The sequence below is a fragment of the Bartonella sp. AA97HXZ genome (assembly GCF_042196985.1).
Taxonomy (GTDB): domain Bacteria; phylum Pseudomonadota; class Alphaproteobacteria; order Rhizobiales; family Rhizobiaceae; genus Bartonella.
In genome coordinates, this window is sequence record NZ_JBHIRC010000009.1 from 57,672 (window position 1) to 99,884 (window position 42,213).

At 39.3% G+C, this 42,213-nt stretch carries 46 protein-coding genes, 2 tRNA genes and 1 pseudogene (1 of these 49 cut by a window edge); 7 read left to right on the forward strand and 42 right to left on the reverse strand.

The features are described 5' to 3' along the window. Positions 1 to 1,126, forward strand: partial view of a glucan ABC transporter ATP-binding protein/ permease gene (locus ACFINE_RS06310; RefSeq protein WP_375621429.1) — the 3' portion only. The gene continues 656 nt to the left of window position 1, outside the view; the window shows 1,126 of its 1,782 coding nt (coding positions 657–1,782); its start codon lies beyond the left edge, outside the window; it ends in the stop codon at positions 1,124 to 1,126. Positions 1,127 to 2,379: 1,253 nt separating this feature from the next. Here ACFINE_RS06310 and alaS read toward each other — a convergent pair. The 35 genes from alaS to rpsL all read right to left on the reverse strand — a co-directional run bounded on the left by alaS (position 2,380) and on the right by rpsL (position 28,864). Next, a complete protein-coding gene (gene alaS, locus ACFINE_RS06315; RefSeq protein WP_375621430.1) occupies positions 2,380 to 5,046 on the reverse strand; it encodes an alanine--tRNA ligase in 2,667 nt (888 codons plus the stop codon). A 205-nt stretch (positions 5,047 to 5,251) separates the two neighbouring features. Then, a complete protein-coding gene (recA, locus tag ACFINE_RS06320; RefSeq protein WP_273791424.1) occupies positions 5,252 to 6,295 on the reverse strand; it encodes a recombinase RecA in 1,044 nt (347 codons plus the stop codon). Positions 6,296 to 7,283: 988 nt separating this feature from the next. Beyond that, a complete protein-coding gene (locus ACFINE_RS06325; protein ID WP_375621431.1) occupies positions 7,284 to 8,609 on the reverse strand; it encodes a replication-associated recombination protein A in 1,326 nt (441 codons plus the stop codon). An 8-nt stretch (positions 8,610 to 8,617) separates the two neighbouring features. Beyond that, complete coding sequence (locus ACFINE_RS06330) at positions 8,618 to 10,012, reverse strand: DegQ family serine endoprotease (RefSeq protein WP_375621432.1); 1,395 nt, start codon at positions 10,010 to 10,012, stop codon at positions 8,618 to 8,620. Positions 10,013 to 10,279: 267 nt separating this feature from the next. Continuing rightward, complete coding sequence (gene rplQ, locus ACFINE_RS06335; protein ID WP_273791421.1) at positions 10,280 to 10,708, reverse strand: 50S ribosomal protein L17; 429 nt, start codon at positions 10,706 to 10,708, stop codon at positions 10,280 to 10,282. 24 nt (positions 10,709 to 10,732) lie between these two features. Continuing rightward, complete coding sequence (locus ACFINE_RS06340) at positions 10,733 to 11,746, reverse strand: DNA-directed RNA polymerase subunit alpha (protein WP_375611485.1); 1,014 nt, start codon at positions 11,744 to 11,746, stop codon at positions 10,733 to 10,735. 94 nt (positions 11,747 to 11,840) lie between these two features. Beyond that, a complete protein-coding gene (gene rpsK, locus ACFINE_RS06345) occupies positions 11,841 to 12,230 on the reverse strand; it encodes a 30S ribosomal protein S11 (protein ID WP_007347762.1) in 390 nt (129 codons plus the stop codon). Between the two features lie 114 nt (positions 12,231 to 12,344). Then, the gene (gene rpsM, locus ACFINE_RS06350) at positions 12,345 to 12,713 is read right to left on the reverse strand and encodes a 30S ribosomal protein S13 (protein WP_026500557.1); all 369 of its coding nucleotides are present in this window, start codon (positions 12,711 to 12,713) and stop codon (positions 12,345 to 12,347) included. A 181-nt stretch (positions 12,714 to 12,894) separates the two neighbouring features. Continuing rightward, positions 12,895 to 13,473, reverse strand: a complete 579-nt coding sequence (locus ACFINE_RS06355; RefSeq protein ID WP_375621433.1) for an adenylate kinase — start codon at positions 13,471 to 13,473, stop codon at positions 12,895 to 12,897. Next, the gene (gene secY, locus ACFINE_RS06360; protein WP_375621434.1) at positions 13,470 to 14,816 is read right to left on the reverse strand and encodes a preprotein translocase subunit SecY; all 1,347 of its coding nucleotides are present in this window, start codon (positions 14,814 to 14,816) and stop codon (positions 13,470 to 13,472) included. Before secY ends, ACFINE_RS06355 begins: the two co-directional genes overlap by 4 nt. A 161-nt stretch (positions 14,817 to 14,977) precedes the next feature. Further along, on the reverse strand, positions 14,978 to 15,445 hold the full coding sequence (gene rplO, locus ACFINE_RS06365) for a 50S ribosomal protein L15 (RefSeq protein ID WP_375621435.1): 468 nt from the start codon (positions 15,443 to 15,445) through the stop codon (positions 14,978 to 14,980). A 20-nt stretch (positions 15,446 to 15,465) separates the two neighbouring features. Beyond that, positions 15,466 to 15,672, reverse strand: coding sequence for a 50S ribosomal protein L30 (rpmD, locus tag ACFINE_RS06370; protein WP_375611481.1), 207 nt, complete (start codon positions 15,670 to 15,672; stop codon positions 15,466 to 15,468). A gap of 31 nt (positions 15,673 to 15,703) precedes the next feature. Continuing rightward, on the reverse strand, positions 15,704 to 16,252 hold the full coding sequence (rpsE, locus tag ACFINE_RS06375) for a 30S ribosomal protein S5 (RefSeq protein WP_015856574.1): 549 nt from the start codon (positions 16,250 to 16,252) through the stop codon (positions 15,704 to 15,706). Positions 16,253 to 16,363: 111 nt separating this feature from the next. After that, on the reverse strand, positions 16,364 to 16,726 hold the full coding sequence (gene rplR / locus ACFINE_RS06380; protein WP_273791414.1) for a 50S ribosomal protein L18: 363 nt from the start codon (positions 16,724 to 16,726) through the stop codon (positions 16,364 to 16,366). A gap of 12 nt (positions 16,727 to 16,738) precedes the next feature. Next, the gene (gene rplF, locus ACFINE_RS06385) at positions 16,739 to 17,272 is read right to left on the reverse strand and encodes a 50S ribosomal protein L6 (RefSeq protein ID WP_375621436.1); all 534 of its coding nucleotides are present in this window, start codon (positions 17,270 to 17,272) and stop codon (positions 16,739 to 16,741) included. A gap of 39 nt (positions 17,273 to 17,311) precedes the next feature. Next, entirely contained in the window at positions 17,312 to 17,710 is a 399-nt protein-coding gene (rpsH, locus tag ACFINE_RS06390; protein ID WP_375611478.1) for a 30S ribosomal protein S8, read from the reverse strand. A gap of 14 nt (positions 17,711 to 17,724) precedes the next feature. Then, complete coding sequence (rpsN, locus tag ACFINE_RS06395) at positions 17,725 to 18,030, reverse strand: 30S ribosomal protein S14 (protein ID WP_273791412.1); 306 nt, start codon at positions 18,028 to 18,030, stop codon at positions 17,725 to 17,727. Between the two features lie 24 nt (positions 18,031 to 18,054). Continuing rightward, positions 18,055 to 18,612: a 50S ribosomal protein L5 gene (gene rplE / locus ACFINE_RS06400; protein ID WP_375611477.1), complete on the reverse strand. Its 558-nt coding sequence runs from the start codon at positions 18,610 to 18,612 to the stop codon at positions 18,055 to 18,057. Further along, positions 18,605 to 18,919 (reverse strand): 50S ribosomal protein L24, encoded by a 315-nt coding sequence (gene rplX, locus ACFINE_RS06405; protein WP_375611476.1) that lies wholly within the window; start codon positions 18,917 to 18,919, stop codon positions 18,605 to 18,607. Before rplX ends, rplE begins: the two co-directional genes overlap by 8 nt. 12 nt (positions 18,920 to 18,931) lie before the next feature. After that, a complete protein-coding gene (gene rplN / locus ACFINE_RS06410) occupies positions 18,932 to 19,300 on the reverse strand; it encodes a 50S ribosomal protein L14 (protein WP_004855715.1) in 369 nt (122 codons plus the stop codon). 144 nt (positions 19,301 to 19,444) lie between these two features. Then, entirely contained in the window at positions 19,445 to 19,684 is a 240-nt protein-coding gene (rpsQ, locus tag ACFINE_RS06415; protein ID WP_012231991.1) for a 30S ribosomal protein S17, read from the reverse strand. An 11-nt stretch (positions 19,685 to 19,695) separates the two neighbouring features. Then, on the reverse strand, positions 19,696 to 19,896 hold the full coding sequence (gene rpmC, locus ACFINE_RS06420) for a 50S ribosomal protein L29 (protein WP_375606714.1): 201 nt from the start codon (positions 19,894 to 19,896) through the stop codon (positions 19,696 to 19,698). A 12-nt stretch (positions 19,897 to 19,908) separates the two neighbouring features. Beyond that, the gene (gene rplP, locus ACFINE_RS06425; RefSeq protein WP_375611475.1) at positions 19,909 to 20,322 is read right to left on the reverse strand and encodes a 50S ribosomal protein L16; all 414 of its coding nucleotides are present in this window, start codon (positions 20,320 to 20,322) and stop codon (positions 19,909 to 19,911) included. Positions 20,323 to 20,358: 36 nt separating this feature from the next. Further along, the gene (rpsC, locus tag ACFINE_RS06430; protein ID WP_273791408.1) at positions 20,359 to 21,069 is read right to left on the reverse strand and encodes a 30S ribosomal protein S3; all 711 of its coding nucleotides are present in this window, start codon (positions 21,067 to 21,069) and stop codon (positions 20,359 to 20,361) included. Beyond that, entirely contained in the window at positions 21,069 to 21,458 is a 390-nt protein-coding gene (gene rplV, locus ACFINE_RS06435) for a 50S ribosomal protein L22 (protein WP_375621437.1), read from the reverse strand. The genes rpsC and rplV overlap by 1 nt, the downstream gene beginning before the upstream one ends. Before the next feature lie 2 nt (positions 21,459 to 21,460). Further along, positions 21,461 to 21,739, reverse strand: coding sequence for a 30S ribosomal protein S19 (gene rpsS, locus ACFINE_RS06440; RefSeq protein WP_004855734.1), 279 nt, complete (start codon positions 21,737 to 21,739; stop codon positions 21,461 to 21,463). A gap of 15 nt (positions 21,740 to 21,754) precedes the next feature. Further along, a complete protein-coding gene (gene rplB, locus ACFINE_RS06445; protein WP_375621438.1) occupies positions 21,755 to 22,588 on the reverse strand; it encodes a 50S ribosomal protein L2 in 834 nt (277 codons plus the stop codon). 20 nt (positions 22,589 to 22,608) lie between these two features. Continuing rightward, complete coding sequence (locus ACFINE_RS06450) at positions 22,609 to 22,902, reverse strand: 50S ribosomal protein L23 (protein WP_375606718.1); 294 nt, start codon at positions 22,900 to 22,902, stop codon at positions 22,609 to 22,611. Beyond that, a complete protein-coding gene (gene rplD, locus ACFINE_RS06455; protein WP_375621439.1) occupies positions 22,899 to 23,519 on the reverse strand; it encodes a 50S ribosomal protein L4 in 621 nt (206 codons plus the stop codon). The genes ACFINE_RS06450 and rplD overlap by 4 nt, the downstream gene beginning before the upstream one ends. A 2-nt stretch (positions 23,520 to 23,521) precedes the next feature. Continuing rightward, entirely contained in the window at positions 23,522 to 24,259 is a 738-nt protein-coding gene (rplC, locus tag ACFINE_RS06460; RefSeq protein ID WP_375621440.1) for a 50S ribosomal protein L3, read from the reverse strand. A gap of 27 nt (positions 24,260 to 24,286) precedes the next feature. Next, positions 24,287 to 24,595: a 30S ribosomal protein S10 gene (rpsJ, locus tag ACFINE_RS06465; RefSeq protein WP_005773267.1), complete on the reverse strand. Its 309-nt coding sequence runs from the start codon at positions 24,593 to 24,595 to the stop codon at positions 24,287 to 24,289. Positions 24,596 to 24,656: 61 nt separating this feature from the next. After that, complete coding sequence (gene tuf / locus ACFINE_RS06470) at positions 24,657 to 25,832, reverse strand: elongation factor Tu (RefSeq protein WP_012755022.1); 1,176 nt, start codon at positions 25,830 to 25,832, stop codon at positions 24,657 to 24,659. Between the two features lie 62 nt (positions 25,833 to 25,894). Next, positions 25,895 to 27,979, reverse strand: a complete 2,085-nt coding sequence (gene fusA / locus ACFINE_RS06475) for an elongation factor G (RefSeq protein ID WP_375607436.1) — start codon at positions 27,977 to 27,979, stop codon at positions 25,895 to 25,897. A gap of 24 nt (positions 27,980 to 28,003) precedes the next feature. Continuing rightward, a complete protein-coding gene (gene rpsG, locus ACFINE_RS06480; protein ID WP_015856589.1) occupies positions 28,004 to 28,474 on the reverse strand; it encodes a 30S ribosomal protein S7 in 471 nt (156 codons plus the stop codon). An 18-nt stretch (positions 28,475 to 28,492) separates the two neighbouring features. Next, complete coding sequence (rpsL, locus tag ACFINE_RS06485; RefSeq protein WP_005773262.1) at positions 28,493 to 28,864, reverse strand: 30S ribosomal protein S12; 372 nt, start codon at positions 28,862 to 28,864, stop codon at positions 28,493 to 28,495. A gap of 488 nt (positions 28,865 to 29,352) precedes the next feature. Between rpsL and xth the strand changes: the two genes are divergently transcribed. The 5 genes from xth (at position 29,353) to ACFINE_RS06510 (ending at position 33,536) form a co-directional block, all read left to right on the forward strand. After that, a complete protein-coding gene (xth, locus tag ACFINE_RS06490; RefSeq protein WP_375621441.1) occupies positions 29,353 to 30,135 on the forward strand; it encodes an exodeoxyribonuclease III in 783 nt (260 codons plus the stop codon). 124 nt (positions 30,136 to 30,259) lie between these two features. Beyond that, positions 30,260 to 31,165 (forward strand): transporter substrate-binding domain-containing protein, encoded by a 906-nt coding sequence (locus ACFINE_RS06495; protein WP_375621442.1) that lies wholly within the window; start codon positions 30,260 to 30,262, stop codon positions 31,163 to 31,165. Positions 31,166 to 31,306: 141 nt separating this feature from the next. Beyond that, positions 31,307 to 32,059, forward strand: coding sequence for an amino acid ABC transporter permease (locus ACFINE_RS06500; RefSeq protein WP_375612442.1), 753 nt, complete (start codon positions 31,307 to 31,309; stop codon positions 32,057 to 32,059). Positions 32,060 to 32,061: 2 nt separating this feature from the next. Next, positions 32,062 to 32,778, forward strand: a complete 717-nt coding sequence (locus ACFINE_RS06505) for an amino acid ABC transporter permease (protein WP_375621443.1) — start codon at positions 32,062 to 32,064, stop codon at positions 32,776 to 32,778. 11 nt (positions 32,779 to 32,789) lie between these two features. Then, on the forward strand, positions 32,790 to 33,536 hold the full coding sequence (locus ACFINE_RS06510; RefSeq protein WP_273791447.1) for an amino acid ABC transporter ATP-binding protein: 747 nt from the start codon (positions 32,790 to 32,792) through the stop codon (positions 33,534 to 33,536). A gap of 102 nt (positions 33,537 to 33,638) precedes the next feature. Here the strand turns inward: ACFINE_RS06510 and ACFINE_RS06515 are convergent. The 6 genes and pseudogenes from ACFINE_RS06515 to ACFINE_RS06540 all read right to left on the reverse strand — a co-directional run bounded on the left by ACFINE_RS06515 (position 33,639) and on the right by ACFINE_RS06540 (position 41,461). Beyond that, positions 33,639 to 34,429, reverse strand: a pseudogene (locus ACFINE_RS06515) (tetratricopeptide repeat protein). Between the two features lie 1,040 nt (positions 34,430 to 35,469). Then, on the reverse strand, positions 35,470 to 38,193 hold the full coding sequence (locus tag ACFINE_RS06520) for a valine--tRNA ligase (protein WP_375621444.1): 2,724 nt from the start codon (positions 38,191 to 38,193) through the stop codon (positions 35,470 to 35,472). Between the two features lie 137 nt (positions 38,194 to 38,330). Continuing rightward, the gene (locus ACFINE_RS06525) at positions 38,331 to 38,885 is read right to left on the reverse strand and encodes a DUF2497 domain-containing protein (RefSeq protein ID WP_375612445.1); all 555 of its coding nucleotides are present in this window, start codon (positions 38,883 to 38,885) and stop codon (positions 38,331 to 38,333) included. Positions 38,886 to 39,133: 248 nt separating this feature from the next. Further along, a complete protein-coding gene (locus ACFINE_RS06530; protein WP_375621445.1) occupies positions 39,134 to 40,426 on the reverse strand; it encodes a TolC family outer membrane protein in 1,293 nt (430 codons plus the stop codon). Positions 40,427 to 40,492: 66 nt separating this feature from the next. Further along, positions 40,493 to 41,167: a protein-L-isoaspartate O-methyltransferase gene (locus ACFINE_RS06535; protein WP_375621446.1), complete on the reverse strand. Its 675-nt coding sequence runs from the start codon at positions 41,165 to 41,167 to the stop codon at positions 40,493 to 40,495. Positions 41,168 to 41,387: 220 nt separating this feature from the next. Beyond that, positions 41,388 to 41,461 (reverse strand) — tRNA-Cys (locus ACFINE_RS06540). Positions 41,462 to 41,661: 200 nt separating this feature from the next. On the opposite strand from ACFINE_RS06540, the gene ACFINE_RS06545 reads away from it, so the two are divergent. Further along, a tRNA-Asn gene (locus ACFINE_RS06545) sits at positions 41,662 to 41,736 on the forward strand. Between the two features lie 185 nt (positions 41,737 to 41,921). Here the strand turns inward: ACFINE_RS06545 and ACFINE_RS06550 are convergent. Continuing rightward, positions 41,922 to 42,152, reverse strand: a complete 231-nt coding sequence (locus ACFINE_RS06550; RefSeq protein WP_375621447.1) for a hypothetical protein — start codon at positions 42,150 to 42,152, stop codon at positions 41,922 to 41,924. Positions 42,153 to 42,213 lie beyond the last annotated feature (61 nt).

Genomic DNA, 42,213 nt, shown 5'->3' on the forward strand with positions numbered 1-42,213 from the left:
TACACTACATCAACATACAAATGCTCTGCTTAAAGCACAAAATCCTGTTCTCAATTGGTGGGCGCTCGCCAGTGGCTTAAATCGAATGGCTTCAACAATTTCAATCGTTTGTGTTCTTCTCCTTGGAGCTTTTTTTGTTGCAAAAGATCAATTACGAGTAGGTGAAGTCGTTGCTTTTGTTGGATTTGCACAACTCATGATTAGCCGCCTAGACCAAATGAGCAATTTTATTAATTGTGCAATATCCTCACAAGCAAAACTGCAAGAATTTTTTGAAATGGAAGACTCAACCTTTCATATTAACGAACCGCAAAATCTTCCTTCCCTCCAAAATGTTAAAGGCGCCATACAATTTCATCACGTGACCTATCAATTCCCAAATTCTTCTCAAGGTGTTTTTGATATTTCCTTTGAGGTTAAAGCAGGACAAACTGTTGCAATTGTAGGACCAACAGGGGCTGGAAAAACAACATTGATCAATCTGTTACAGCGCGTATACGACCCTACCCTTGGGCATATCTCCATTGATGGAATAAATATATGCTCAATCAATCGCGAATCTTTACGCAAATCTCTAGCAACAGTATTTCAAGACTCGGGTCTTTTTAACCGTACTATTCATGACAATATTTCAATAGGAAAAGCGAGCGCAACGAATGAAGAACTTTATGAAGCAGCAAAAATAGCAGAAGCTCACGATTTTATTCTAAAAAAAGCTGATTGTTATAACACAATGGTGGGCGAACGAGGATCTCAATTATCCGGTGGAGAAAAACAGCGACTAGCAATTGCACGCGCTGTTTTAAAAAATGCCCCTATTCTCATTCTAGATGAAGCAACAAGCGCTCTTGATGTTGAAACAGAAGCACGTGTCAAAGATGCTCTCGATTGCATAAGCCATAACCGTACTACTTTTATTATAGCACATCGCCTCTCAACAGTACGCAATGCTGATGTGATACTCTTTCTGGATCATGGTCACTTAATGGAAAAAGGAAACTTTCAAGAATTGATCGATAAAGGGGGACGTTTCTCTAATTTTTTAAAGGCAAGTGGTTTAACAATCAAACCACCAGAAAGAGAAGGAGAAAATGTTATTCCCTTACATGAAGCCATAGCTTCATAAAAACGATACTCTTCATAGATCTTATGCAAAAAATGCCTCTTCAATACAATAAGAGTTCTTATATATGATACAAGTAAAAAGATTTCTAAAAATGCCACAATCCATTTTAGGTATTTAAGAAAAATATTAAAACAGTTTAGTATTTTCTCTGCTATTGCAATTTTACTAGATTAGAACAAAAATATTTTCCTATATCTGTGCATACTGACGAGTATACATTCTCATTTAGGGAAAATGTAAAGGTAAAAACAATTTCCAGTTTTACCGTCTTCCTTTCACTCAGCTTTACGAATTTCAAAACGAACTAAAGTAATATCTTTTAAATAATGAATATTATGTATTGCGTTGCACTTTTGTTTATCACTTTCTTTATAGTCCTCTCATAAAGAACAGAACATCATTGTTTTGCACATTCATATAACTTTTTTTAAGAAACATTTCTCAATGCTCTTAAGCCCATTTCACAACGACATTCGTGAGTGGTTTTGATTAATTTAACATACACAGAATTTGAAATAATAAAACCCTACGAATATTCGTAGCTCTTATTCAAAAGATAAAACGATAAATTATCATTATAATTCAATATATTAAAGCAATTTTATCATAAATAAATTAGATGTTAATCTAAATCTTTAGATTTATGTGATATTCATTTGATTTATATTGATAATTCATTACTTTATAACTTGAAATAAAGATTTATAAAGATAGGAGAATATTCTTTTCCAAACCTTTTAATAATAAACCAAAAAACTGTTTTCTTGTACATAACAAGCAAAATAAAAACAACACAATAGCTCTAAGATACAACAACTCTTTTATAAGCCTTTTCAAGAAAAGAGATTTTATTCATTTGAAAACTAATAGAATAATGATAGCTTATAACTTTATAAGGATAATCGTATGCAATAAATCTTGTATTTTTCCTTTCATAAAAAGAGATGTTTCTTCAAAAAATCTATAAGAGCAACACAATAACTAGTCTTCCTAGTAAAAGAATACACAGTAAAGCATGAAGTGCTGCATAATCTATCTTATCTTAAAAAGGTGACTCCTGAAACGCTTGGAAGCTATAAAGCCAAATGATAAAGTGGTGATAAAGACAAACACTGTCTTTATCTTTACAATTGTATTTTCCCCAATTACGCTGTATCTGCATTTCAGAAATACACCAGACAGATATTCATGATACATAGATGCCAACCAAATATAACAATGTGAAAAATACCTATGCAGAATAATTTCATTCTTTAATTTTTTTCAAGAAAATCTTTTAGTGCCGCAAATGCCTCATCAGCTTTGTTCCCCTCAGGACCACCAGCCTGCGCCATATCAGGACGGCCACCTCCACCTTTACCACCAAGCATCGCTGAAAGAATACGAACGAGATCTACAGCATTTAATTTATCCGTTAAATCATCCGTAACACCGACAACAGCACTCCCTTTTCCATCCTCCGAGACACTAATAAAAGCAACCACTCCAGATCCAATTTGTTTTTTCTCAGAATCGACGAGCGCCTTAAGATCCCGTGGTAAAATATTTTTAACAACGCGTCCGGTAAAAGAAAACCCATTGATGATGATAATATCATCTTGGCTCCTTTCTGTTACTCCACCACTCAACATCATTTTCTTGCGTACATCATTCAATTCTTTTTCAAGTTTACGACGATCATCAAGCAAAATTCGCACCCGTTCTTCCACACCAGCAGAAGAAGTTTTTAAAAGATCAGCGATTTCATGAATACGTTCATCTTGGCGGCTAAGATAAAGACGTGCTTCTTTGCCTGTTAAAGCTTCAATACGCCGCACTCCAGCTGAAACAGAACTTTCAGAAACAATATGAATTAAACCAATATCACCTGTTCGCTCCACATGTGTCCCTCCACAAAGCTCAATTGACCAACGCTTTTTTAATCTTTCCTGTTCAAGTGGCTCCCCCATAGAAACAACGCGAACTTCATCACCATATTTTTCACCAAACAATGCCATGGCTCCTTCAGAAATGGCATCATCTACAGCCATGAGGCGCGTTATTACTTTACTATTTTGCAAAATAATCTCATTTGCTAAATCTTCTATTTTTTTCAACTCTTTTGGTGAAACGGATTTTGGATGGGAAAAATCAAAACGCAACCGATCTGGCGATACAAGAGAACCCTTTTGAGTAACATGATCCCCCAATGTTTGGCGTAAAGCTTCGTGTAACAAATGAGTAGCAGAGTGATTCGCGCGAATTTTCTTACGACGAACAATATCAACCGTTAATTCTACACAATCAGACCTCGATGCCTGACCAGATTTCACCTCCCCAATATGGATAAAAACACCATCACCCTTTCTTTGGGTATCATGCACCTTAAAAATAAAATTTTCACCAGAAATGATACCGCTATCACCAATTTGCCCACCAGATTCACCATAAAAAGGTGTCTGATTAACAACAAGCATAGCTTTCTGATCTGAAGAAATATGATCAACAATTTTACCATCACATACAAGAGCTGTAAGAATACCTTTCGCTGTCTCAGTTTCATAACCTAAAAACTCTGTGGCCCCCACTTGATCACGAACAGAAAACCAGATTTTCTCTGTTACAGCTTCTCCAGAACCAGACCAATTGGCACGTGCTTCCTCTTTTTGGCGTTCCATCGCTTTATCAAAAGCACCAACGTCAACAGATATTCCGCGACGACGAAGAACATCTTGCGTCAAATCAAGCGGAAAACCATAGGTATCATAAAGTTTGAAAGCAACTTCACCATTCAAATAGTCTCCTTCTTTAAGATCGGTACTTGCTTCGTTCAACAAACCAAGTCCTCGTTCAAGCGTTTTACGAAAACGTATTTCTTCTAACCTTAAAGTTTCTGAAATCAAAGATTCAGCACGTGTCAACTCAGGATAAGCTTGTCCCATTTCGCGAATTAAAGCAGTCAAAAGTCGCCACATTAAGGGCTCTTTAGCACCAAGAAGATGCGCATGACGCATAGCACGACGCATAATACGACGTAAAACATATCCTCTTCCTTCATTAGAAGGAAGCACACCATCAGCAATCAAAAATGCAGATGAGCGAAGATGATCAGCAATGACACGATGGCTGGCAATAAAATCACCCTTTGCCTCAATCCCTGTAATTTCTTCTGATGCAGCAATTAATGCACGAAAAAGATCAATGTCATAATTATCATGAACGCCCTGTAAAACAGCAGCAATACGCTCTAATCCCATGCCTGTATCAATAGAAGGGTGAGGTAAGTTAACACGTTCTTCCTTGGAAACTTGCTCATACTGCATAAAAACAAGATTCCAAATCTCAATAAAGCGATCCCCATCTTCATTAGCACTTCCAGGAGGACCGCCCCATATTTCATCACCATGATCATAAAAAATCTCCGAACAAGGCCCACAAGGTCCTGTTTCTCCCATCGACCAAAAATTATCAGCCGTCGCAATACGAACAATTTTTTCATCTGGAAGACCTGAAATTTTACGCCACAGTTCAGCAGCAACATCATCACTCTGATAAACTGTCACCAACAATTTATCTTTTGGCAGGCAAAATTCCTTTGTTAAAAGATTCCATGATAAAAAAATGGCTTCTTCTTTGAAATAATCACCGAAAGAAAAATTACCCAACATTTCAAAAAATGTATGATGGCGCGCCGTATAACCAACATTATCAAGATCATTATGCTTTCCACCCGCACGAACACATTTTTGTGCCGTTGTTGCCTGCGTATAAGAAGGTTGTTCAAGTCCAGTAAAAACATTTTTAAACTGCACCATCCCTGCATTTGTAAACATAAGTGTAGGATCATTCCGCGGAACAAGCGGACTAGAAGAAAGAACTTTATGCCCATTACGATGAAAATAATCCAAAAATGTTGACCGAATATTATTAACACTATTCATGTTGACACCTGCTCAATACAGCACAAAACCATAAAAGAAAAATCCCCCTCATTAAATCCTCTTCGCCACGCATGGAGTCAATTTAATCAAAAATGGAATATTTGTTTTAAAAAATTGAGAAAAAAATGACTGCGTATTTAAAAACTCAAACAAAAAAACAGGAAAATCTTAAAGAAAAAAAATTATAGACGAAAAAAACGCCCCATCAAATGGCTTCATCACTTTCTATATTTTCTGACCCTGCATTTTCTAACAATTCAATCGCAATCAAACCAGCATTTTGGCGCAAAGCTGCTTCAATCTCTGTAGCTATTTCCACATGTTCACGTAAAAACTGCTTTGCATTCTCACGCCCCTGCCCTAAACGCTGAGAATTATAAGAAAACCATGCACCAGATTTTTCCACAACACCAACCTTGACACCCAAATCAATCAACTCACCTACTTTGGAAATACCTTCACCATAAATAATATCAAACTCAACCTGTTTGAATGGAGGTGCCAATTTATTTTTCACCACTTTAACGCGCGTCTGATTACCAACGATTGAATCCCTATCTTTAATGGATCCAATGCGACGAATATCTAAACGAACAGAAGCATAAAACTTTAAAGCGTTTCCACCCGTTGTCGTTTCAGGAGAACCAAACATCACACCAATTTTCATGCGAATTTGATTAATAAAAACAACCATACAGTTAGAGCGAAAAATTGCTGCGGTTAATTTTCGTAACGCTTTACTCATTAACCGAGCTTGCAATCCGGGCAAAGCATCACCCATTTCACCGTCAATTTCTGCTCGCGGTGTTAAAGCTGCGACAGAATCCACAACAAGCACATCAACGGCACCAGAACGAACCAACGTTTCTGTAATTTCCAATGCCTGTTCACCGGTATCTGGCTGAGAAATGAACAAGTTTTCTAAATCAACACCAAGCTTACGCGCATAAATAGGATCAAGCGCATGCTCTGCATCAATAAAAGCACAAATCCCACCACCTTTCTGTGCCTCAGCAATAGCATGGAGAGCCAATGTCGTTTTCCCAGAACTTTCTGGTCCATAAATCTCAACAATACGCCCCTTCGGTAATCCACCAATCCCTAAAGCAATATCCAAGGATAACGATCCTGTTGGAATTGTTTCAATTTCAACAACTTGCTCTTTTTGCCCAAGACGCATAATCGAGCCTTTACCAAAAGAACGTTCAATTTGTGAGAGAGCAGCATCAAGAGCTTTTGTTTTATCCACGATTATATCCTTGACCGAATTCATAATAACCTAAAACTTTAGTGTACACTGTACTTTTAATTTAACTAAAGGTTTGAGTTTAGAGTTTCACAGACTATTTCCATTCCTATCTCCACATTATGTCCATAAACATTCATGACCATCACAATAAAGAATTGGCATTGCTTATCTTATGACACATAATAAACTCCAATAAAGTAATATCTCTATGGGAGCATAGTTAACATATTTATATCTCTCTAGAAAAGGAACAATTTAATTTTAAACACAATGTTCTACAACCCTTCTGCTTATCCCTTTGATTAAATACTTGAGAGACTAAGAATTCTCCCGCTATTGATCACACAAAAAACGCATCATCAATCAACCTCATACCCTATTGCATCGAAGAACAAAACGCTATTGTGTTGCATATTCATGCACTTGATTTAAGAAACATCTCTCAAAACTTCCAAGCTCATTTTGTGACAACACCTATGAATGTGGTATACTGCAAAACCCTTTAGGCACCACCATCTTTACTCTATAGAAGGAGCAAGCCGGCACCATCACACTATTTATCATCCTCCAATATTGCAACAGCTCTCGGCACTTGAGACAATTCATAAGAGGGATTTTTAGTCTTTTCTTGTACAGTTTTTATCACACGCTAATCCTGCTTGTAACATGCAAGCGAATAACTTGATTGCTTCAACAAATAACAGACTTGGGATGAGAGAAATTTACGGTATTTGAAACTTTCATTCAACTTACGAAACAGTCAATCATCATTATAAGTCAATATATTATTTAATAAAAACCAAAAAAAATACAGCAGCTTAAAAGTTGAATGACATATTTAAATTTGAAAAAACATGCACTTTTGAAAATATCAAAAAAAATCTCTACAAGCAATGCAATAAATGTTTAAAATATAAGCTAAATTTCTCATACAATAACATAAGAGATAAAATAATAAATCCAAGATCAATAAAAAACGTATTTCAACTCAAATTTTATTTTGATCTTTACGTTTTTTGCGCAACTGTTGCCACCACTCAAGACGTTTCACAATTTCACGCTCAAAACCACGCTCAACTGGTTTATAATAACTCTGACGCCCAAGTTTTTCGGGAAAATATTCTTGTCCTGAAAAAGCGTCTGGTTCATCATGGTCATAACAATAACCACTTCCATACCCTTCTTCCTTCATAAATTTCGTAGGCGCATTAAGAATATGCTTAGGAGGTGGTAAAGAGCCATTTTTGCGCGCACAACGCAGTGCTGCTTTATACGCAAGATATGCTGCATTTGACTTTGGCGCAGTTGCAACATAAAGACATGCTTGCGCCAAGGCCAATTCTCCTTCTGGTGATCCTAAATAATCATAGGCATCTTTTGCTGCATTACAAATGACAAGAGCTTGAGGATCCGCCAAACCAACATCTTCAACGGCCATACGAACCAATCTTCGCCCAATATAGAGAGGATCTTCACCAGCATCCAACATACGTGCCAAATAATAAAGCGCAGCATCAGGATCAGATCCACGAATGGATTTATGCAACGCTGAAATGAGATTATAATGCCCATCTCGTCCTTTATCATAAATAGGCGCACGACGCTGAATAACTTTTTGCAAAGCAACAACATCAAGAATCTCTCCCAATGGTGCAATAGACCAAACTTCCTCTGCCAATGTTAACGCAACCCGCGCATCACCATCAGACATCTCTATCAAAACGTCTCTGGCATCATTATCCAAGGGAAGAGTTTTTCCCTCCACTTCTTCAGCACGCCTCAAAAGCATGTCCAAACTTTCATGATCATGAGAAAGAAATGTTAAAACACGTGCACGCGAAAGAAGGGCAGCATTCAGCTCAAAAGAAGGATTTTCGGTTGTTGCACCTATAAGTACCACAGTACCCTCTTCCATTACAGAAAGAAAACTATCCTGCTGTGCACGATTAAACCGATGAATTTCATCAACAAAGAGAAGTGTTTTATCCCCAGATATAAAACGCCTCTGCGCAACTTCAAAAATCTTTTTAAGTTCAGAAACTCCTGTAAAAATAGCAGAAACCTGTTCAAACACGAAATTTGTTTCAAGGGCTAACAAACGTGCAACAGTCGTTTTTCCCGTCCCTGGAGGTCCCCAAAAAATCATCGATCCAATTGAGCCTGTTGCCGCCATACGTGAAAGCAAACCATCCTCTCCAATCAAATGCTTTTGTCCCACAACATCATTGAGAGAACAAGGACGCATTCTTTCTGCAAGTGGCTGATTTTTATTAACTTGAAAATCAAACGACGAAGTAAAAAAATCTTTCTTCAAAAAAAACCTCAACGAATAAATTGGCGAATATACATACCATCACGTTCATATTCCAATTGCCACATATTTGAGCGACCTTGCATAAGAACCTTTTTCAACTGATGAACTGTTTGAATTTTATGGCCATTTACAACACGTAGAATATCTCCTGACTGAAAAATTCCAGCTGCATTGCTCATTTTATCAAGATTGGTAATCACAACCCCTTTTGCAGATATAGGAAGATGAAAACGTCGACTATTTTGCGGTGTCAAATCTAACACTTCAGCACCAGCAAGAGGACTGTCACCCGTAATTTTTTCAGATTTTAAAAATGCAGTTTCTGATATCGATGAAACTGTTATTTGTGTTTTTAAAGTTTTTCCACTTCGTAAATATTCCAAAGCAAGACTATGCTCAACGTCAGCTGTCATCAAACGATAACCAAGACTATCTGGACTGTCAACGCGTACCCCCTGCACACTCAAAATAACATCACCTACTTTCAATCCAGCTTTTTCAGCAGGACTATCTTTGATAACTTCAATAATCAGAGCACCATAGGGACGTTCTAAACCTAAACCACCAGCAATATCAGCTGTAACATTTTGAAAAGAAGCCCCAATATAAGGCGGCACAAAATATTTTCCACCGCGTTTAACAGTATCAAGCATCACTTTTACAAGATTAACTGGAATAGCAAAACCAATCCCTACAGAACCACCGGAACGCGAATAAATAGCCGTATTAATTCCGATTAACTGACCTTTCATATCAATTAAAGCGCCACCAGAATTCCCTGGATTAATGGCTGCGTCTGTTTGAATAAAAAAGTCAAAATCAGAAACCCCAACACGTGTACGCGCTTGCGCTGAAACAATACCACTTGTAACTGTTTGACCAACACCAAAAGGATTACCAATAGCAAGAACAAGATCACCAACTTCAACAGCATCAGAATTTCCCAAAGAAAGAACCGGAAATTGAGCATCTTTTTCCTTAACTTCAAGAATGGCAATATCAGTTGCTTCATCTTTGAGCACGACCTTACTCTCAAACTCCCGTCCATCAGAAAAAGCCACTTTAATTTCGCTTGCATCTTTAATGACGTGGTAATTTGTAACGATCAAACCACGTGCATCAACAATCACCCCTGATCCTAATGACGATTGCTTACGAACAGGAAATTTATTTTGAAAACGACCAAAAAATTGCTCAAAAAATGGATCGCCTTCAAAAGGTGATCGAGCTCTAATTTGTCGAGCTGCATAAATATTTACAACAGATGGAACTGTCTTTTTAACTAAAGGAGCAAATGAAAGAGTGATTTCTGTTTGTGTTTGAGGAACATGAGCATATACATGATCAAATGATATCTGCATCATAATTGCAAAAAAAATCCGCACCCAAAAAGAATACCTCATAATCCACTCCTTATAAAATCAGCACATTCTGTTGAAGATTAATAGAATAAAAAAACGTATCCCCGCAAATTAAGGACCTCTATTAATATTTCATAATAGAGAATAAAAACAACCTATTTGAACAATAAATATTATAAAAATAAGATAATTCAATATTCTATAATTTTCTCTCTGCACCTATTTCTCAACTAAAACAAACTTAAAAATGCTCACAAAAAAACCGCCCAAGACAAGGCGGCCTTTAAAAACCCAACAGAATAAAAAACTCTACGAAGATGTTCCCTTTTCATTCTCAGAAGCTTCCATGCGAGCACGATCCCCAGCACCCTTCGCTTCAACATCACGATCAACAAATTCTATAACAGCCATGGGCGCATTATCACCGGTACGAAACCCCGCTTTCATAATACGCAAATACCCACCGTTGCGTGATGCATAACGTGGCGCAAGCGTATCAAATAATTTTGCAACCTTTCCTGCATCACGAAGTGCTGCAATAGCTTGCCGACGCGCATGCAAACCACCACGCTTACCAAGAGTAACGAGTTTTTCAACAATAGGACGAATTTCTTTAGCCTTTGGAAGCGTTGTCACAATCTGCTCATGCTCGATCAACGAAGTTGCCATATTTGCAAACATCGCTTTACGGTGACTGGCAGTACGGTTCAACTTGCGTCCTGACTTACTATGGCGCATAAGCCCTCTCCTTAAATTCTAATTTTAATATTGATCTTCATAACGTTTTGCAAGATCATCAATGTTTTCAGGCGGCCACGCAGGAATCTCCATCCCAAGATGTAAACCCATACACGCCAAAACTTCTTTAATCTCATTCAACGATTTGCGACCAAAATTCGGTGTCCGAAGCATTTCAGATTCTGTTTTTTGAATCAGATCACCAATATAAACAATATTATCATTCTTAAGACAGTTTGCCGAACGAACTGAAAGTTCTAATTCATCCACTTTTTTGAGAAGTGCAGGATTAAAAGAAAGCTCAGAATCAGCCTCTTCAACAGGCTCCTTCTGTGGCTCTTCAAAGTTAATAAATAACGATAATTGATCCTGAAGAATGCGTGCTGCAAAAGCAACAGCATCCTCACCATTAACAGCACCGTTTGTTTCAATCGTGAGCGTTAATTTATCATAATCGAGAACTTGACCTTCGCGTGTATTTTCTACTTTATAAGATACCTTACGGATCGGTGAATAAAGACTATCAATTGGAATAAGCCCTATACGTGCATCATCAACACAATTACGATCAGATGGAACATACCCCTTTCCTGTGTTGACAATAAATTCCATACGAATTTCAGCTTCTTCATCAAGAGTACAAATAACATGATCTGGATTTAGAATTTCCATATCTCCAACTGTACTGATATCTCCCGCTTTCACAACACCAGGCCCCTCTTTATAAACAACGACACGTTTAGGCCCTTCTTCTTCCATACGAAGCGCAATTTCTTTTATATTCAGAATAATATCCGTAACATCCTCACGCACACCTGGAATCGATGAAAATTCATGCAAGACACCGTCAATCTGCACAGCAGTAATAGCAGCACCACGAAGCGAAGATAACAAAACGCGACGAAGCGCATTTCCTAACGTTAAACCAAAACCACGCTCAAGAGGTTCAGCAATCACACTTATAATATTTGGATTATCATGTGCACATGATTCAACCTTATTGGGTTTAATAAGTTCCTGCCAGTTTTTCTGGATCATATTTTTATTCCCGTTCTTTAGTTCCGTTACCATTCAATCGTAACGACCAATGTGAACATCAGAGAAATCTCCGACAACAAAAAACAACACCCAATTAAACACGCCGCCTTTTCCGCGGACGACATCCATTATGAGGAATTGGTGTTACATCGCGAATAGAAGTAATGACAAAACCAACAGATTGCAATGCACGTAAAGCAGATTCACGCCCTGATCCAGGTCCACAAACTTCAACTTCCAAAGAACGCATACCATGCTCTTGCGCTTTTCTTGCACAATCCTCCGCAGCAACTTGAGCAGCAAAAGGTGTCGATTTACGCGCACCTTTAAACCCCTGAGCTCCCGCAGATGACCAAGCAATTGCATTACCCTGAGCATCAGTAATAGTAATCATTGTGTTATTAAATGTTGAATTAATATGCACAACACCCGATGAAATATTTTTACGTTCGCGACGACGAACACGTGTGGCTTCCTTGGCCATAATTTCCCTTTCAACGATCTCATCACTGCCGTAACATCAGCAGCTCCACCTTTTTTCCTTGTCAAAAAAATCAAACAAGAAAAAGAATATATAAAAAACCTTCCACAAAGGCCCTTATTTCTTCTTACCGGCGATTGCCTTAGCCGGACCTTTACGTGTACGGGCATTCGTATGTGTACGCTGTCCTCGGACAGGCAAAGACCGGCGATGACGCAATCCTCGATAACAACCAAGATCCATCAAACGCTTAACATTCATAGCAACCTCACGACGAAGATCACCTTCAACTTGATACCCCTGATCTATTGCCTCACGAATCTGCAGCACCTCAGCATCTGAAAGCTCATGCACACGACGCCCCAAAGGAATGCCAACTCTTTCAATAATTTCTTGAGCAAATTTTGGTCCAATCCCGTGGATATATTGAAGCGCAATAATTACACGCTTATTTGTCGGGATATTGACGCCAGCAATACGAGCCACGCCTACTCTCCTTAGTTATTTTGACAAATTGTTATAAAATACCTGATATACCTTACAGAAAAAAATAGACTCAGAAAAAAATTCTTCCGAATCCTATTATTTCACTAAAATAAATTAAATTCACTTTTGATAGATTTCATCTCAAAAGTCAACTCTTTTCATTTATTTCTAAAAAAAAATCTCATGAAAGAAACCCTCTAATCATACGTGTCACTTCAGCAACACTAATCATTCCATCAATAACCTTCAACATTCCCCTCTCTGAATAAAATTTTGATAAGGGAGCTGTTTTTTCACGATATTCTACTAATCTTTTTGCAAAAGCAACAGGATTGTCATCTAAACGAACCTGTCCACCAGTCGCTATTGTTTCCTCAACGCGCTTCTTCATACGTTCAATCAACACGTCTTCATCAACACACAATTCAATAACAGCATTAAGCCGCATATTTTTTGAATCCAGTATCTGTTGCAACGCTTCTGCTTGCCCCACAGTTCGCGGATATCCATCCAAAACAAAACCGTTTACACAATCAGCTTCATCAATCCGATCTGATACGATTTGATTAACAATACTATCAGGTACCAAAGTACCAGAACTTATAATAGCTTTAGCTTTTTTACCAATCTCCGTTTCTTTGGCAATCACCTCACGCAACATATCCCCTGTTGATAAATGAGGAATGTTATATTCCTCAGTCAACATTTTTGCTTGCGTACCTTTTCCCGCTCCAGGAGGACCTAAAAGAATAACTCTCATCGATTCCTTTTACCTCCACGAAGTTTTGATTTTTTTATCAACCCTTCATATTGGTGGGCAACAAGATGCCCCTGAATTTGAGCAACCGTATCAAGTGTAACAGTAACAACAATCAACAAGGATGTTCCCCCAAGATAAAAAGGAACCTGTAATGCAGATATCATAAATTCAGGTAACAAACAAACCAAGATAATATAAATAGCGCCCACAACAGTAATACGCGTCAAAACGTAATCAATATATTCGGCTGTACGCTCACCTGGACGAATCCCTGGAATAAAACCAGAATGTTTTTTCAACTGATCTGCAGTATCACTTGGATTAAACACAATAGCTGTATAAAAAAAGCAAAAAAACGCCATTAAAAATGCATAAACAATCATATAAAGTGGCTGTCCATGACCAAGAGCATAAGAAATCTCCTGAACCCATTGTGGCATTTTATCAGAAAAATTATTAATAGTGGCAGGTAATAATAATAAAGATGAAGCAAAAATAGGTGGAATAACACCAGCAGTATTCAACTTTAAAGGAAGATGCGACATATCTCCTTGAAACATTTGATTACCGACCTGACGTTTCGGGTATTGGATAAGAATTCGCCGTTGCGCACGCTCTATAAAAACAATAAGCCCAATAACCAAAACAGCAATAAGAACGATTCCTATTAAAAGAAAAGTTGATAAATCAGCCTGACTATGAGCTGTCAAAAGCTGAGCAAAAGTAGAAGGAAAGTTGGCTACAATCCCTGTAAAAATGATAAGAGAAACCCCATTACCAATACCACGTGACGTAATTTGCTCGCCAAGCCACATAAGAAACATCGTTCCGCCAACAAGCGTAATAACAGAAGAAATACGAAACATAAGACCTGGTTCTAAAACAATTTGAAGCCCCGACCCTATACCGCTTTCAAGCGCAACCGCAATACCAAAAGCTTGTAGAATTGCCAATACGACTGTTACATAACGCGTATATTGATTGATAATCTTACGACCTAAATCCCCTTCTTTTTTAAGAGTTTCCAAAGAAGGAATAATAGATGTTAACAATTGCACAATAATAGATGCCGATATATAAGGCATGATACCCAGCGCAAAAATAGCCATACGCCCAACGGCACCTCCAGCAAACATATTAAAGAGTCCTAATACACCCGACGCGTGATGTTCAAATGTTTGCCGCAAAGCATCGATATTGATACCTGGAAGAGAGATGTAAGTGCCAAAACGATATACAAGAAGCGCCAACAGAGTAAACCAGATGCGTTTCTTTAATTCAGTTGCACGCGAAAAGGTGCCGAAATTTATATTGGAAGCAAATTGCTCTGCTGCTGATGCCATAAAACGTCTCCACTTTACACTTCAGTTCTTCAAATCACAGAAGTATAATCCTAAAATTCATATATGCATACACAAACAAATGCAGAACTTAAACAATTCTCCACAAAAGATCCCACAAAACAGATATTATTCTTCTTTAGGTCTCTATTCATATTAAAAAATTATCGAGCAATATCAGGAAGAATAACCTGACCACCCACTTTTTCAATCTTAACACAAGCAGCTTGTGAAGCACCAGAAACATGAAAGGTAATCTTAGCCTTCAAATCACCATCAGAAAGAAGACGAACCCCATCTTTTTCACGACGAATAATACCAGCCTCTTTCAAAGAAACCATATCAACAGGCTTTTCAATATTCAACTTACCTGCATCAACTGCCAACTGAATACGTCCTAGTGAAACTTCATTGTAGGTTTTAGCAAAGAAATTCCTAAATCCACGTTTTGGCAAACGACGATAGATGGGCATTTGCCCACCTTCAAAACCATTAAGGGAAACACCAGAACGTGACTTTTGCCCTTTTACACCACGACCACCAGTCTTACCCGTACCGGAACCAATACCACGCCCAACACGCTTACGATTTTTTGTTGCGCCTTCGCAATCACGTAGTTCATTGAGTTTCATATCTAATACTCCCGCAACCCTTAACCTTCATCTATAACGCGAACAAGATGCCGAACCCGAGCAATCATACCCCGCACACAAAGTGTATCATCTAAAACGCGCCGACGACGCATTTTATTTAGTCCAAGCCCCTTTAAGGTTGCACGCTGAATCTGTGAGTTTCGAATAGGGCTTCCAATTTGTTCCACCGTCACAGTTTTACCACTCTGAGATTTTTTCTGAACCATTTCCTAATTCCTTTTCTGATAATCTCAGAAACTACCCTTCTAGGTCGACTAAATGGCGACGACGCGCCTGCAAAGTCGAATACTTTATACCACGTTGAGCAGCAATATCTCTAGGATGCATTTGATGTTTCAATGCATCAAATGTTGCACGAACCATGTTATAAGGATTCGACGATCCTAGTGATTTTGCAACGACATCCTGCATACCAAGAGCTTCAAAAATAGCACGCATCGGCCCCCCAGCAATAATACCAGTACCAGCAGAAGCCGAGCGTAGCAAAACACGCCCAGCTCCGTGACGACCTTCAAGATCATGATGCAATGTACGCCCAGACCGAAGTGGAACATAAATCATCCCACGCTTTGCAGATTCCGTTGCTTTACGAACGGCTTCTGGAACTTCACGGGCTTTACCATGTCCAAAACCCACACGCCCTTTTTGATCTCCAACGACAACAAGAGCAGCAAAACCAAAACGCCGACCACCCTTTACAACTTTAGCAACACGATTGATATGAACGAGCCTATCGACAAATTCATTATCGCGTTCTTCTCTCTCACCACGTTCTTTTTGTGCCATTCCTCATTCCTTTTTCTTTTCCGGAAGCACGATAACAAAGTCCCTCATCAAACCGGAAGAACTTAAACGAAATACTCTAAACTCTCCTTACTCATTCATAAATAAGAAATTTTAGAAATTCAAACCACCTTCACGAGCAGCTTCAGCTAAAGCCTTGACGCGACCATGGTACACATACGCTCCACGATCAAAAACCACCTCATTAACACCCGCTTTCTTCGCACGCTCAGCAATTAACTTACCAACAGCAAAGGCCGCCTTTTTATCAGCACCACTCTTTAACGATTTTTTCAAATCACTTTCAAGAGTAGAGGCTGAAACAAGTGTACATCCCCGCAAATCATCGATAACTTGAGCATAAATGTTCTGATTTGAACGATAAACACTAAGGCGAGGACGATCATGAGAAACCATTTTAATTCTACGACGAACGCGCCTTGCACGACGTTGGATAATGTCCTTAGATGAAACCATAATACAAAATCCTTATTTCTTTTTACCTTCTTTACGGAAGATACGTTCATCTGCATGCTTAACACCTTTACCTTTATAAGGCTCAGGCTTACGATACTCACGAATCTCCGCTGCAACTTGTCCAACTTGCTGTTTATCAATTCCAGAAACAACAATTTCCGTTGGCTTAGGAACAGTCACAGTAACACCCGACGGAACTTTATAAACCACATCATGCGAAAAGCCCAGAGATAGTTGAACATCCTTACCCTGCAAAGCAGCACGATAACCAACCCCATTAATCTCCAACCTCTTTTCAAAACCATCTTTCACACCACAAAAAATGTTCTCAATCATTGAGCGCGACATACCCCATTTAGAACGCGCATCTTTTGACTGATCCCGCGGCATAACTGATATGATATTCTCCTCAAGTTTGACTAAGACTTCATCATTGACGACGTAACTCAGCTCACCTTTTGGACCTTTTGCCTTAACCAGCTGTCCTTCAACAGTAGCAGTAACTCCAGAAGGAATTGAAATGGGTTTCTTTCCAATACGAGACATTGTTCTAACCTACTTTTTCTTCCGTTTTCTTGACATAACTTAGAAAACACGACAAAGGAGTTCTCCACCAACATTCTGTTCACGCGCCTCATGATCTGCCATGACGCCTTTAGGAGTCGATAAAATCGAAATACCAAGGCCATTTGCCACCTGAGGAAGTGACTTAGCAGAAACATACACACGACGCCCTGGCTTTGATACACGTGAAATCTCACGAATAGCAGCCAGCCCTTCAAAATACTTCAATTCGATTTCAATCTCCGCTTTCCCATCACCTAAATCAATTCGATTATATCCGCGAATATAACCCTCCGACTGAAGAACATCAAGAACGTGCGCACGAAGCTTCGAATCTGGAGTAACTACTTTACCTTTTTTACGACCAAGTGCATTACGAATACGTGTTAACATATCACCAAGAGGATCTGACATAGACATTAAATAATCTCCTCTTACCAACTAGACTTTACAATACCAGGAATATAGCCAATAGAGCCAAGCTCACGCAACGCAATTCGCGACATTTTTAATTTACGATAATAAGCCCGCGGACGACCTGAAACCTCACAGCGATTACGAATACGAACTTTCGAAGAATTACGCGGCAACTCTGCCAACTGAACAGAAGCTTTAAAACGTTCCTCAAGAGAAACCTTCTGATCCATAACTATTGCTTTCAAACGTGCACGACGGGCAGCATAGCGCTTTACCATCACCTCACGACGCTTATTTTTTTCAACGGCACTTACTTTGGCCATAATTTCACCTCACTACGTTTGCCGTTACGAACGAAAAGGAAAATTAAAAGCACGCAATAACTCACGAGCTTCATCATCCGTTTTTGCTGTCGTACAAACGATAATATCCATGCCCCAAATTTGATCAACTTTATCATAGTTGATTTCTGGAAACACAATGTGTTCTTTAATACCCATAGCAAAATTGCCACGACCATCAAAACTCTTTGGATTTAAACCACGAAAGTCACGAACCCGCGGAAGAGCAATCGTCACAAGACGATCTAAAAACTCAAACATACGATCTTTACGTAATGTAACTTTAGCCCCAAGAGGCATTCCTTCACGAACCTTAAAGGTCGCAATAGAATTACGCGCACGCGTAACAACAGCCTTCTGACCCGTTATTAGCCCTAAATCCTCAGCGGCAAGGGAAGGCTTCTTCGAATCAGCAGTTGCTTCACCTATCCCCATATTTATTACAACTTTATCAATCCGCGGAATTTGCATCGCATTTCTGTAATTAAACTTCTCTTGAAGCACTTTACGAATCACTTCAAAATAATGCGCTTTCATACGCGGTATTTGTCTTTCCTCAGCCATTAATCAACTCTCCCGAACGCTTGGCAAAACGAACTTTATTACCATCTGCATTCATACGAAAGCCCACACGTGTAGGCTTACCATCTTTAGGATCAGCAATCGCCAAATTAGACAGATGAATCGGAGCTTCTTTAGAAATAATTCCAGCTTCTTGCTTCTGCGTTTGACGTTGATGACGTTTAATCATATTAATCCCACGAACAAAAGCCTTATTCTCTTTTGGATTAACCTTAATTACTTCACCACTACATCCTTTATCCTTACCGGACAAAACAACAACTTTATCACCTTTTCGAATCTTTTGCATAACATTTACTCCTTACAGAACTTCAGGAGCAAGCGAGATGATCTTCATATGATTCCTACCACGCAATTCACGGGGAACAGGTCCAAAGATACGAGTACCGATCGGCTCTTTTTTGTTATCCACTAAAACCGCAGCATTACTATCAAAACGAATGACACTACCATCTGCGCGACGAATATCCTTAGCAGTACGAACCACAACAGCTTTCATAACATCACCTTTTTTAACACGGCCACGAGGAATTGCATCCTTAACCGAAACAACAATAATGTCACCGACCGAAGCATATTTCCGCTTTGAACCGCCTAACACTTTGATGCACATGACACGACGCGCTCCAGAATTATCAGCAACGTCGAGGTTTGTTTGCATCTGAATCATGACTGGCCACCTTCTCTTAATACATATATCCGATTGTATCTTTTACACACTCGGATTTGCCTGCCAAATAACGATAAAGTTATCGTCTTCAAATTTATCAATGATAACCACACTGTTAAATTCTAAAACAATAAGCTTAACTCTTTACGCTACATTGTCTTTTACAACAATCCAACATTTATCTTTCGAAATTGGTCTAGATTCTTGAATAGAAACTTGATCCCCAATCTTGAATTGGTTGTTTTCGTCATGCGCTTTATAATTTTTAGACTGCCGAACAGTCTTCTTAAGAAGCGGATGAGAATAACGGCGTTCAACTTTGACAACAACAGTCTTATCACTTTTGTCGCTAATAACAACACCCTGCAAAACGCGTTTAGGCATCTCTTATTTCCTTAAACCTTACTTTCACTTATCTTTTGACGAAGAAAAGTTTTAATACGCGCAATATCACGACGAACTTGTCTAACGCGCGCAGTCTTTTCTAATTGACCTGTTGCTTTTTGAAAACGCAAATTAAATTGCTCTTTCTTTAACTTAGCCAATTCATCTTTCATTTGGTCGAGCGTTTGCGCCCGTAATTCTGTGGCTCTCATCGCTTAACCTCATTATTCAGCAATACGCTGGATGAAACGCGTTTTTATAGGCAACTTTGCAGCACCCAATCTTAGTGCTTCACGTGCAACATCCTCCGGAACTCCATCAAGCTCAAACATGACGCGCCCAGGAGCAACACGTGCAGCCCAATAATCAACACTTCCCTTACCTTTACCCATACGAACTTCAGTCGGTTTAGATGTAACCGGAAGATCTGGAAAAATGCGAATCCACACACGACCAGAACGCTTCATATAACGTGTAATCGCACGACGCGCCGCTTCAATTTGACGAGCAGTAACCCGCTCTGGCTCAACAGCCTTCAAACCGTAGGCACCGAAATTCAAATCCGTACCACCCTTCGCAAAACCGTGAATACGGCCTTTGAACTGTTTACGGAACTTTGTGCGCTTTGGCTGCAACATTGTTCTCTACTCCAAATTTTAGTTCAATCTCAAAAACTAAGCATTTTCGCGGCGACGATTCGATGAAGAACCAGATTGATCAGCTTCCGTAGCACGACGTTCTGAAGCCATCGGATCATGCTCAAGAATCTCACCCTTAAAGACCCAAACTTTAATACCACAAATACCATAAGCGGTCTTAGCTTCTGCTGTACCGTAATCAACATCAGAACGCAAGGTATGAAGTGGAACACGACCTTCACGATACCATTCCATACGAGCAATTTCAGCACCACCAAGACGGCCAGAACAATTGATACGAATACCTTCCGCACCAAGACGCATAGCAGACTGAACAGCACGCTTCATTGCACGACGAAAAGCAACACGACGCTCTAACTGTTGAGCAATTGATTGCGCAATAATTGTCGCATCAATCTCCGGTTTACGAATCTCCACAATATTCAATGAAGTTTCAGCATCCGTCATTTCTGAGAGCTTACGACGAAGCTTTTCGATATCAGCACCCTTTTTACCAATAATCAAACCAGGACGTGCAGAATGAATTGTAATACGACACTTTTTATGAGGACGCTCAATAACAACCTTAGAAATAGCCGCCTGTTTAAGCTCCTCAAGCACATATGAACGAATTTTCAAATCCTCATGAAGAAGGCGCCCATATTCACCACTATCAGCATACCAACGAGAGTCCCAAGTCCGATTAACACCAAGACGAAGTCCTATTGGATTGATCTTCTGCCCCATTACGCGGCCTCCACTTTTTCGGTAATTTCACGAACAATAACAGTAAGATGCGAAAATGGACGTTCAATTCTACTAGCACGCCCTCGACCACGAACATGAAAGCGCTTCATCACTATCGACTTACCAACATAAGCTTCCGCCACAACAAGCGAATCAATATCAAGATCGTGGTTATTTTCTGCATTTGCAATTGCTGATTCAAGCGTTTTTTTCACAGTAGCAGCAATACGCTTGCGTGAAAACATCAAATCAGCGAGCGCTACATTAACTCTTTTACCACGAATCATTGCAGCAACTAAATTAAGCTTCTGCGGACTAACACGAATTGTCCGCGTGACAGCTCTTGCTTCATTATCTTTAAGCTGGCGCGAAACTTTAGCTTTTCCCATTCCTACTTCCTCTTCGCTTTCTTATCGGCACCATGACCATAATAAGTCCGGGTAGGAGCGAACTCACCAAACTTATGCCCAACCATCTCTTCAGAAACAGAAACAGGAATATGCTTATTACCGTTGTAAACACCAAAAGTTAAACCAACAAATTGCGGTAAAATAGTAGAGCGACGACTCCATATTTTTATAACTTCGTTGCGCCCACTTGCACGTACCTTCTCTGCTTTACCAAGAAGATAGCCGTCAACAAACGGACCTTTCCACACTGAACGAACCACCTCAGACTACCTTTCTCATTTCTTGCGTTGATGACGCGTACGCATAATAAATTTATCAGTGGCTTTATTGGAGCGCGTACGCTTACCTTTCGTAGGTTTACCCCAGGGAGAAACTGGATGGCGCCCCCCCGATGTACGACCTTCACCACCACCGTGTGGATGATCAACGGGGTTCATAGCAACACCACGAACATGTGGACGTTTACCACGCCAACGTGACCGACCCGCCTTACCATCATTAATATTCCCATGATCAGGATTTGAAACAGCGCCAACAGTTGCAAAACAGCTACTCGGAACCAAACGCTGTTCACCAGAATTTAAACGAAGAATAGCCATACCATGATCTCGTCCAACCAACTGCGCATAAGCACCTGCTGAACGTGCAATCTGCCCTCCTTTTCCTGGCTTCATCTCAACATTATGAATAATTGTGCCTACAGGCATATTACCAAGAGGCATAGCATTACCTGGTTTAACATCCACATTTAAACCAGCCATAACAGAATCACCAACACCAAGACGCTGTGGCGCAAGAATATAACTCAATTGCCCATCCTCATAGCGGATTAAAGCAATAAAAGCGGTACGATTAGGATCGTATTCTAAACGCTCAACCTTTGCTGAAACATCACGTTTAAAACGCTTAAAGTCGACAAACCGATAACTACGTTTATGTCCACCACCCTGAAAACGAGCAGTAACACGACCGCGATTATTACGCCCACCCTTTGAAGACAAACCTTCAGTTAACATCTTTATAGGTTTTCCCTTATAAAGACAAGAACGTTCCACAATAACAAGCTGACGCTGCCCAGGTGTAGTTGGATTAAATTGCTTAAGTGCCATTATTCCTATCTCCGAGCCTCTTAAAGACCTGTCGAAACGTCGATAGTCTGACCACTGGCCAGAGTTACGATCGCTTTTTTGACATCACTCTGCCGACCAACTATACCTTTGAAACGCTTCACTTTACCCTTACGGACTATCGTGTTAACTGCTTTAACTTTTACGCTAAAAAGCGCTTCAACAGCAGCCTTAATCTCAGGCTTCGTCGCTTTCGGCGCGACATTAAAAGCAACTTGATTATATTCAGAAATCATAGTCGCCTTTTCAGTAATAACTGGACTAATAATTATATCATAATGGCGAAGATCTGTCATTTAAAACGCTCCTCAAGAGCCTCAACAGCTGCTTTTGATAAAACAAGTTTGCTGCGACGCAAAATATCATAAACATTAATTCCCTGAATAGGCAAAATGTCAATATTCGGGATATTAGAGGCTGCACGAAAAAAGTTAATATCAATCTCTTTACCACCGATTAAGAGAGCGTTATTAAATCCAAGCTTAGAAAAATGAGAAACAAGCATTTTCGTTTTAGCATCCTTAACAGTCAACTCATCTACAATAATTAAATCTTTTGCTTTTAATTTTGCAGATAACGCAAGACGCAACCCAAGAGCACGAATCTTTTTAGGAAGATCATGCTCATGGCTACGAACCACCGGTCCATGTGCCTTACCCCCACCTCTAAACTGCGGTGCACGTGCAGATGAATGTCGAGCACGTCCCGTTCCTTTCTGTTTAAACATTTTTGCCCCTGTTCGCGACACATCAGAACGACCTTGAGATTGATGACTTCCCTGCTGACGACGTGCAAGCTGCCAACGAACAACACGTTGCAAAATATCCTCACGCGGAACAAGATCAAAAATAGCTTCAGAAACCTTTAATTTACCAGCTTCACTACCATCAAGAGTTTTAATTACAAGATCCATTATTAGGCTCCCTCAACTTCAGAGGTTTCCGTCACCGGAGTAACCATTTCCGCTTCCTCCTTCACAAGACGGCGAATACCAGCAGGCTTTGGAGCATTCTCAGGAAGACGCTTCTTCACAGCATCCCGTATCAAAATCCAAGAACCTTTAGAACCAGAAACAGCACCACGCACTAAAATTAAACCACGCTCACTATCAGTGGAAATAACTTCAATATTCTGTGTTGTTACACGCACTTGCCCCATATGGCCAGCCATTTTTTTACCTTTAAAAACTTTACCAGGATCTTGACACTGCCCTGTAGAACCATGAGCACGATGTGTGATCGAATTACCATGAGAAGCACGATGCCCACCAAAGTTATGTCGTTTCATAACACCAGCAAACCCCTTACCAATACTGGTACCAGTCACATCAACTCTTTGTCCTGGAACAAAATGTTCCACTGTAATCTCAGTACCAACATCAAGAAGATTGTCGGGACTCACACGAAACTCTGCTATTTTGGCTTTAGGCTCAACAGAAGCCTTAGCAAAATGTCCACGAAGAGCTTGTGAAGTATTCTTAACCTTAGCAAAGCCTACACCTAATTGAACAGCAGTATAACCATTCTTTTCAACTGTACGCTGAGCAACGACTTGACAATTCTCCAAACGAAGTACCGTCACCGGCACATGCTCACCAGCATCATTATAAATACGGGTCATGCCCAGCTTCTGTGCTATTACACCTGAACGCATCGGGTCTGTTCCTTCTGTCCTCAAACCTCAGAGCTTAATTTCTACATCCACACCAGCAGAAAGATCGAGCTTCATAAGCGCATCCACTGTTTGCGGCGTTGGATCAACAATGTCAAGAAGACGCTTATGTGTTCGCATCTCAAACTGCTCACGACTTTTCTTATCGATATGCGGTCCACGATTGACCGTAAACTTCTCAATCCGCGTCGGAAGCGGAATGGGACCACGGACATTTGCACCGGTACGTTTAGCAGTCGATACGATCTCACGCGTCGACGTATCAAGAATTCTATGATCAAACGCTTTCAAGCGAATGCGAATATTCTGACTGTTCATGCTCTTTATTTCCCTGTTATAAAAAGTGCCTTCAATAATCAAAGCACTCAACAAGCATTATTTATTCAATGATCTTAGAGACGATACCGGCACCAACAGTACGACCACCTTCACGAATAGCAAAACGAAGTTTCTCTTCCATCGCTATCGGAACGATCAACGAAACATCCATCGCAACATTGTCACCTGGCATAACCATTTCCGTTCCTTCTGGAAGCGTAACAATACCTGTAACATCCGTCGTACGGAAGTAAAACTGAGGACGATAATTCGTGAAAAATGGTGTATGACGTCCACCTTCATCCTTTGTCAAAATGTAAGCTTCTGCTTTAAACCGTGTATGAGGTGTAACGGATCCTGGCTTTGCCAATACTTGACCACGCTCAATCCCTTCACGGTCAACACCACGTAGCAGAGCCCCTATATTATCACCCGCTTGACCTTGATCCAAAAGCTTGCGGAACATTTCAACGCCTGTAACCGTCGTCTTAGACGTTGGACGAATACCGATAATCTCGATTTCCTCTCCAACTTTAATAACACCACGCTCAACACGACCCGTAACAACAGTTCCACGACCCGAAATCGAAAAAACATCTTCTATCGGCATCAAAAATGGTTGATCAACAGGACGTTCAGGGGTTGGGATATAATTATCAACTTCACTCATTAAAAGACGAACAGCATCTTCACCAATGCTTTTATCCTTATCCTCAAGAGCTGCCAACGCAGAACCCTTAACAATTGGTATATCATCGCCTGGGAAATCATATTTGGATAAAAGTTCCCGAACCTCAAGCTCTACAAGCTCCAAAAGTTCTGCATCATCAACCTGATCAACTTTATTAAGAAAAACAACAATTGCTGGAACACCAACCTGACGCGCAAGCAAAATATGCTCACGTGTCTGAGGCATTGGACCATCAGCTGCTGAAACAACCAAAATAGCACCATCCATCTGTGCTGCCCCTGTGATCATGTTTTTCACATAATCAGCATGTCCTGGACAATCAACGTGCGCATAGTGACGATTTTCCGTTTCATACTCAACGTGTGCTGTAGAAATAGTAATTCCACGTGCGCGCTCCTCTGGCGCAGCGTCAATTTGGTCATAGGCTTTAAATTCACCAAAATATTTCGTAATCGCTGCTGTCAACGAGGTCTTCCCATGATCAACGTGACCAATCGTACCAATATTAACATGCGGTTTTGTTCGTTCAAACTTGCTCTTCGCCATTTGAGCTCTCCATTTTTCGTCCAAGCCAAGGACTAAGTTAAAAATTAATTACCAACCTGAAATTACGCGTATTTCTTTTGAATCTCCAAAGCAACAGCTGAAGGCACAGGCTCGTAATGATCAAACTGCATTGTATACTGCGCACGCCCCTGACTCATAGAGCGAAGAGTATTCACATAACCAAACATATTTGCCAAAGGAACCATTGCATTCACAACCGTTGCAATGCCGCGCGCTTCAGTTCCTGAAATCTGTCCTCGACGAGAATTGAGATCACCAATAACATCACCAACATAATCATCTGGTGTAACAACTTCCACCTTCATGATCGGTTCAAGAAGCTGTGCACCAGCCTTTTTTGCCCCATCACGAAAAGCCGCACGAGCAGCAATCTCAAAAGCCAAAACCGAAGAATCAACATCGTGATAGCCACCATCAATGAGAGTCGCTTTTACACCAAGCATAGGAAAGCCCGCAAGAGGACCTGACCCCATAACACTCTCAATCCCTTTTTGGACACCGGGAATATATTCTTTAGGAACAGCACCACCAACAATCTTTGACTCAAAAATAAAGTCATCACCATCATGAGGCTCAAAAACAATTTTCACACGAGCAAATTGACCTGCACCACCCGATTGTTTCTTATGCGTATAATCAATTTCCGCCATTTTAGTAATTGACTCACGATAAGCAACTTGAGGCTGCCCAACATTTGCTTCAACCTTAAACTCACGCCGCATACGATCAACAATAATATCAAGATGAAGCTCACCCATTCCAGCTATAATAGTCTGACCAGATTCCTCATCCGATTTAACACGAAATGAAGGATCTTCGGCTGCTAGACGGTTAAGAGCAATACCCATTTTTTCTTGATCTGCTTTTGTCTTCGGTTCAATTGCAATCTCAATAACAGGCTCTGGAAATTCCATCCTCTCCAAAATAACAGGCTTCAAAGGATCACAAAGAGTATCCCCTGTTGTCGTCTCCTTAAGTCCTGCAAGAGCAACAATATCACCAGCAAATGCTTCTTCAATATCCTCACGAGAATTTGAATGCATTTGAAGCATACGCCCCAAACGCTCTTTTTTCTTTTTCACAGTATTCTCAAGAGAAATACCTTTCTGAACTTTACCTGAGTAAATACGACAGAACGTCAATGAACCAACAAAAGGATCATTCATAATTTTAAAAGCAAGCATAGATAACGGAGCATCATCAGAAGATTCGCGTGTCGTCTCAGCCTCAGTCTTTACATCAATACCCTTAATCGCCGGAATATCAATTGGTGAAGGGAGATAGGAAACAACAGCATCCAAAAGTGGCTGCACCCCCTTGTTTTTAAAAGCCGTACCACAAAGAACCGGATGAAACTGAACTTCTACTGTCCCCCTACGAATGAGAGAAACAAGCTGCTCGTTGGTTGGCATAACACCTTCCAAATAAGCCTCTGTCGCAGCTTCATCAACCTCCACAGCCATCTCAATCAATTTCTCGCGATATTCTTCAGCTTTCTCCTTTAAATCAGAGGGAATTTCACTTATCACTGCCGAGGCACCAATAGAACCATCCCACTTTAAAGCCTTCATTTCTACAAGATCAACAACACCTTCAAAGTCATTTTCAGCACCAATCGGCAACTGCAAAACAAGCGCTTTAGCACCTAACCGAGAACCAACCATCTCCACACTACGATAAAAGTCAGCTCCTATTTTGTCCATTTTATTAACAAAAACCATACGAGGCACGCGATACTTCTCAGCTTGCCGCCAAACAGTTTCCGTCTGAGGCTCCACACCAGCATTTGCATCCAACAAGGCTATTGCACCATCAAGAACACGCAAAGAGCGCTCAACTTCAATCGTAAAATCAACGTGCCCTGGCGTATCAATAATATTAAAGCGACGCTTCCGACCGTCTTGCCCTTCCCAAAATGTTGTTGTCGCAGCAGACGTAATCGTAATACCACGCTCCTGCTCCTGCTCCATCCAATCCATTGTAGAAGCACCATCATGGGTCTCGCCAATTTTATGATTCTTACCGGTATAGAACAGAATACGTTCAGTCATCGTAGTCTTACCAGCATCAATATGCGCCATAATACCAAAATTACGATAATCTTCAATTTTATATTCGCGAGCCATTATATTTGCCTTAGTTTAAAACTTCTACCAGCGATAGTGAGAAAAAGCACGATTAGCTTCAGCCATACGATGAACATCTTCACGCTTTTTCACGGCAGAACCACGATTATTAGCCGCATCCATCAATTCACCAGATAAACGCTCAATCATCGTCGTTTCATTTCGACCACGTGCCGCCGCAATCAACCAACGAATAGCAAGAGCCTGACGACGATCAGGACGAACATCAATCGGAACTTGATAAGTAGCGCCACCAACACGGCGTGAACGAACCTCAATGTGAGGAGCAACATTCTCTAAAGCTCGATGAAATAGAGCCACAGGATCTGTTTTTACTCTTTTTTCTACAGAATCGAGCGCACCATAAACAATACGCTCTGCAACTGATTTTTTACCATCAAACATAATGGCATTCATAAATTTCATAATAACCAAATCACCAAATTTTGGATCTGGATTAATCTCACGCTTTTCTGCTCTATGACGACGGGACATTGGCTTTGTCTCTCAATATTATTTTGGACGCTTCGCGCCATACTTTGAACGACGCTGTTTACGATTCTTGACACCCTGCGTATCAAGCAAACCACGAATAATGTGATAACGAACTCCCGGCAAATCTTTCACACGACCACCACGAATCATTACAACAGAGTGCTCTTGAAGATTATGTCCCTCTCCAGGAATATAACCAATCACCTCAAATCCATTCGTCAAGCGAATTTTAGCAACTTTACGAAGAGCAGAATTAGGTTTCTTCGGTGTTGTTGTATAAACACGCGTACAAACACCACGTTTCTGCGGATTCGACTGCAGAGCAGGAACCTTATTACGTTTAACTGGCGCCACACGCGGCTTGCGAATCAACTGGTTTACGGTAGGCATGCAACCTTCCTCTTTTCGATCTACATTCGTCTCACCCAATCGGGCTTTTCTATTTTCATTTCTATCCACCCCAACAAAATCGAAGCAGATATCTAAGTCTACACACAAAATCGGGCATACCTGTACAAAACAGTTTACCCGACCATAAGCAGAGAAGGCAATAGCCTTTTGCACTAGCATTTGCTTTTAATCTTCTTAACACCTGTGAATAATTTTCCGGCTCATATCCAAAACACCTGATTACATCCACATCGGTTATGTTCATTTCTAATAGCGAGAACACGTACATTCGTCAAGAACTAAACAGCAGAAAGTTTTTAAAAATGAAAATAAATTAAATTTTAAAGCTTTAAATTTGCTTTTACCGCTACTCTTGATAAATTAATTTACCATAGTAATATCCCCTATAAACAAAAAAACAGCGATGTGACTGTAGTAAAACATAGCAGTAAATTGAATTGCATATTTGATATCTAATGATGAGCACCATGAAAATAGCAACGTGGAATATTGCTGGAATAAAAGCGCGACATGAAACATTATGTCAATGGCTGCAGCAAAGCCAACCGGACATCGTCTGTTTACAGGAAATTAAAAGTATTGATGAAAATTTTCCACGCGATACAATTGAAAATTTAGGTTACCATATAGAAACACACGGACAAAAAAGTTTTAATGGCGTTGCGATTCTCTCTAAAAAAACACCAGATGAAGTGATCCGTCGATTACCAGGCAATGATAATGATAAACAAACACGTTACATTGAAGCTGTTTATTCAACAAACAAAGGTGTTGTTCGTGTTGCATCTCTCTATTTGCCAAATGGGAATCCTATTGAGAGTGAAAAATATTCCTATAAGATAGAATGGATGGAAAGATTATATACACATGCAAAATCATTGCTTGCGTATGAAGAACCTCTTATTCTAGCAGGTGATTATAATGTCATCCCCACTCCATTAGATGCAAAAAAACCTCAAGAATGGTATCAAGATGCCTTATTTCTTCGAGAAACAAGAAAAGCATTCCAACGTATTCTTCATTTAGGTTTTTATGATGCTATCCGGAATGTCACCGATACTCCCTCCTTCAGTTTTTGGGATTTTCAGGCAGGTGCCTGGCCTAAGAATAATGGGATTCGCATTGATCATTTATTATTATCACCAGAAGCTGTTGATCAATTAATTTGCGCTCATAGCCAAACAGAAGTAAGGGGATATCAAAAACCATCCGACCACGTTCCTGTTTGGATCCACCTTAATATCAATTAAGAAAGTAAAATCCTTATTTCATGAGACAACAAAAAAATTCCACTCAAAAATAATAACTATGCTACAGCATATAAACAGTATATCTTAAGCAAATAAAATAAAAATAAATGAATGGAGGACATAAATGAAGAAATCATTATTAATGCTTATTGCAGCAACGGCCATTGGATTCTCAAGTTTCGCGCATGCTGAACATGATACTCTTGAAAAAATAAAACGAACAGGGGAAATTACTTTAGGTGTCCGTGAATCATCTGGTTTAGCCTACGCCCTTGGTAATAATAAATATGTAGGTTTTCATACAGAAATGGCAGAACGGATCATTGATGATATCTCAAAAAAAATTGGTAAACCAATTAAAATTCATTATCTTCCCATCACTTCTCAAAATAGAATTCCTCTCTTAAAAAATAAAACCTATGATTTTGAGTGCGGCTCAACAACACATGATATTGCCCGCAGTAAAGAAGCAGCATTTGCTTATACGACATACATTGAAGAGGTTCGGATTGCTGTAAAGAAAAACTCTAACATTAAATCTCTTGAGGATTTAAATGGAAAAACAGTTGCAACGACCACCGGTACAACATCTGTTCAACTTATTCGTAAAAATAAACGTGCAAAAAACATTCAGTTTAAAGTTTTAAAGGGGAAAGATCACGGAGATAGTTTTTTATTATTAGAATCTGGTAAGGCAGATGCTTTTGTCATGGACGCTTCAATTCTTGCTGGACATATTGCTAAATCAAAGAATCCATCTGATTATGTCATTCTTGATACTGTACTTTCAGTCGAACCTATTGCCTGTATGCTCAGATTAAATGACAAAAAATTTGAACAAACAATCAACGATAGTATCGTACGTCAGATTAAAGATGAATCACTGGAAAAGCTTTATAATAAGTGGTTTATGAAACCGATCCCACCTGCTAACACTGTTATGAACCTTCCCTTATCAAAACAAACAAGATATGCTTGGGATCACCCAAATAATAAGCCTCGAGAAAGCTACGCAGAAAAAGATTTATAGAGTTTAATAAAGAAGAACCACACTCTTTTGAAATTGAGTGTGGTTTATATTTTAATTCACTTTTTAATAAATCTGGACTATGTAGATGCGCGTGGTTTATTGTCCTATTTGTGAATGACTAATTTGAGGGAATATCAATTAATGGACTTTTCTTTCCTTTGTAGAGATGACCTTACTCAAACATTGGTAACAGGATGCTTGGGAACTCCCGGCGTAAGTCATACCTATTTAGATACACTTCTCGATGGCTTAAAAAATACAATTATATTATCTATCACTTCACTTATATTAGCTGTATTGTGTGGTGTTATTATAGGAACAATGCGCACTTTACCCAAAACATCCATAATCAATTATATATTTCGCACTATCGGTACTATTTGGGTAGAGATTATGCGTAATATTCCCCTCCTTGTACAAGTGTTTTTGTGGTATTTTGTTGTTCCGAAGATTTATCCACCAGCGATGAAATTTTCCCCCATTCTCTTAATAACATGCGCATTGGGATTCTTTACATCTGCACGCATTGCTGAACAGGTTCGTTCAGGCATTGAAGCGATTCCTTCTGGACAACGCTATGCTGCTATGGCAATGGGATTTACAACTTATCAAAGTTATCGCTATATTATACTACCACGTGCTATACGTGCAATTATGCCACCTCTTACTTCAGAAGCAATGGGGATTGTGAAAAATTCATCTATAGCATTCGCCGTTTCAATAAATGAGCTCATGCAATTTCAATACCAAACAATTGAAGAAGTAAGCCATGTTTACGAAAATTATTTGCTTGTTACGATCCTTTATATTCTAATAGCCTTATTCGTATTCATTGTGATGACAGTCATTGAACAAATACTCAAAATTCCTAATTTTCAAACAAAGGGAAATTGAATATGATGAATTTCATAAGCTCTCAGTTTGGACTTTATTTTCCTTTCAATTTTTCCGACTTTGATTTTTCCTTTTTTACCTTTGATGTATTTCGTTCTTACATTTTATCAGGTTTACTCTTTAGCGTTTTTCTAACTCTTTTTGCAACGGTATTGGGGTTTGTTTTCGGCACACTTTTAGCAATGATGCGCCTTTCTTCCATAAAACTTCTTTCTTGGTTTGCAATCAGTTACATAACAGCTATGCGTTCAATACCACTTGTGATGGTTATCTTATGGTTTTTCGTGCTTCTGCCTTTTTTAACTGGTATATCCATTGGTGCAAATAAATCAGCACTCATTACCTTTACCGCATTTGAAACGGCTTATTTTGCTGAGATTATGCGTGCTGGAATCAATTCAGTTCCGCAAGGACAAAAATATGCAGGACAAGCTCTTGGAATGACATATTGGCAAAGTATGTACATTGTCATTCTTCCTCAAGCCTTTAGAGATATGCTTCCAGTCTTTTTAACACAAGTTATTATCCTTTTTCAGGATACAACCCTTGTTTATGCCATCAGTGGTCATAGCCTTTTGAATGGTTTTGATATTGCTGCTAATAATTTTGGTGTAAAGCAAGAAGCTTATATCTTAGCAGCTATTTTCTATTTTGTTATCTGTTTTACACTGTCACAAATAGTTTTGTATTTACAAAAAAAAGTATCCATTATTCGCTAACAGGAAAAAAAATGTCTACTCATATGATCGAAATAAAAAATGTTTCTAATTGGTATGGCGAAATTAAAGTCCTTAAAAACTGTACAACTAACATTAATAAAGGAGAAGTCGTTGTCGTTTGTGGTCCATCAGGCTCAGGAAAGTCAACACTCATTAAAACTATTAACGCTCTCGTCCCTTTTCAAAAAGGTGAAATTTGGATTAATGGAATACCAGTTCATTCAAAAAAAACGAATCTGCCTAAATTGCGAAGTCAGGTAGGAATGGTGTTTCAACACTTCGAGCTTTTCCCCCATTTATCTGTCACAGAAAATTTGACAATTGCACAAATCAAAGTCCTAAAACGAAGCAAAAAAGAAGCACTTGAACGTGGATTGTTATATCTTGAACGCGTTGGACTCATTGAACACAAAGATAAATATCCTGGTCAACTTTCTGGAGGGCAACAACAACGTGTTGCTATTGCACGTGCCTTAACTATGGATCCACTTGTCATGCTTTTTGATGAACCAACATCTGCTCTAGATCCTGAAATGGTAGGTGAAGTACTCGATGTCATGATTAGCTTAGCAGAAGAAGGTATGACGATGATTTGTGTAACCCATGAAATGGGATTTGCACAAAAAGTATCGGAGCGTGTTATTTTCATAGATCAAGGAACAATTCTTGAAGACTGCTCATCTAAAGAGTTCTTTTCTGATCCGCAAGCAAGAAAACCGAGAACGCAAGAATTTTTGTCTAAAATCCTAAGTCATTAGCCGTTAGATTATCAAAAAAAGCTATCTTTACTATGAACTTGTATACAAGAAAACAGAGTTTAATATAAGATGAGAGAATGTAAAAATATTACAATCAGATGTTTAAAAACTGTTATTCTTTAAAATCTCAGCAACCAGTGAAATTGCTGTACGTCTCTCAGATTCATTACAAAGAGCAAAAGCCTCTTCTTGCAAAGGGTGAATCCAATTTTCGTCTTTTACGTTAGCTTTTTATAGGCAGCAGTTAACATTGCTGCCCCACGGACAATTTTTCCTTCTTTAAGCAGTATATTTCCAAGCATTGCTTGGGCAGAAGGATTTTCTTTTTTTGCTGAAAGTTGAAACCATCGTGCTGCTTGTATAAGATTTTTCTCCCTTCCCTCTCCCTTTAAAAATATTTTTCCTAAATGATACTGAGCTTTAGGATTTCCATAGTTTACCGCAGCCTGCATATAAAGATGAGAAGCATAAGAAGGATCAGGTTTCACAGGTGATTGAGGAATACCTTTTTTTATATATCCGGCAAGTTTAATCAATGCATCAGAAACATAACTTTCATCCTCTGAACCAAGATCAGCACCTTTTTCAACAATATATGCAAAAAAATTATATGCCTTATAATCATTTTTAGGGACACCATCACCGTTTGCATAGATAGAGCCAAGTTTCCAATTCGCACCAATATAGCCTCTCTTAGCAGCACAACGTAATGCTGCAATAGCCTGAGTTATATGCCCATTTTTATAAACAGACATGCCACGTTTTAAAAAATAAAACGAACCATCATTCGCTTCTTGCAAGCTATTGACATCTATTACATAAACAGTCGAAAAGAATTCCTCTAAAATCACAACAATCGTGACTTTTTTCCATATCTGAAACCTATTAACCATTCCCCCTACCTCAATTTTAATGATTATATCTGTTACAAATTTCTTTGTAGATATTTAAACTCTTTTTCTTAGTAAGAAGCATACGCAATTTTAAAGTAAAAATTTTAAAAGAAAAAACAAATAGATAAAAACCATCCAATAGGATTTATCGATCTTAAAATTTTATACGTATGAGCAAAAATCGTTCAATAGAATAACGTGCATTAAACAGCAACTTGAGAACGAAGAGAATACATGATGAATGGTAAACGTTTGAGTATAAAAAACAATACGAAAGATGGATAAATATAATGATGATAGTTAACTTATAACTTCACGACTGCCTTACCACCTTAAAGATGAAGTTTTTTGCCTCCGTCAATCTATAAACAATACAGCTTTTTGTTTAACGGATTGCACCTAACATCATTTCACATGGGGTTACTTCATACTTTACACACAAGTTTTACCTCAGAATACTCACCACTACATACAAAAAATACCACATATGTAATTTTACATGCCTTATATTGCTACTCTAAATGATGATATTTTACAGAAATAAAACAAGATATTGATTTTAATGATACTTTACCATTTTGCATGTTGAATGAGGACCTCGAATATCGTAAGATTCTCTCATTCCAAACTTGTTCCATGTTAAATCAATCAAAACCATCCGCTTGCACATTACAAGTAGAGAGAGCTATGTGGATAAAAACTCTGTGTAAGAAAGAACTAAAAATGCCTCTTACGAACGGTTTGAGCTAAGGGTTGTCCGGATATTGGACAGAATGGTGCTCCCAGCGCTTGTTACTTCACAAGCATAAAGAAGGGAAGCTCAATGGATTTACCGTTATACCATTCATGATCTACGTCGTGGAATAAGCTTGAATGCCTTAAAAGATGTCTCTTTAATGATAAACATAAAACAATGGATTTCAGTAGAGATTTTATGATCGTTCATGAAAAACTAACAAAAGAAAAAGTTTCCTTTTAAAGAAGATCTATACTAGCCCTACTGGTATGCAATTATCTATCAAAAAAATAAAAAGTTGAAATCAATCTAACCGCTCTAAAGCAACAAATATTTTTTTCTGCGCTGCACGCAGTTCTACAACCCTATTCCGCTCACGCTCAACAATTTCTGCTTTTGCATTTGCTATAAATTGGGGGTTGTTTAACTTAAGCGATATTTTTTCAATATCTTGTTCAATTTTACTGACATCCTTCCTCAAACGAACACGTTCAGCCTCCAAATCAATCAACTGTCCTAATGGTAAACAAAAAACAGCCTCTCCCAAAATCATTTGTGCTGATACTTCCGGAACTTTATCAGAGAAATCAATAACTTCAATACGCGCTAATTTTTTAAGAAGTGCATCATAACGCTTCATACGCTCTCGCGTTACTTCCCCTCCTTCGACAACAACAAGAGGTGCTTGTGTAGCCACTGGAATATTCATTTCAAAACGTACAGACCGAATCCCTGTGACGACATCAATAAGCCAATTAATATCATCAGCAGCTTCTTCATCTATCAATGTTTCCTCTGGCCATTTTGTCAATGCGAGCATATCCTCACGCTTGATGGCTTGCGTTTCTGTAAGAGACCACAACTCTTCCGTCATATAAGGCATAAAAGGATGAAGAAGTTTATAAACTTCATCTAAAACCCAAGCAGTACAAGCTTGAGCCTCATTTTTAGCATCTTCATTTTCCCCCTGAAAAATAGGTTTGAGAAGCTCCAAATACCAATCACATAATGTATTCCAAATGAAACGGTAAAGAGTGGCAGCAGACTCATTAAATTTATAGTGTTCAATACCAGTCGTAACTGCTGAAATTGTTTTAGATAACTCTGTTAAAATCCAACGATTAAGCGCCAATTTTGCTTGTTCTGGTTTAAAAGCTGGATCATGCTTCACACCATTCATCTGTGCAAATCGGGTAGCATTCCACAATTTCGTAGCAAAATTACGATAACCAGCAATACGGGAAACATCAAGTTTTACATCACGACCTTGTGCTGCCATAATAGCTAAAGTAAACCGAAGTGCATCAGCACTATATTGATCAATAAGCTCTAAGGGATCAATAATATTTCCCTTTGATTTTGACATCTTTGCACCCTTTTGATCCCGTACAAGAGCATGCACATAAACCGTTGGGAAAGGAACGTCACCCATAAAGTGAAGTCCCATCATCATCATACGAGCAACCCAGAAAAAAATAATATCAAATCCTGTCACAGATACAGATGTTGGGTAAAAAGTAGATAATTCAGTCGTTTTATTTGGCCATCCTAATGTTGAAAAAGGCCAAAGAGCTGATGAAAACCAAGTATCTAAAACATCCGGATCACGGATTAATTCAACAACCTCACCATAATGAGCAAAAGCTGAATCTAAAGCCTCTTTTTCACTTTTTTCAACAAAAACCGTTCCATCAGGACCATACCAAGCAGGAATCTGATGTCCCCACCATAATTGGCGAGAAATGCACCAAGGTTGAATATTTTCCATCCAATTGAAGTACGTCTTTTTCCAGTTATCTGGAACGAACTGCGTTTTGCCTTGTTGAACAGCCTCTATCGCTGGCTTTGCTAATTCAGCAGCATGAACATACCATTGATCTGTCAAAAAAGGCTCAATAGGGACACCACTGCGATCTCCATGAGGAACCATATGGGTATGATCATCAACAGAAGCTAAATATCCCTGTTCTTCCATCAAAGAAACAATCTTCTGGCGAGCAACAAAACGATCAGATTTATCGAGGTTTTCTACTAACATTTTTAATTCATCTGATAAAATCAAACCATCGAAAAATGCTTCATTTTCACGAAGAAAAATCTCGGCTTGCTGGGTAAAAATATTGATCAAGCGTAAATGATTACGCTGTCCTACTTCAAAGTCATTAAAGTCATGAGCCGGTGTGATTTTTACAGCACCACTTCCAGCCTCAGGATCAGCATGGCTATCACCAACAATTAATAACTTACGACCAACAAGCGGCAAAAGAGCATTTTTACCGATAAGATTTTTATAACGCTCATCTTCAGGATTAACAGCAATTCCTGTATCACCAAGCATTGTTTCTGGTCGTGTTGTCGCCACTGTTATAAAAGTTGTAGCATCATTTGGATCAAAAGTTTTACCTTCAAGTGGATATCTAAAGTGCCACAAATGTCCTTGAACTTCTTTTTGCTCAACTTCAAGATCTGAAATAGCTGTCAACAATTTAGGATCCCAATTGACGAGGCGCTTATCCCTATATATCAACCCTTGCTTATAAAGCGTGACAAAGACTTCACGAACCGCCTGCGACAACCCCTCATCCATTGTAAACCGCTCACGCGACCAATCACATGAAACCCCAAGGCGACGCAACTGGTTTGCAATAACGCCTCCAGTTTCATAACGCCATTCCCAAATACGCTCAATAAACTTTTCTCTCCCCATTTCTTGACGCGTTGGCTCTTGACGTTCTGCAAGTTGACGTTCCACAACCATTTGCGTAGCAATCCCAGCATGATCCATACCAGGCTGCCACAACACATTTTTGCCACGCATCCGCTGAAATCTAACTATTATATCTTGAATTGTCGTATTGAGCGCATGCCCCATATGAAGTGAGCCCGTAACATTAGGAGGAGGAAGCATAACGCAAAAAGGTTCTGCACCGCTTTTAGAACCAGCTCCCGCTTTAAAAGCCCCACGAGTCTCCCATCTCTTTGCAACCCGTTGCTCTATAGAGGCAGCATCATAGTTTTTTTCTAACATTCTATCCATCCATAACGCCGCTGAAAAACACAATATATGATCAAAACCTGATCAGAATCTCGTGAATCTCAGCCATTCACTAGAGAGCTCGCAAAATCGCAAACAAAATCCCCATAAAATGAAAAACATAAAAATAATTAAGACGATTTTTTAATCGCCTTCACAATCTCTTCACGCAAAATATCTTCCAGCAAAATAGGCAATTTAGACTGTAACCATTCCGCTATAGCCGGACGCAACACATCCTTTGCAATCTTTTCTGCAGAAGAAATACAATATGCAGACAATTCCACATGACCATCCCTTCCAGCGTCTGACTGTGATTTCCTTATCTCATCTTCATATTCTTTTGCTTTATAAACAGAATTCCGTTCTTCAGAAGAAAGCTTCATCTTTTGCATATCCATACCAACTGTATTATTTTCTGCCTCTATATCCTCTTTCTCTTGCGTTATCTTCCCTCCTTGATTTTCAGAAGAAAGACCAATACGATCAGCTAAAGCTTTCATAGCATCATCAACCGATAAGGTTGTATCATAAATACCCTCGGATGCCACTTCTGAAGCATTCACTGCAACATCTTCATTTAAAAAGTGATCAGATTGAACCGCATTTTCTTCGATTATTTCACGAATAGATGTTAAAATTTCATCCATACTTGGCTCACGTAACACGCTTGAACTCTGTACCATACTTTACAACCTCTCAAAGACGCAACAACAAATAGAATCATATTTTCAGTGTATGCAAAAGAATTATAAGATCAACATGCCTCCTACGATATTTTCAAATATGCTTGTCATAAAGAGGGCGCTACACACAGTTTTCTACACTTATAAAAATAATATCTCGCCGCAATATCTTTCAACATATTCAACTGTTGATTTACTAATCTTTTAAAAACTAAAATAATTTAAGATTAAAGAGATACTTTTATACATTATCGGATATATTTAATTGTTTTTAAACCTAAATAACTCGCAGTCAATTTACCAATAGAAGACTGAACACTATAGCTCGCCACAACAGCATTACGCTCTGCCATTGCAAGCGCAATCTGAGCATTAATCAATAGAGTACGAGAATTTAAAACATCCAGCGTCGTTGCTTGCCCTACGCGATTTTCTTGAACACGACCTTTCAGAGCAATTTCAGCAGCACGAACACTTTCACGGTAAGCAACAACAGATGAGCGTGCGCCCTCCAACTGAAACCAAGCAGAAGTCAGTGCTTGCCTCGTATTACTATGCGCCAAATCGAGTTGAAGCTGCGCCTGTCCAAGCTGTTCCCTTGATTGGCGAATTTGCGCAGATGTACGCCCTCCTTCAAAGATTGGGACACTTACTGACAATCCTACAGATTTAGAAACGCCATCTTCTCCAACCCCGCTGTAGATTCGATTATAAGATGCTGTTGCAGAAAAATCAACTTTAGGGAGCAATGCCCCTTCTTTCGCCTTTACATTATAAGCACTCGCATCAACTAAATATTTAGCATAAAGGATTGCTGGATGCATCACAACGCTCATTTGGTAAGCCATATCAAGGTTGACGGGAAAATCTTTGGCTAGAGGTGGGCGTTTTAACTTTTCAGGATCAGAACCAATAACTTGTCGATACACTGCCTCTGCTGCTTTTACATCAGAACGAGCAAGACTCAGCTCTGAAACCGCCACGGAACGTGCAGCTTGAGCTTGAGCAAGATCAACATGCCCTCCTTCACCCACATCAAATTTTGCTTTATTAGAACGAACTTGTTCCTCAAGAGCTGCCAAATTTTCTCTCCGAAGATCGGCAACACGACGTGCGTGATAGACATTAGCATAAGCGGTCACCGCCTCCAGAAACGTATTTTGTTCAACATTACGAAGATATTCACGCTGGGCCTGCAACTTAACTTGAGCTGAAGAAAAGATATTTTGCGTGATAAAACCATCAAATAATCTTTGATTTAATCTCACTCCTATAGATCCAGAAGTGACATAAGGACCTGTAAAAGACTTATTGCGCCCATAGTTCCCAACCCCCTCAACCTGTGGCAATAGCCCCGATCGCGCAATGACAACATCATCACTGGATATACGCACAGCTGCACGTTCACTATTCAACTTAGCATTATATTTATAAGCCTTAGAAAAGGCATCCATCAATGTTTCAGCACAAACAGCCTCTGATAGTAAAACACTCAACACCAGCAATAAACACGCCTGAAACTTCTTGTTTACTCTAAACATAATACACACAATAACAAACCCCAAATAAATTACAAAATTATCTTTTATTCACAAAACAAACAAGCACTAAAACACAAAACCAGGTGTTTTGAAAAAACAAGGAAGAGGCTTTACAGCGAGGTTAAAAGCACGACGAGCCGAGATGATCCCATCTTCTTTTATATAGATTTGTGCAACAGCAGCATTTCCATGCCCTTCAACCACAACAAGACGTCCACAGTCTTTCATTTGATCAAAGATACCTTGAGGAATAAAATCAACAGATCCCTCAATGAAAATCACGTCATAAGGTCCCTCAACGGCATATCCTTTCTCTAATGGACCATGAACGACAACCACATTATCACATTGATTCCGTTCTAAAGCTTCAAGAGCACGTTCAAAGAGAGATTTATCACTTTCCAGCGCAATCACAGACCCTGCAAGTTTTGCAAGCAACGCTGCACAATAACCACTATTTGCACCAATATCTAAAACAACATCTGATGATTTTAAAGCGGCAAGCTGTAGTAATTTCGCTAGAGATGCAGGTTTCATCAAATAGCGTGCAGGAACCCCATCTTGCTCTGGACATAGAACAATATCGGTATCAAGATAACTTAACACTTTCATATCTTCCGATACAAAATCTTCACGAGACACCGTTAAAAAGGCTTCAAGAACTGATAAATCCGTTACATCGACTGTACGAATTTGATTGTCAACCATTTTGCGACGAAGCTCAGCAAAATCTGCAACCATAACGAATATTTTCTCCTAACCTACAAAAAACAAACAAAACAGCGACAATAAGGGATAAAGATCTCTTAAACTATGGGCGTTACAAAAAAGGATACTACAGTCAACAATTAGATTTTAACTGTATAATCTCTCATACAAAAGTGTCTTCACAAGAATAGAGGGAAATAATCTATTTTCCTATACCTCATCTCCCTTAAAAGCCGTTTCGTTTAAAATCGGCTGGAGGCCTCGCCCGGAATCGAACCGGGATACAAGGATTTGCAGTCCTCTGCGTAACCATTCCGCCACGAGGCCTCGTCAACAAACATAAAGGTTTCAATAAGGGAAGGCAACGCATCCGTCAAGGTGTAGAAATATTCTCTCGCCTTTTTTCCTCTTATTACACAATTTATCATATTTTTTTAAAAAAAGTAATTTTATCCTTTGCAAATCAGTATTGCTTTGCTATAGCCTTTTCAAGCTATAGCCTTTTCAATTAAATGATTGGGCACCGTTCCCCGGTAGCTCAGCGGTAGAGCAACCGGCTGTTAACCGGTTGGTCGCTGGTTCGAATCCGGCCCGGGGAGCCACTTTTCTTTTCTATCACAAATAATTTATTGATTTTCCATATATTTTTTACAGTGAGGGACGCGTAAATAAAAGTTAGGGAATAGGATTTTGCAACACGTCTCTCTAATTATTACGAATCAAGAGTTCTTTTCGGGGTGGTTTTTTAGCAAAACCAGAGGTCCAAAGGGTCGCTATTCTAAGATATCTAACTTTTTGTTATCCATCTTTTAAGATGTGAGAAGCTATTCTCTATGGTGTCCACGCAACGGGAAAAATCTATTACAAACATAAAGAGAATGAAGGCAATCAATTTCATGATGCGTGACATCATCTTTAAGCCTTGATAGGTCTCTATCATCTCGTGAAGGAGCTGTTGTTCTGTTTCTGTAAGATCTTTATCTTTGCTGCTTCGTTTCTTGACCATCTTTCCAACCACATAAATGGGCTCCCTGCTTGTTATGCTTCAAAATATCTCTTGCAAGGTTGGAACTGATGAC

Coding starts and splice junctions, on each gene's coding strand:
- alaS (WP_375621430.1), bottom strand. CDS start 5,046: ATGAATAGTGTTAATAATATTCGGTCAACATTTTTGGATTATTTTCAT.
- ACFINE_RS06330 (WP_375621432.1), bottom strand. CDS start 10,012: ATGAGGTATTCTTTTTGGGTGCGGATTTTTTTTGCAATTATGATGCAG.
- rplQ (WP_273791421.1), bottom strand. CDS start 10,708: ATGCGCCATAGTAAGTCAGGACGCAAGTTGAACCGTACTGCCAGTCAC.
- ACFINE_RS06340 (WP_375611485.1), bottom strand. CDS start 11,746: ATGATCCAGAAAAACTGGCAGGAACTTATTAAACCCAATAAGGTTGAA.
- rpsK (WP_007347762.1), bottom strand. CDS start 12,230: ATGGCCAAGGAAGCCACACGTGTTCGTCGTCGCGAACGTAAAAATATT.
- ACFINE_RS06355 (WP_375621433.1), bottom strand. CDS start 13,473: ATGAGAGTTATTCTTTTAGGTCCTCCTGGAGCGGGAAAAGGTACGCAA.
- secY (WP_375621434.1), bottom strand. CDS start 14,816: ATGGCATCAGCAGCAGAGCAATTTGCTTCCAATATAAATTTCGGCACC.
- rplO (WP_375621435.1), bottom strand. CDS start 15,445: ATGAAACTCAATGAACTACGTGATTGCGAAGGCGCAACAAAAAATCGT.
- rpmD (WP_375611481.1), bottom strand. CDS start 15,672: ATGGTTCAGAAAAAATCTCAGAGTGGTAAAACTGTGACGGTGGAACAA.
- rpsE (WP_015856574.1), bottom strand. CDS start 16,252: ATGGCACAAAAAGAACGTGGTGAGAGAGAAGAACGCGATAATGAATTT.
- rplR (WP_273791414.1), bottom strand. CDS start 16,726: ATGGTTTCATCTAAGGACATTATCCAACGTCGTGCAAGGCGCGTTCGT.
- rplF (WP_375621436.1), bottom strand. CDS start 17,272: ATGTCTCGTATTGGAAAGAAACCCATTTCAATTCCTTCTGGAGTTACT.
- rpsH (WP_375611478.1), bottom strand. CDS start 17,710: ATGTCTATGTCAGATCCTCTTGGTGATATGTTAACACGTATTCGTAAT.
- rpsN (WP_273791412.1), bottom strand. CDS start 18,030: ATGGCCAAAGTAAGTGCCGTTGAAAAAAATAAGCGTCGTGAGGTGATG.
- rplE (WP_375611477.1), bottom strand. CDS start 18,612: ATGGCTGAGGAAAGACAAATACCGCGTATGAAAGCGCATTATTTTGAA.
- rplX (WP_375611476.1), bottom strand. CDS start 18,919: ATGCAAAAGATTCGAAAAGGTGATAAAGTTGTTGTTTTGTCCGGTAAG.
- rplN (WP_004855715.1), bottom strand. CDS start 19,300: ATGATTCAGATGCAAACAAACCTCGACGTTGCTGATAATTCTGGAGCG.
- rpsQ (WP_012231991.1), bottom strand. CDS start 19,684: ATGCCTAAACGCGTTTTGCAGGGTGTTGTTATTAGCGACAAAAGTGAT.
- rpmC (WP_375606714.1), bottom strand. CDS start 19,896: ATGAGAGCCACAGAATTACGGGCGCAAACGCTCGACCAAATGAAAGAT.
- rplP (WP_375611475.1), bottom strand. CDS start 20,322: ATGTTGCAGCCAAAGCGCACAAAGTTCCGTAAACAGTTCAAAGGCCGT.
- rpsC (WP_273791408.1), bottom strand. CDS start 21,069: ATGGGGCAGAAGATCAATCCAATAGGACTTCGTCTTGGTGTTAATCGG.
- rplV (WP_375621437.1), bottom strand. CDS start 21,458: ATGGGAAAAGCTAAAGTTTCGCGCCAGCTTAAAGATAATGAAGCAAGA.
- rplB (WP_375621438.1), bottom strand. CDS start 22,588: ATGGCACTTAAGCAATTTAATCCAACTACACCTGGGCAGCGTCAGCTT.
- ACFINE_RS06450 (WP_375606718.1), bottom strand. CDS start 22,902: ATGACAGATCTTCGCCATTATGATATAATTATTAGTCCAGTTATTACT.
- rplD (WP_375621439.1), bottom strand. CDS start 23,519: ATGGATCTTGTAATTAAAACTCTTGATGGTAGTGAAGCTGGTAAATTA.
- rplC (WP_375621440.1), bottom strand. CDS start 24,259: ATGCGTTCAGGTGTAATAGCACAGAAGCTGGGCATGACCCGTATTTAT.
- rpsJ (WP_005773267.1), bottom strand. CDS start 24,595: ATGAACAGTCAGAATATTCGCATTCGCTTGAAAGCGTTTGATCATAGA.
- tuf (WP_012755022.1), bottom strand. CDS start 25,832: ATGGCGAAGAGCAAGTTTGAACGAACAAAACCGCATGTTAATATTGGT.
- fusA (WP_375607436.1), bottom strand. CDS start 27,979: ATGGCTCGCGAATATAAAATTGAAGATTATCGTAATTTTGGTATTATG.
- rpsG (WP_015856589.1), bottom strand. CDS start 28,474: ATGTCCCGTCGTCATAGAGCAGAAAAGCGTGAGATTAATCCAGATCCA.
- rpsL (WP_005773262.1), bottom strand. CDS start 28,864: ATGCCTACCGTAAACCAGTTGATTCGCAAGCCGCGTGTGGCGCCAGTT.
- xth (WP_375621441.1), top strand. CDS start 29,353: ATGAAAATAGCAACGTGGAATATTGCTGGAATAAAAGCGCGACATGAA.
- ACFINE_RS06495 (WP_375621442.1), top strand. CDS start 30,260: ATGAAGAAATCATTATTAATGCTTATTGCAGCAACGGCCATTGGATTC.
- ACFINE_RS06500 (WP_375612442.1), top strand. CDS start 31,307: ATGGACTTTTCTTTCCTTTGTAGAGATGACCTTACTCAAACATTGGTA.
- ACFINE_RS06505 (WP_375621443.1), top strand. CDS start 32,062: ATGATGAATTTCATAAGCTCTCAGTTTGGACTTTATTTTCCTTTCAAT.
- ACFINE_RS06510 (WP_273791447.1), top strand. CDS start 32,790: ATGTCTACTCATATGATCGAAATAAAAAATGTTTCTAATTGGTATGGC.
- ACFINE_RS06520 (WP_375621444.1), bottom strand. CDS start 38,193: ATGTTAGAAAAAAACTATGATGCTGCCTCTATAGAGCAACGGGTTGCA.
- ACFINE_RS06525 (WP_375612445.1), bottom strand. CDS start 38,885: ATGGTACAGAGTTCAAGCGTGTTACGTGAGCCAAGTATGGATGAAATT.
- ACFINE_RS06530 (WP_375621445.1), bottom strand. CDS start 40,426: ATGTTTAGAGTAAACAAGAAGTTTCAGGCGTGTTTATTGCTGGTGTTG.
- ACFINE_RS06535 (WP_375621446.1), bottom strand. CDS start 41,167: ATGGTTGCAGATTTTGCTGAGCTTCGTCGCAAAATGGTTGACAATCAA.